Source organism: Roseateles sp. P4_D2 (genome assembly GCF_056401875.1).
In genome coordinates this window covers 1-46,955 of the sequence record NZ_JBFUIM010000023.1, presented here as the reverse complement: position 1 = coordinate 46,955, position 46,955 = coordinate 1, and the positions used below count along the sequence as shown (strand labels likewise).

Genomic DNA, 46,955 nt, shown 5'->3' with positions numbered 1-46,955 from the left:
GGCCGCGGCACCGTCGTGACCGGTCGCGTCGAGCGCGGCATCATCAAGGTCGGCGAAGAAATCGAAATCGTCGGCATCCGCGACGTGCAGAAGACCACCGTCACCGGCGTCGAAATGTTCCGCAAGCTGCTGGACCAAGGTCAAGCAGGCGACAACGTCGGCATCCTGCTGCGCGGCACCAAGCGTGAAGACGTCGAGCGCGGCCAAGTGCTGGCCAAGCCCGGCTCGATCAAGCCGCACACCCACTTCACGGCCGAGATCTACGTCTTGTCCAAGGAAGAGGGCGGCCGCCACACGCCGTTCTTCAACAACTACCGTCCCCAGTTCTACTTCCGTACCACGGACGTGACCGGTGCGGTGGAGCTGCCCAAGGACAAGGAAATGGTCATGCCCGGCGACAACGTCGGCATCACCGTGAAGCTGATCGCGCCGATCGCGATGGAAACCGGCCTGCGCTTCGCCATCCGTGAAGGTGGTCGCACCGTCGGCTCGGGCGTCGTCGCCACGATCCTCGCGTAATTCATGCGTGACGTGCGCCGGGCGGCATCCGCTCGGTGCTCACCACCTGCTCTTTAAGGAACCGTCATGCAAAAGCAAAAGATCCGCATCCGCCTCAAGGCGTTTGATTACAAGCTGATCGACCAGTCGGCCCTCGAGATCGTCGAGACCGCCAAGCGCACCGGCGCCATCGTCAAGGGCCCCGTGCCCCTGCCGACGCGCATGGAACGTTTCGACATCCTGCGTTCGCCCCACGTCAACAAGACGAGTCGCGACCAGTTCGAGATCCGCACCCACCAGCGTCTGATGGACATCGTCGACCCGACCGACAAGACGGTTGACGCCCTGATGAAGCTCGACCTGCCCGCCGGCGTCGACGTCGAAATCAAGCTGCAGTAATTCCGAGCCTTTGGGCTTGGTAATCCAAGACCCCGGTCCTGCCTCGGCAGGCCGGGGTCTTGTCTTTTGTGCTGGGCGGGGCCTAACGCTTGCATCGGGGCAACCCCGCAGGCTATACTCACCAGCTTTTCCGGGTTGGCCTATGCCTGCTCGGATATTCGCGCGGTGTTTCGCAAGAGATCCTGCACAAGTCAGCCCGGCCAATCGATGTCGGGTGTTCGCAATAGCTTCCGAGGCGTGAGCCGACGGGGCTGGAGAAAAACATGAGTCTGAGCAACCGTCTCGGTTTGCTGGGCCGCAAGGTGGGCATGATGCGCATCTTCACGGACGATGGCGATGCCATCCCTGTGACGGTGCTGGACGTGTCCAACAACCGCGTGACCCAGGTCAAGACCCAAGAGACCGACGGCTACAGCGCCATTCAAGTGGCGTTCGGTACGCGCAAAGCTTCGCGCGTCACCAAGCCTGAAGCCGGCCACCTTGCCAAGGCAGGTGTCGAAGCCGGTGAAATCCTCAAGGAATTCCGCGTCGAAGCCGACGTCGCAGCCCAGTACCAAGCTGGCGCGACCGTTCCGGTGACGTTGTTCGCCGCCGGCCAGCTGGTCGACGTGCAGGGCACGTCCATCGGCAAGGGCTTTGCGGGCACCATCAAGCGCCACAACTTCAGCTCGCAGCGCGCGTCGCACGGTAACAGCCGTTCGCACAACGTGCCGGGCTCGATCTCGATGGCGCAAGACCCGGGCCGTGTGTTCCCGGGCAAGAAGATGACCGGCCACATGGGCGACGAAACCTGCACCACGCAGAACCTGGACATCGTGCGCGTTGACGAAGCCCGTCAACTGCTGCTGGTCCGCGGCGCGGTCCCGGGTTCCAAGAACGGCCACATCGTCGTTCGCCCGGCCGTCAAGGTCAAAGTCAAGAAGGGAGCCAACTGATGCAGCTCGAGCTCCTGAACGAGCAGGGTCAGGCCACCGCCAAGGTGGAAGCGCCTGACACCATCTTCGCTCGCGACTACAACGAAGCCCTGGTGCACCAGGTGGTCGTGGCCTTCCAGGCCAACGCCCGCCAAGGCACTCGTGCCCAGAAGGACCGTGAACAGGTTCATCACTCGACCAAGAAGCCTTTCCGCCAGAAGGGCACCGGCCGCGCTCGCGCCGGTATGACCTCGTCGCCGCTGTGGCGCGGGGGCGGTCGCATCTTCCCGAACATGCCTGACGAGAACTTCTCGCACAAGCTGAACAAGAAGATGTACCGCGCCGGCATGGCTGCGATCCTGTCGCAGCTGGCCCGCGAAGGCCGCCTGGCCGTGGTGGATTCGATCTCGATCGAAGCCCCCAAGACCAAGCTGCTGGCCGCCAAGTTCAAGGCCATGGGCCTGGACTCGGTGCTGGTCATCTCCGATGTCGTGGATGACAACCTGCTGCTGGCTTCGCGCAACCTGGCCAATGTGCTGGTCGTCGAGCCGCGCTACGCCGACCCCCTGTCGCTGGTCTTCTACAAGAAGGTGCTGGTGACCAAGGCTGCGGTCGAGCAACTCAAGGAGATGCTGGCATGAGCGCCCCCAAGTATTCCGAAGGCCGTCTGGCCTCCGTGCTGCTCGCGCCCATCGTGTCCGAAAAGGCCACGCAAGTTGCCGAGAAGCACAACCAGGTCCTGTTCAAGGTCCTGCGCGACGCCACCAAGCCCGAAATCAAGGCCGCTGTTGAACTGATGTTCAAGGTCGAGGTCGAGTCGGTCAACGTCGTCCAGGTCAAGGGCAAGACGAAGCGCTTTGGTGGCCGTGCCGGCCGCCGTGACCACGTCAAGAAGGCCTATGTGGCCCTCAAGGCCGGTCAAGAGCTCAATTTCTCCGGGGAGGCCGCGTAAATGGCCATCGTCAAAGTCAAACCTACCTCGCCCGGTCGCCGTGGCGTCGTCAAGGTGGTGCACAAGCACCTGCACAAGGGCGCGCCCCATGCAGCTTTGCTTGAGCCGCAAATCCAGAATTCGGGCCGCAACAACAACGGTCACATCACGATTCGCCACAAGGGCGGTGGTCACAAGCACCACTACCGCGTGGTCGACTTCAAGCGCAACAAGGACGGCATTCCGGCCAAGGTCGAGACCATCGAGTACGACCCGAACCGCACCGCCCACATTGCGCTGGTGGTGTACGCCGACGGCGAACGCCGCTACGTGATCGCTCCGCGCGGTCTGGAAGTGGGTTCGACCATCCTGAGCGGCGCGGAAGCCCCGATCAAGGCTGGCAACACGCTGCCGATCCGCAACATCCCGGTGGGCTCGACGATTCACTGCATCGAGCTGCAGCCTGGCAAGGGTGCCCAGATGATCCGTTCGGCCGGCACGTCTGCGGTCCTGATGGCTCGCGAAGGCGTTTACGCCCAGATCCGTCTGCGCTCCGGCGAAGTCCGCCGCGTGCACGTCGACTGCCGCGCCACCATCGGTGAAGTGAGCAACGAAGAGCACAGCCTGCGCCAGTACGGCAAGGCCGGCGCGATCCGCTGGAAGGGTATCCGTCCGACCGTTCGCGGTGTGGCGATGAACCCGGTGGATCACCCGCACGGTGGTGGCGAAGGCCGCACCGGCGAGGGCCAGGTCCCTGTGTCGCCGTGGAACACCCTGACGAAGGGCTACCGCACTCGCAACAACAAGCGCACGCAGACGTTCATCGTCTCGCGTCGCAAGAAGTAAGGGCTAGGCCATGACCCGTTCGCTGAAGAAGGGCCCCTTCGTTGACCACCATCTGATGGCCAAGGTCGACAAGGCTGTTGCCATTAAAGACAAGAAGCCCATCAAGACTTGGTCGCGCCGCTCGACGATCCTGCCCGAGTTCATCGGTCTGACGATCGCCGTGCACAACGGCAAGCAGCACGTGCCGGTTTATGTGTCTGACCAGATGGTCGGCCACAAGCTGGGTGAATTCGCACTGACCCGCACCTTCAAAGGCCATCCGGCCGACAAGAAGGCCGGGAAGAAGTAAGGATGCCGACGATGGAAACCAAAGCAATCGTTCGCGGCGTTCGCCTCTCGTGTGACAAGGGTCGCCTCGTGGCTGACCTGATCCGCGGCAAGAAGGTGGACCACGCCCTCAACATCCTGGAATTCACCCAGAAGAAGGCGGCCGTCATCATCAAGAAGGCGCTGGAAAGCGCCATCGCCAACGCCGAGCACAACGACGGCGCTGACATTGATGAACTCAAGGTCACCTCGATCTACGTCGAGCAGGGTGCCACGCTGAAGCGCTTCTCGGCTCGCGCCAAGGGTCGCGGCAACCGCATCAGCAAGCCCACCTGCCACATCTTTGTGGCTGTCGGCAACTAAGGCGCAAGAAGACTATGGGACAGAAAATCCATCCGGTTGGCTTTCGCCTTCCTGTCACCCGTAACTGGGCTTCGCGCTGGTATGCGAACAATCAGAACTTCGCCACGATGCTGGCCGAAGATCTGCGTGTTCGCGAGTACCTGAAGGCCAAGCTCAAGAATGCTGCCGTTTCGCGCATCCTGATCGAGCGCCCCGCCAAGAACGCACGCATCACGATCTACTCGGCTCGCCCGGGCGTCGTGATCGGCAAGAAGGGCGAGGACATCGAAGCGCTGAAGGCTGAACTGACCAAGCGTCTGGGCGTGCCCGTCGCCGTCAACATCGAAGAAGTGCGCAAGCCCGAAGTCGATGCTCAGCTGATCGCCGACTCGATCACCCAGCAGCTCGAGAAGCGCATCATGTTCCGCCGCGCCATGAAGCGCGCGATGCAGAACGCGATGCGTCTGGGTGCCCAGGGCATCAAGATCATGAGCGCTGGTCGTCTGAACGGCATCGAAATCGCTCGTACCGAGTGGTATCGCGAAGGTCGTGTGCCCCTGCACACCCTGAAGGCCGACATCGACTACGGCTTCTCCGAAGCCAAGACCACCTACGGCGTCATCGGCGTCAAGGTCTGGGTCTACCGCGGTGACCGTCTTGCCAATGGCGAGGCTCCAGTCATCAACACCCCCGCAGGCGCCGAAGACGATCGTCGCCCGCGCCGTAACGCCCGTCCGGGCGCTCCTGGTGGCCGTGGCCGTCCGGGTGGCGACCGTGGCCCGCGTGACGGAGCAGATCAGCCCGCTGCCGCCGCCCCCACGGGTGACGCAGCCAAGCCCGCCGCCAAGCGCGTGGTCCGCAAGGTCCCCGCAGCCGGTGGTGAGGCCAAAGGAGAATAAGCATGCTGCAACCCGCTCGTCGTAAATACCGCAAGGAGCAGAAGGGCCGCAACACGGGTGTTGCGACCCGAGGTGCTGCGGTGTCTTTCGGTGATTTCGGCCTCAAGGCCACCGAGCGCGGCCGTCTGACGGCCCGCCAGATCGAAGCGGCTCGCCGCGCGATCTCGCGCCACATCAAGCGCGGTGGTCGAATCTTCATCCGCGTGTTCCCGGACAAGCCCATCTCGCAAAAGCCTGCCGAAGTTCGGATGGGTAACGGCAAGGGCAACCCCGAGTACTACGTCGCTGAAATCCAGCCCGGCAAGGTGATCTACGAGGTTAACGGCGTTCCCGAGCAACTCGCTCGCGAGGCGTTCACGCTGGCTGCTGCCAAGCTGCCGCTGCGTTGCACCTTCGTGGCCCGCCAGGTCGGCACCTGAGGAAGACACCATGAAAGCAACTGAACTCCGCACCAAGGATGTCGCTGCCCTCGAAAAGGAAGTGACCGACTTGCTGAAGGCCCACTTCGGCCTGCGCATGCAAAAGGCCACCCAGCAGCTGACCAACCACAGCCAACTGGGCAAGACCCGCCGCGACATCGCGCGTGCCAAGACCGTCCTGGCACAAAAGAAGAAGGAGGCCACGAAATGACTGAGGCCCAAGTCCAAGCCAAGAACACGCGCACCCTGGTCGGCCGCGTGGTCAGCGACAAGCGTGCCAAGACGGTCACCGTCCTGGTCGAGCGTCGCGCCAAGCACGAGCTCTACGGCAAGATCGTGGCCCGTTCCCGCAAGTACCACGCCCATGACGAAAAGGGCGAGTACAAGATGGGTGACGTCGTCGAGATCAGCGAAGGCCGTCCGATCTCCAAGACCAAGAGCTGGGTCGTGACCCGCCTGGTCGAGAAGGCCGAGATCGTCTAAAGACACCGGTCGCATGACCGCTGCACAACCGGCACGCTGGGCAACTGGCGCGCCGGTTTTTCATTTCCGGAACACTCTCTCAGGAGCGACACCATGATCAAGGTTGGCGACAAGCTGCCCGCAGGCAGCCTGCAGGAATTCATCGAAGTGGAAGGCGAGGGCTGCTCGCTCGGCCCCAACAGCTTCGATATCGAGAAGGCCACGGCCGGCAAGACCATCGCCATCTTTGCCCTGCCGGGCGCCTACACGCCGACCTGCTCGGCCAAGCATGTGCCGGGCTACGTCGAGTCGACCGAGGCGTTGAAAGCTGCCGGTGTTGACGAGATCTGGTGCGTGTCCGTCAACGACGCCTTTGTCATGGGCGCGTGGGGTCGTGACCAGAAGACCGCCGGCAAGGTCCGCATGATGGCCGACGGTAGCGCCCAGTTCGCCCAGGCCACCGGCCTGACGCTGGACCTCACCGCCAAGGGCATGGGCGTGCGCTCGCAGCGCTACTCGATGCTGGTCAAGGATGGCGTCGTCAAGACGCTGAACGTCGAAGGCCCCGGCAAGTTCGAGGTCAGCGACGCCAGCACGATGCTGGCGCAAGCCAAGGCCGCCTAAGCAATTGGTCATTCCGCGGGCCGGCAGCAGCCGGTCCTGCAAAAACTTCTGCGACAGGCATTGACGCCCCAAGGGTTCTCACTGCATAATGCGCAGCTTCGCCGAACACCAGTGCACCTGCTACGCAGCTGCCCATGCTGGTTTCGGATCCGCCCTCAACCGTTGGGCAGCAAGTGGCGCAACGCTACAAGCTGACTGACTTACGGGCCCAAGACTGACCGACGCGCAGCTCTGCTGCAACTCGGGGCAAGTTGGGGACAGACATGATCCAAATGCAATCGCGGCTTGATGTCGCGGACAACACTGGTGCGAAGTCCGTTCAGTGCATCAAGGTGCTGGGCGGCTCCAAGCGCCGCTATGCGCACATTGGCGACATCATCAAGGTCAGCATCAAAGAAGCTGCTCCGCGTGGTCGCGTGAAGAAGGGCGAGGTCTACAGCGCCGTGGTGGTTCGTACTGCCAAGGGCGTGCGCCGCCAGGACGGCTCGCTCGTCAAGTTCGACGGCAATGCCGCCGTGCTGCTCAATGCCAAGCTGGAGCCGATCGGCACCCGCATCTTCGGCCCGGTGACGCGTGAACTGCGTACCGAGCGCTTCATGAAGATCGTGTCGCTGGCGCCCGAGGTGCTTTGAGCCCCCACTGTCTGAGGTAAGCCATGAACAAGATTCGTACCGGCGACCAGGTCATTGTGCTGACCGGCCGCGACAAGGGTAAGCGCGGCACTGTGTCCGCCCGCACTGACGACGCCCATGTGGTCGTTGACGGCATCAATGTCGTCAAGAAGCACGTCAAGCCCAACCCCATGAAGGGCACCACCGGTGGCGTCGTCGACAAGACCATGCCTATCCATCAATCCAACGTGGCGATCTTCAACGCCGCTTCCGGCAAGGCCGATCGGGTGGGCGTCAAGCTCGTCGACGGCAAGCGGGTGCGCGTGTTCAAGTCGACCGGCGAAGAGATCAAGGCTTAAGAGGTCCCTCATGGCTCGTCTTCAAACGCATTACCGCGAAAAAATCGTGCCCGGCCTGGTCGAGAAGTTCGGCTACAAGTCGGTCATGGAGGTGCCTCGCATCACCAAGATCACGCTCAACATGGGCGTGAGCGAGGCTGTCGCCGACAAGAAGGTCATGGACCACGCCGTGGGCGACCTGACCAAGATCGCCGGCCAGAAGCCCGTCGTCACGAAGTCGAAGAAGGCAATCGCCGGCTTCAAGATCCGTGACGCGGTGCCCATCGGCGCAATGGTCACCCTGCGCGGCGTCCAGATGTATGAATTCCTGGACCGCTTCGTGACGATCGCCCTGCCGCGCGTTCGCGACTTCCGGGGTATCTCCGGTCGTTCGTTCGATGGCCGTGGCAACTACAACATCGGCGTCAAAGAACAGATCATCTTCCCCGAAATCGAATACGACAAGGTGGATGCTCTGCGTGGTCTGAACATCAGCATCACGACGACTGCCAAGACGGACGACGAAGCCAAGGCTCTCCTGGCTGCGTTCAAGTTCCCGTTCAAGAACTGAGGTGATCTGTGGCTAAAACTTCCATCAAGCAACGTGAACTGAAGCGCGAAGCACTCGTCGCCAAGTTCGCGAAGAAGTACGCAGAACTGAAGGCCATCATCGACGACAGCAAGAAGTCGGATGAAGAGCGCTACGCCGCTCGCCTCGAGCTGCAGAAGCTGCCCCGTAACGCCTACCCGACTCGCCTGCGCAACCGCTGCGAGCTGACCGGTCGTCCGCGTGGCACCTTCCGCAAGTTCGGCCTGGCCCGTAACAAGATTCGTGAACTGGCCTTCAAGGGCGACATCCCCGGTGTCGTCAAGGCCAGCTGGTAATCGGCCGATAGGAGTATTCGCAAATGAGCATGAGTGATCCCATCGCCGATATGCTGACCCGCATTCGTAACGCGCAGATCGTCGAAAAGACGAGCGTTGCCATGCCGTCGTCCAAGCTGAAGGTGGCGATTGCCAAAGTCCTGAAGGACGAAGGCTATATCGATGACTTCGCCGTCCGCGGCGAAGCTGCCCGCCCCGAGCTGGAAATCGCGCTGAAGTACTACGCTGGCCGTCCGGTCATCGAGCGTATCGAGCGCGTCAGCCGCCCCGGCCTGCGCATCTACAAGGGCCGCCACGACATTCCTCAGGTCATGAATGGCCTGGGCGTGGCGATCGTCACGACTCCGCAAGGCGTCATGACGGACCGCAAGGCTCGCGCTGCCGGTATCGGCGGCGAAGTCCTCTGCTACGTCGCCTAAGCGAAGGAGTAGAAACAATGTCCCGCGTTGGAAAAATGCCGGTCAACCTCCCGCAAGGCGTGGATGTGACCGTCGGTGCTGATTCGATCAGCGTCAAGGGCTCGCTGGGCACGCTGGTGCGTCAGTCGAACAAGCTCGTCACCGTCAAGAACGAAGCCGGCAAGCTGAGCTTCGCTCCCGCCAACGAGTCGGCCGAAGCCGATGCGATGAGCGGCACCATGCGCGCCCTGGTGGCCAACATGGTCAGCGGCGTCAGCAAGGGTTTCGAGCGCAAGCTGAACCTGGTGGGCGTGGGCTTTCGCGCCCAGGCCCAGGGTCAGAAGCTCAACCTGCAGATCGGCTTCTCTCACCCCGTGGTGAAGGACATGCCGGCTGGTATCAAGGTCGAGTGCCCGACCCAGACGGAAATCGTCATCAAGGGCGCTGACCGTCAGGTCGTCGGCCAGATCGCCGCCGAGGTGCGCGCCTTCCGTCCGCCTGAGCCCTACAAGGGCAAGGGCATCCGTTATTCGGATGAGAAGGTCTCCCTCAAAGAGACCAAGAAGAAGTAAGGAGCAGCGCCATGATGACCAAGAAAGAACAACGCCTGCGTCGTTCGCGCCAGACCCGCGCTCGCATTGCGATCCAGCGCGTGGCCCGTCTGACGGTGTTCCGCTCCAACCTGCATATCTACGCCCAAGTCGTCTCGGAAGACGGCGCCAAGGTGTTGGCTGCAGCCTCCACTGCCGAGAAGTCGGTCCGCGAACAGCTGAGCAGCAACGGCGGCAACGTCGCCGCTGCCACGCTGGTGGGCAAGCTGATCGCCGAGAAGGCCAAGGCCGCTGGCGTCGAGAAGGTTGCCTTCGACCGCTCCGGTTTTGCCTACCACGGCCGTGTCAAGGCCCTGGCCGAAGCAGCCCGCGAAGCCGGCCTGCAGTTCTGACGCATCAAGGAATAAGAAATGGCAAAGTTTCAACCCCGCGGCGCTCAGGCTGAAGGCAACGACGACGGCCTGAAGGAAAAGATGATCGCGGTCAACCGCGTGACCAAGGTTGTGAAGGGTGGCCGTACGCTGTCCTTCGCCGCTCTGACCGTGGTCGGTGATGGCGATGGCCGCATCGGCATGGGCAAGGGCAAGGCCAAGGAAGTGCCGGTCGCCGTGCAGAAGGCCATGGAGTCGGCTCGCCGCAACATGGTCAAGGTCAGCCTGAAGAACGGCACCATCCACCACAACGTGGTGGGCGAGCACGGTGCTGCACACGTCATCATGGCCCCGGCTCCTGCCGGTACCGGCGTCATCGCCGGCGGCCCGATGCGCGCCGTCTTCGAAGTGATGGGCGTGACCGACATCGTGACCAAGAGCCACGGTTCGACCAACCCTTACAACATGGTCCGCGCCACGCTGGACGCTCTGAAGCGTTCAACCACGCCGGCCTCTGTCGCAGCCAAGCGCGGCAAGACTGTTGAAGAAATCTTCAACTGATCGCCCAAGCGGAGCACAAGATGTCTGACAAGAAAACCGTGACGGTCAAGCTGGTGCGTAGCCCCATCGGCTGCCGCGCCTCGCACCGTGCCACCGTGGTCGGCCTGGGTCTGCGTCGGCTGAACAGCCAGAGCACCCTGGAAGACACGCCCGCAGTGCGCGGCATGATCAACAAGATCGCTTATCTGGTGCAAGTGCTCTAAGCGCGGCACACAAGAGGACAAGACGATGGAACTCAACACGATCAAGCCCGCTGAGGGCTCCAAGCATGCCAAGCGCCGTGTCGGCCGCGGCATCGGCTCGGGCCTGGGCAAGACCGCAGGTCGTGGCCACAAGGGCCAGAAGTCCCGCGCTGGTGGCTACCACAAGGTCGGCTTCGAAGGCGGCCAGATGCCGCTGCAACGTCGCCTGCCCAAGCGTGGCTTCAAGTCGCTGACGCTGAAGTACAGCGTCGAGATCAACCTGTCGGACCTGCAAGGTCTGGCCGGCGAAGAGATCGACGTGTCGACGCTGAAGGCGGTCGGCCTGGTGCCCCAACTGGCCAAGTCGGTCAAGGTCATCCTGTCCGGCGCCATCGAGCGCAAGGTCACGCTGAAGGGCGTGAACGCCACGAAGGGCGCCAAGGCGGCCATCGAGGCGGCCGGCGGCTCGGTCGCTTAATTCACAGCGCACAAGGAACTGATCCAGCGTGGCTACCAACGCGAATCAGCTGGCCAAGAGCGGCAAGTTCGGCGACCTGCGTCGTCGGCTTGTGTTCCTGCTGCTGGCTCTGGTCGTCTACCGCATCGGGGCGCATATCCCCGTGCCCGGTATCGACCCGAACCAGCTGGCCCAATTCTTCAAGGGCCAGGCCGGTGGCATCCTGAGCCTGTTCAACATGTTCTCGGGCGGCGCGCTGTCGCGCTTCACCGTGTTCGCGTTGGGCATTACGCCTTACATCTCGGCGTCCATCGTTTTACAGCTGATGACCTACGTCGTGCCGACGCTGGAACAGCTGAAGAAGGAAGGCGAAGCCGGGCGTCGCAAGATCACCCAGTACACGCGTTATGCGACGCTGGGTCTGGCTCTGTTCCAGAGCCTGTCGATCGCATTGGCGCTGGAAGGCTCTGCTGGCCTGGTGCTGAACCCTGGTTTCGGCTTCCGCCTGACCGCAGTGTCCAGCCTGGTGGCCGGCACGATGTTCCTGATGTGGCTGGGTGAGCAGATCACCGAGCGCGGTCTGGGCAATGGCATCTCGATCCTGATCTTTGGCGGTATCGCCGCGGGTCTGCCGGGTGCGATCGGTGGCCTGTTCGAGCTGGTGCGTACCGGTGCGATGGGTTACGGCTCGGCGCTGATCGTGATCTCGCTGGTCGTGCTGGTGACCTTCGCCGTGGTCTTCGTCGAACGTGGCCAACGCAAGATCCTCGTGAACTATGCGAAGCGCCAGGTCGGCAACAAGGTCTACGGCGGCCAGTCGTCGCACCTGCCGCTGAAGCTGAACATGTCCGGCGTGATCCCGCCGATCTTCGCCTCGTCGATCATCCTGCTGCCGACAACGGTGGTGAGCTGGTTCGCGACGGGTGATGGTCTGCGCTGGTTGAAGGACCTGGCCGGCATGGTCAGCCCGGGTCAGCCGATCTATGTGCTGCTGTATTCGGCTGCCATCGTGTTCTTCTGCTTCTTCTACACGGCGCTGGTGTTCAACAGTCGTGAGACCGCAGACAACCTGAAGAAGAGTGGCGCGTTCATTCCGGGCATTCGTCCGGGTGAGCAGACCGCCAAGCACATCGACAAGATCCTTTCGCGGCTCACGCTGGCTGGTGCGATCTACATCACGCTGGTCTGCCTGCTGCCCGAATTCCTGACGCTGAAGTACAACGTTCCGTTCTACTTCGGTGGCACTTCCCTGTTGATCATCGTCGTCGTGACGATGGACTTCTGGGCCCAGGTGCAGAGCTACATCATGAGTCAGCAGTACGAGTCACTGCTGAAGAAGGCCAGCTTCAAGCCCTGAGGGCGCGGAGCTGATCGTTAACCAAGATTGATTCCAACAACAATCCTGAACGTACGGCATGGCGAAAGACGACGTCATTCAAATGCAGGGCGAGATTCTTGAGAACCTCCCCAACGCCACGTTCAGAGTCAAGTTGGAGAACGGGCATGTCGTTCTCGGTCACATCTCCGGCAAGATGCGGATGCACTACATCCGCATCCTGCCTGGCGACAAAGTGACCGTAGAGCTGACACCCTACGATTTGAGTCGTGCTCGCATCGTGTTCCGGGCGAAGTGAGCTGTTTGAACCCCCGGACGCGTGTGAGCGCAAAGAAGTTAGGCCAAGGAGCAGACCATGAAAGTTTCGGCATCCGTTAAGCAGATGTGCCGCAATTGCAAGATCATCCGCCGCAAGGGCGTGGTGCGTGTGATCTGCACCGACCCGCGCCACAAGCAGCGCCAGGGCTGAGCCCCAGCTCGCACGACAGGACTAGAGGACAACCATGGCACGTATTGCTGGTATCAACATTCCGCCGCAAAAGCACACTGAGATCGGTCTGACCTCGATCTACGGCATTGGCCGTACGACCGCTCAGCAGATCTGCACGAACTGCGGCATTCCGTTCGACAAGAAGGTCAAGGACCTGAACGACGGCGATCTCGAAAAGATCCGTGACGAGGTCAACAAGTTGACCATCGAAGGTGACCTGCGCCGTGAGCAGTCCATCAACATCAAGCGTCTGATGGACCTCGGTTGCTACCGCGGCTTCCGTCACCGCCGTGGCCTGCCGATGCGTGGTCAACGCACCCGTACGAATGCCCGTACCCGCAAGGGTCCGCGCAAGTCGGCTGCGACCGGCAAGAAGTAAGCTGCCCGAACTGAAAGAAGCTCATCATGGCAAAAGCACCCAACAATTCGGCTGCCCAGCGGGTTCGCAAGAAGGTCCGCAAGAACGTTGCAGACGGCATCGCGCACGTCCACGCCTCGTTCAACAACACCATCATCACCATCACTGACCGTCAAGGCGGCGCCCTGTCGTGGGCTTCGTCGGGTGGCCAAGGCTTCAAGGGCTCGCGCAAGTCGACCCCCTTTGCAGCCCAGGTGGCAGCTGAAGTGGCTGGCCGCGCTGCACAAGAGCAGGGCATCAAGAACCTCGACGTCAAGATCAAGGGCCCCGGCCCGGGTCGTGAGTCGTCGGTTCGCGCCCTGGCAGCGCTGGGCATTCGCATCAACTCGATCTCTGACGTGACGCCCGTGCCGCACAACGGCTGCCGTCCGCAGAAGCGTCGCCGTATCTGATCCCATTCACCTCTAGGTGACAGGGACATTGCAGATTCGGATGGCGGTGCGATAATCGCACGTTTTCCCGGAGCCGGCGGGCACTTTGTGCCGCGCCGGCTTCAGTCTTGAGTCGATCTCATTTTCGAGACGGCTCATAAGCCCACCGTCCAAGCCCATAAAAACACCGGCTGGACTCGCGTCAACAACCTCGGATTTGAGGCTTGGCGTCAGATTGAACAAGGACACGCAAAGTGGCACGTTACCTCGGCCCCAAGGGCAAACTTTCCCGCCGCGAAGGCACCGACCTCTACCTGAAGAGCGCCCGCCGCGCCATCAGCGACAAGGTCAAGTTCGACTCCAAGCCCGGCCAGCACGGCCGCACCTCCGGCCAACGCACGTCCGACTTCGGCCTGCAGCTGCGCGAGAAGCAGAAGGTCAAGCGCATGTACGGCGTGCTGGAGCGCCAGTTCCGCCGCTACTTCGCCGAAGCCGAGCGCCGCAAGGGCTCGACCGGCGTGAACCTGCTGCAGCTGCTGGAATCGCGTCTGGACAACGTCGTCTACCGCATGGGCTTCGGCTCCACCCGCGCAGAAGCCCGCCAGCTGGTTTCGCACAAGGGCGTCACGGTGAACGGCGAGGTCGTCAACATCGCTTCCTACCTGGTCAAGGCCGGTGACACCGTCGCCGTGCGCGACAAGGCCAAGAAGCAATTGCGCGTCACCGAGTCGTTCAAGCTCGCTGATTCCATCGGCCTGCCGGCCTGGGTCAGCGTCGACGGCACCAAGCTCGAAGGCGTGTTCAAGAAGGCTCCGGACCGCGATGAGTTCGGCGCCGAGATCAACGAATCGCTGATCGTCGAGTTGTACTCGCGTTAATGATTTCCCCCGCCGACCACGCCTGCTTTGGGCGCGGTCGGCGTTTCCTCGTCCGGGCTTTTGCCCTTCGTAGGCTCTGCCCGGCTGGTCCTCAGCCTTATCGGTGTAACGAACCGAGGGTATTGAAAGAAAGACCTCATGCAAACCAACTTGCTCAAACCCAAGTCCATCAACGTGGAGCCCCTGGGCGGTCATCGCGCCAAGGTCACCCTGGAGCCGTTCGAACGCGGCTACGGTCACACCCTGGGCAACGCCCTGCGCCGTGTGCTGCTCTCGTCGATGGTGGGGTATGCGCCGACGGAAGTGACGATTGCCGGCGTGCTCCACGAGTACTCGGCCATCGACGGCGTGCAAGAGGACGTGGTTCACATCATGCTGAACCTCAAGGGCGTCGTCTTCCGCCTGCACAACCGTGAAGAAGTGACCCTGGTCCTGCGCAAGGAAGGCGAAGGCCCCGTCACCGCGGCCGACATCCAGACCCCGCACGACGTCGAGATCATCAATCCCGAGCACGTCATTGCCCACTTGTCGCAGGGCGGCAAGCTCGACATGCAGATCAAGGTCGAGAAGGGCCGTGGCTATGTGCCCGGCACGATGCGCCGCTTCGGCGACGAGCCGACCAAGAGCATCGGCCGCATCGTCCTGGACGCCTCGTTCTCGCCCGTCAAGCGCGTCAGCTACGCCGTCGAAAACGCCCGCGTCGAGCAGCGTACCGACCTGGACAAGCTGGTCATGGAAATCGAAACCAACGGCGCCATCTCGCCCGAGGAAGCGATCCGTGCTTCGGCCAAGATCCTGGTTGAGCAACTGGCCGTCTTCGCCCAGCTGCAAGGCACCGACCTGGTCGACGCCTTCGACCAGCCGGCCCAGCGCTCCAGCAGCTTCGACCCGATCCTGCTGCGCCCGGTCGACGAACTCGAGCTCACCGTGCGTTCGGCCAACTGCCTGAAGGCCGAAAACATCTACTACATCGGCGATCTGATCCAGCGCACCGAGACCGAGCTGCTGAAGACCCCGAATCTGGGTCGCAAGTCGCTCAACGAAATCAAGGAAGTGCTGGCTTCGCGCGGCCTCACCCTCGGCGCCCGCCTGGAAAACTGGCCCCCGCAAGGCCTGGACAAGCGGTAATCCGCTTCGCTCGAACAGAAAAGACGGCCTGAAGGCCGTCATCGGATGACAAACGCACTTTGGTGCGTTTGATCGTGCAACCAGCAGTACCTGATCCGGCTGCTGGCATTAACAAAGTGAAAAAGGAATAGCACCATGCGTCACCGTAACGGCCTCCGTAAACTCAACCGCACCAGCGCCCACCGCGCTGCGATGCTGCGCAATATGTGCGTGTCTCTGCTCGAGCACGAAGCCATCAAAACCACGGTCCCCAAGGCCAAGGAACTGCGCCGCGTCGTTGAGCCCCTCATCACGCTCGCCAAGGAACCCACGCTGGCCAACCGCCGCCTGGCTTTCGACCGCCTGCGCGACCGCGACATCGTCAGCAAGCTGTTCAACGTACTGGGCCCGCGCTTCGCGGCTCGTCCGGGCGGCTACACCCGCATCCTGAAGATGGGCTTCCGCGTCGGCGACAACGCGCCCATGGCTTTCGTTGAGCTGGTGGATCGCGCCGAAGGCGAGACCGCTGGCGAAGCCGTCGAATAAGTTCAGCCCGCGCTGATCCATGAAGCCCGCCTCGTGCGGGCTTTTTCATGGGCGCTCGCGGCGTCGGCCCCCTCCTACGCGCAAGGCAAACCCAGCCTGACGACACCGCGGCCCCGGCGCGCGCACAGTGGAACGCCGCTTCCACTTCGCACGAACCCGCCATGAGCCTCCATCCCACCATCTCCTCGGCCAAGGTCGAGGGCACCGCGGTCTACGACCTCGCCGGCGACAAGCTCGGCGCCATCGACGACCTCGTCATCGACAAGCGCACCGGCCATGTGCGTTATGCCGCACTGGAATTCGGCGGCTTTCTCGGCCTGGGTACCGACCGCTACCCGTTGCCCTGGGACATGCTGAAGTACGACACCAGCAAGGATGGCTATGTCGTCAACCTGGATCGCGACCTGCTGACCGATGCGCCGCGGTACGCCAAGGACGCAGTGCCGGCCTACACCGAGGACTACGGCCGCAGCGTCTATACCCACTACGGCTTCAACTGGCAGTGAGGCGCACCATGAGCAAGTCCCATCTTGGCCACAGCCACAGCCACAACGCCCAGTCCGGCCCCGTGACGCACACCGCCAGCGAATTCGCCACAACCAAGGCCACCCAAGGGCAGACGCTGACCAAGCAGGCCAAGGCGCCGGCGCGCCAGAAAGACGGCACGGCGCGTGAAGCACCCCAGGGCCCGCCTCAGCACAAGATCTGACCGGCCGCGTTAACGGCGCAAAGGCAGCCAGTGCAGATCGCCGTCGCCAAGCACCGCCACTTGCGCGCTGTGCCGGGCAAGGTCCGCGCGCCGCAGCGTCAGCGCACCGGTGAGGCCGCCGAAGGCCGGCAGCACCAGGGCGTGCGGGTAGCGCACGAAGCAAGGCCGGCGCAGTCGGTCCCCCGCACGGCTGGCGATGACGACGGCGGGGTGCCAATGCCCTGCAAGCGTGAAGCCCGCTGCGCCGGGTGGCGGTGGCTCATGCGCAGCTGTCAAAGGGCCTAGCGCCCATGCCGTGCTGACAACCTCCATCGGCAAGCCGGGCGGATGAATGCGCCGGTCGTGGTTGCCGAGTACCAGCACGGTCTGTACGCGTCGCGCAAAGCCGTCGACCGATTCGAGCAGGGCCGGCGTCAGCCCCTCGGCGCCGTGCCAGAAATCACCCAGCACGACGAGTCGAGTCGCGCGGTGCGTCGCTACCAGCGCTTCCAGCCGCGCCAGTGTGCGCGCGCTGCTGCCAGCCGGCACCGCCTGACCTTGCGCACGAAAGGCAGCGCCCTTGCCCAGGTGCAGGTCGGCAGCGAACAGCGTGCGCGCGGTGGGCCACCAGACCGCGCCATCCGGCAGCAGGCACAAGGTCTCGCCGGCAGCTTCGATGCTGAGGCTCACCGCCGCCCCCGCCGCGCACCACTGCGTTTAGCGGTCTTGTTGCTCTCCTGCGCGAAGGCCAGCCGCGCGCCCACGTCCAGCGGCGCCGCGCCTCCGCCCGCCGCCGCCTCCAGCTCCGCCAGCATGCGTGTCAGCCGCTGCGCCAGCGACTCGGTCGTCACCCGTTCGCGCAGCATCTCCACCAGCAGCGGAAAGGCCAGCGGCGAGGTCTGCTTTGGCCGCTGCAAGTCCAGCGGCATTGCAGCCAGCCGGTCCAGCGTGCGCGCCAGCGAGTCCTCGTCCAGCTCGGCCGACAGCAGCTCCTCCTCGGCCTGGCGCAGCAGGCGGTTGCCCGGGTCGTGCTGGCGAAAGACGTCGAAGTACAGCGAGCTCGATGCCTGCAGCTGGCGCTGGCTGCGCACCTCGCCGGGGTGGCTCTGGAAGATCAGCCCCGAGATGCGCGCGATCTGCCGGAAGCGCCGGCGCGCCAGTTCGCTGGCGTTGATGCTGGCCAGCACCTCCTGGCGCAGAGTGTGGCGGTCCACGGCGGCAAGCAGTCCGGGCAGGCGCGCCGCCCAGTCGACGTCGGTGGCGCTGAGCAGCTCCATGCCGTATTCGTTGATGGCGACGGTGAAGGTGGCCGGCGTGTCGCGCCCCACGCGCCAGGCCAGCAGCCAAGCCAGGCCCAGGTGCACCGTGCGGCCGGCGAACGGGTAGAGGAAGAGGTGGTGGCCGTCCGACGAGGTCTGCACCTCGGCCAGCAGCCGCTGCGGCCCGGGCAGGGCCGACCACTCGGCCTGCAGCTTCAGCAGCGGTGCGACGAAGCGCATCTCCTTGTCCAGATAGCGACCCTGCGCCGCTTCATCGAAGCGCTCCAGCATCGCATCGGCCAGCGTGTCGGAGATCGGGAACTGCCCGCCGTTCCAGCGCGGCAGCAGCGCGCGGCCCGGCTTGCCGATGCGCACATAGGCGGTCAGCCCCTCGACGCGCACCAGCTCCAGCGCCCGGCCACCCAGCAGGAAGACATCGCCGGGCTTGAGCCGCGCGATGAAGCTCTCCTCCACCGTCGCGATGCGCCCCCCGCCCAGGAACTGCACGCTCATCATGGCATCCGACACGATGGTGCCGATGTTGCTGCGGTGGCGCCGCGCCAGCCGCACGTCCGGCACACGCCACACGCCCTCGTCGTCGGGCACCACGCGCTGGAAGTCCGGGTAGGCGCGCAGGCTCTCGCCGCCATGGCGCACAAAGGCCAGGGCCCATTGCCAGGCCTCGTCGCTCAAGCCGCGATAGCTCGGCGCTGTACGCACCTCGGCCAGCAACTGCTCGGGCCGGAAGCCTCCGCCCAGTGCCACCGTCACGAGATGCTGCACAAGCACATCCAGCGGCGCCACCGGCGCGTGGCGCGGCTCGATGCGGCCGGCCTCCACGGCGGCGCGCAGGGCCGAGGCCTCGACGATCTCCAGGCTGTGCGTCGGCACCATGGTCACGCGCGAGCGGCGCCCCGGCGCATGGCCGCTGCGACCGGCGCGCTGCAGCAGGCGGGCCACGCCCTTGGCCGAGCCGATCTGCAGCACCTGGTCCACCGGCAGGAAGTCCACGCCCAGGTCCAGGCTGGCCGTGCAGACGACGGCCTTGAGCTGGCCGGCCTTCATCGCCGCCTCTACCCAACGCCGCAGCTCGGCATCGATGGAGCCGTGATGCAGCGCGATCGCGCCGGCCCAGTCGGGCCGTGAGTCCAGCAGCGCCTGGAACCAGCGCTCGCTCTGAGAGCGCGTGTTGGTGAACACCAAGGTGCTGGCCGCCTTGTCGATCAGCTCGGCGACGGCCGGCAGCATGGTCAGACCCATGTGGCCGCCCCAGGCGAAGCGCTCGATGCGAGCGGGCAGCAGCGTCGCGATGTCGATCTTCTTGTCCTGGGCGCCGCGCACCAGCACCGCCTCCGGCGCCAGCACGTCACGCGCCTCGTCGAGATTGGCCAGCGTGGCCGACAGGCCCCAGGTCATCAGCGCCGGGTTCCAGTGCCGCAGCCGCGCCAGCGCCAGCTGCAGTTGCACGCCGCGTTTGGTGCCCAGCAATTCATGCCATTCATCGACGACGACCAAGCGCACCCGCTTCAGGATGTCCGGGGCGTCAGCGCGGGAGAGCATCAGGCTCAGGGATTCGGGCGTCGTGACGAGGCCGGTGGGCCAGCGGCGCTGTTGCGAGGCGCGCTCGCTGGTGGATGTGTCGCCGGTGCGTGCGGCCAGCGTCCAGTCCGGCGCGAGCGCAGACGCCGCGTCCTGCAGGGCTAGCAGCGTGTCGTGGCTGAGCGCGCGCATCGGGGTCACCCAGAGCACAGTCAGCGGAGCTTCCTTGTCGCCGAAGGCTTGCAGCGCGCCGAGCCAGACGGCCAAGGTCTTGCCGGAGCCGGTGGTGGCGTGAAGGAGGCCGGAATGGCCGGCTTTCATTTCCTTCCAGACGGTGCGTTGGAAGGGGAAGGCTTTCCAGCCTTTGCTTTCCAGCCATGTGGTGGTTGGGTTAGGCATTAGGTGGCTTTGCCTGGCGTGCTCTTGCTCGATGCATTGCCGGGAGTCCCGCCCGGCGGCGGGGTGACTTTCTTCTGCGGCGCCAGAAGAAAGTCACCAAAGAAGAGGCGCTGAACCGCACACGAGCACCACACCGCCAGGAGCGGCGCGCGAAAACGCTCACCTCCATTTCGGGCGGACGCGACCCGCTGCGCTCTCGCTGCTGTCCCTATGACGATCACCATCCAGCGCCCCTTCACGCCGCTTAACGTCGGCTGCACGCCGAACTCGTCAGGGAATGCAGCGTCGCTCGGGCGACGCGACCGCCGCGCAACCTCGGTGGTGTCGCCCGAGCGACGCTGCATTTGGTTTTCTGGTGAGCCCGGCGTGCAGCCGCGCGTTAAGCGGGCAGGTGGTGGAAGGACTGGTGCTGGTGACAGGGACAGCAGCGAGAGCGCAGCGGGTCGCGTCTTCCCGGTCAACGAGTGGCTGTTGCACGGCGCAGCTCGTGCATGTGGTGCTGGTGTGCGGTTCAGGGCCTCTTCTTTGGTGACTTTCTTCTGGCCCCGCAGAAGAAAGTTACCCGGCTGCCGGGACGGACTCCCGGCAATGCAGCGAGAGGACACTCGCTCCGCAAAAGCAACCCACATCAACTCACCACCTCCATCAACTCCCTCAGCGACTCCAACGTATCCGCCTCCCACAACGGCTTGTCCTCCCGAATCCGCAGCATGCGCGGAAACCGCACCGCGATGCCGCTCTTGTGCCGCGTGCTCGCCTGGATGCCTTCGAACCCCAACTCGAACACCATCGTTGGCCGAACCCTCCGCACCGGGCCGAACTTCTCCACGGTCGTCTTGCGGATCTCTCGATCCACTCGCTTGATCTCCTCGTCGGTCAGCCCCGAGTAGGCCTTCGCAAACGGCACCAGCATCAGCTCGCCGCCTGTCGAATCGAGCGCGGCCTCGGCCTCCGCCGCATCCCGCGGCGCGCGATTCCAGACGGCAAAGCTGTAGTCGGTATAGAGGTTGGCACGGCGGCCATGGCCGGCCTGGGCGTAGATCAACACGGCATCCACGCTCAGCGGTGCGACCTTCCACTTCCACCAAGCGCCGACGGTGCGGCCGATGCCATAGGCCGACTCCCGGTGCTTCAGCATCAGCCCCTCGACGCGCTTGTCGCGCGACTGCTCGCGGGCCGAGGCGAGGCCGGGCCAATCGCCCGCGTCCACCAGCGGAGAGGTCGCGATGCCGAGTCGCTCCAGCCGCGCACGGCGCACATGCATGGGCTCCTGGCGACGGTCCGCGCCCTCGCTCTCCAGCAGGTCGTACGCCAGCAGCCGCACCGGCGCCTCGGCCAGGATGGCCTTGGACAGCTTGGTGCGGCCGATGCGCTTTTGCAGCAGCGCGAAGGGCGCCGGCTCCGCCTCGCCGTGCCGCCAGGCCAGCAACTCGCCATCGACGACGGTGCCGTCCGGCCAGGTGCTCGCTTCCAGCACCACCTCCGGAAAGCGTTCCGTCACCAGCTCCTCGCCGCGCGACCAGATCCACACCTGGCCGTCGCGCTTGACCACCTGGGCCCGGATGCCGTCGTACTTCCATTCCGCCAGCCAGTCGCTGCGCTCGCCAAGCGCCGCCGGTTCGCCGGGCAGCGCATGCGCCAGGAAGAAGGGGTAGGGCTGGCCGCCACGAGAGCCGCTTGTGTCCTCGGCCAGCAGCGCCTGGAAGCGCGCGGCCGTCGGCGGCGTGTCGATCTGGGTGTAGCCCATCATGCGCTGCGCGATGCCGGCCGCGTCGGCCCCAGACCACTCGGCCAGCGCCCGCTGCACCAGCAGCTTGCTGACACCGACGCGAAAGCCCCCGCCCACCAGCTTGACGAACATGAAGCGCTCGTCCGCCGACAGGCCCTGCCACGCGCTCAACACGGCCTCGCGTCGCGCCGCTGCGTCGAGCGCACGCAGCGGCAGGATGCGCTGCTCCATCCAGTCGGCCAGCGGCTCGTCGAGCTTGTCCTGCGGGTCGGGAAGCACGTAAGCGATGGCCTCCGCCAGGTCGCCGGTGACGGCATAGCCGGCCTCGAACAGCCACTCCGGCAAACCCGCCGCCTCGCAGGCCAGCGCTCGCAGCTCGCTCGTGGGCACCGCTCGGCGCGGCGTGCCGCCGGCCAGCAGATAGACGGCCCAGGCCGCATCACGCGCGGGCGCGTCGGCCAGGTAGCGTTTCAATGCCGCCACCTTGGCCAGTGTGGACGTGCTGGCGTCGATGGCGAGGTAGAGGGCGACAAAGCGCTTCATTGCGCCGCCTCCACGCCATGCGTCTCGTCGCCGTACTCGGTCGCAAAGGCCTCGGCCTGCAAGCCCAGTTCACTCAGATAGCGCACCAGCGCGCCTTCGTCGCCATGCGTGACGATGACGCGCTGGGCGCCGGTCGATTGAATGGCCGACAGCAGCCCTGGCCAGTCCGCGTGGTCGCTGAAGACGAAGCCGCGGTCCACGCTGCGGCGCCGGCGGGCGCCGCGCAACCGCATCCAGCCGCTGGCAAAGGCGTCGCTGTGCGGCCCCAGCGCTTTGGCCCAGCGGCTGTCCTGCACGGCCGGCGGTGCGATGACGAGCGCGCCGCGCAGCGCCTTGAAGTTCGTTTCCGGCGTCACGGTCTCCACCTCCGGCAGGGCCACGCCCGCCGCGCGATAGGCCTCGTTCAGCCGCGCAACCGCTGCATGCACCAGCACCGGCCCAGGTGCGTCCGCGGTTGCCAGCCCCGCCACCAGCCGCTGCGCCTTGCCCAGGCTGTAGCCCATCAGCAGCGCCTGCTTGCCCTGGGCCGCGCAGTCGGCCCACCACGCACGCATCTCGGCCAGCACCTCGGTCTGCGGCGCCCAGCGGTAGATCGGCAGGGCAAAGGTGGCTTCGGTGATGAAGACATCGCAGCGCACCGGCTCGAAGGGCGCGCAGGTGGTGTTGGCCTCCCCCTCAGCATTCACCGCGCCGCTGACGAAGCAATCGCCCGACACGACCCAGACCTCGCCGCGGTGTTCCACCCGCACCTGGGCCGAGCCCAGCACATGGCCGGCAGGGTGCAGGCTGACGGTTACCTCGCCCAGTTGCAACGGCTCGCCATAGGCCAGGCCCTGGAAGGCCATGTCGGGACCCATGCGGGAGCGCATCAGCCCTTCGGCGTCGCTGTGGGCGAGGTAGGCGCCGTGGCCCTCGCGGCAATGGTCGGCATGGGCGTGGGTGATGACGGCACGCGCCACCGGCCGCCAGGGGTCGATATGAAAGCCGCCCGCCTCGCAATACAGGCCCTCGGGGCGGCGGGTGATCAAGTCAGCCATGGACCCAGTGTGCCCAGGTCGGCGCAGCACGCTTGTCGGACGGCATCCGCTCATTTACGGGACTCGCGCGGAACTCAAACGCCAGAGCCGTGACTCACCACGGGTGCGACCGCCAGGTCATGCCCGCCGCCACTGCTACGGACCCGACCTTGCTGCTCGATCCCCGCCATCGCCGATGCTCGCCCTTGCGCCTCAGCCTGCTGGCTGTGCAAACGCTGGCATGCGCCTCGGGCTGGGCAGCCGGCACGCCGCCGGTGGTGCCCACGCCGGCCGAGCTGACCCGCCCGCCCGAGGCTCGCAACACCGAGCCGCCGCCCGAGCGTCCGCAGCAGGTCACGCGCGAGCTCGGCAAGCCCGACGACGAGCTCAAAATCGACGTCACCGCCTACAGCCTGTCGCCCGACGCCCCAGCCGCCCTGCGCGAGGCCCTGCCGCGATTGACTGCTGCCTTCGTCGGCAAGGACCGTGGCTTCGAGGATCTCGTCAACGCTGCCAACGAGGTGACCCGCTTCCTGCAGCGCGACCTGGGGCTTTACCTCGGCTACGCCTACATCCCGGAGCAGACCTTCGATGGCCAGACGGTGCGCATCGCCGTGCTGGAGGGGCGGCTGGACCGGGTCGTGCTGAACTGGAGCGAGGGCCTGCCGGTGGACCGTGAGGTCGTCGAGGCCTATCTGGCGCGCCTGAAGCCGGGCGACGTGCTGACGGTGGACGCCGTCGAGCGCACCGTCTTCCTCATCAACGACCTGCGCGGCATCGTCACGCGGGCCGAGGTCAAGGCCGGCAGCGCGCCGGGCACCGCCATCCTCGAATTCACGCCGCGCGCCGAATCGCGCTACAGCGGCAGCGTCGACGGCGACCTCAACGGCTCCAAGGTCATCGGTGCCCAGCGCCTGGGGGCCCAGGTCGTCATGGCCAGCCCGCTGGGCCGCGGCGACGGTCTGTCGGCATCAGTGCTGGCCTCCACCGGCGGCGGCCTGCTGTTTGCGCTGCTGGGCTACACCAGCCCCATCGGCGCCGACGGTTTCAAGGCCGGCGCGTCGCTGTCGGCGGTGCGCTACCAGCTCGACAAGAAGGAATTCCCCCTCGGCCTGGACGGCACCGGCACGACGCTCAACCTCTTCGCCCTCTACCCCTGGGTGCGCTCTCGCAACCTCAACCTGTTTGCGCTCGGGGCGGTGGACGCCAAGCGCTATGTCGACAAGGTCGCGGCCCTGTCGACGAAGAAGCATGTGGACGATGCCAGCGTCGGTGTCAGCGGCGATTTTCGCGACAGCCTGCTGACCGGCAGCGTCAACACCTTCGAGCTCAACCTGGCGCAGGGCCGGCTCAACTTCCCGGCCGGCGCGCCCAGCGGTGGCGACGACGCGGCGAGCTTTCGCAAGCTCAGCTTCGCGGCCTCGCGGCTGCAGAACGTGCTGAGCAATCGGCTGTTGGCCTATTTCACGATGCGCGGCCAGTGGGCCCTGTCCAACCTCGACTCGACCGAGCAGTTCCGCGCCGGTGGCCCGAACGGCGTGCGCGCCTATGCGCCGGGCGAAGGCACGGGCGACAGCGGCGCCGTCGCCAGCCTGGAGCTGCGCTGGCTGCCGCCGGCCAGCCTGTTCGGGCGCTGGGCCAGCGAGCTGGTGCTGGCGGCCTTCTACGACGGCGCCTTCATCCGCTACCGCCACGATCCCAACCTCGTGCTGCGCGAGCCCGGCTACGTGAATCGCGCCTGGCTGGGCGGCGCGGGGCTGTCCCTGGTATGGGCGCGCGGCAACGCGTATGCCTTCCGCATGAGCCTGGCCACGCCCACGCACGGCCATGCCAGCACCGAAAGCCAGTCGAGCAAGCTGCGCCTGTATGCCCAGGGATCGTGGAGCTTCTGATGTGGCGCCTGCAACCCCTCGCCCTTGCTCTGTGCCTTGCCGCAGCCTATCCGGCTGCCCATGCGCTGCCTCAAGGCGCCCAGGTCGTGCAGGGACAGGTTGCAATTCGCCCGGGCCTGATCCAGCAGGGCAGCGACAAGGCCATCGTCAACTGGCAGAGCTTCTCCATCGCCGCGGGCGAGGGCCTGCGTATCCAACAGCCCAGCGTCAATTCGGTGCTGCTCAATCGTGTCGTCGGTGGCGACCCGTCCCTGATCCTCGGCCAGATGCAGGCCAACGGCCGGGTCTTCCTGATCAACCCGCGCGGCATCGTCTTCGGGCGGGGATCGCAGGTGGATGTCGGCGGTCTCGTCGCGTCCACGCTGGACCTGTCCGACACCGCCTTCATCGCCGGCAACTACCGCTTCTCGGCGGGCGCGGGCGCCAGCGCGCTGCAGGCTGATGGCAGCATCAGCGCGCCGGGCGGCACGGTGGCGCTGGTCGCCCCCCAGCTCAGCGTTGGAGGCAGCATCGCGGCGCGGCGCGTCGGGCTGGGTGCAGCCAGCACGGTGCAGGTGGATGTGGAAGGCGACGGCCTCGTCCTCTTCAATCTGCGCAACGACGACAACCGCGACGTCGCGCTGAAGTTCAACGGCCGCGTGCAGGCCGACGGCAGCGCCGAGCTGCGCGCCCAGGCTCGCGGCGGCGCGGCCGGCCAGGTGCTGAACATGGACGGCATCGTGCAGGCGCGGGGCTTGAGCCAGCAGGGCGGGCACATCGTCATCGACGGCGGCACGGCCGGCATCACCACAGTCAACGGCGGCCTGGACGCCAGCGGCGAACGAGGCGGCAGCATCACCGTGCTGGGCCAGAAGCTCGCGCTGCTGGACGGCGCCCGGCTGGACGCGTCCGGGCGCCTCGGCGGCGGCAGCCTGCAGGTCGGTGGCGGCTTCGAGGGCAGGGGCACCGAGCACAACGCCGAGCAGACCTGGATAGGTGCCGGCGCTGAGCTGCGCGCCAATGCCACCGAACGGGGCGATGGCGGCCGCATCGCCGTCTGGGCTGACGGACGCACCGACATGCTCGGCAGCATCTGGGCCCGCGGCGGGCGTCTGGGGGGCAATGGCGGCATGGTCGAGACCTCGGGCCGCCAGCAGCTCAACCTGCTCGGCCGCGTTGACGCCGGCGCACCGCTGGGGCGGTCGGGCCAGTGGCTGCTCGACCCCAACGACGTGGTCATCAAGGCCAACAGCGGCACCAACACCAACGTTGGCGCGGCGCCGAATTTCGCCAGCACGGACGATGCCGCCGTGGTCGACGTTGGCGCCCTCAACAATGCGCTGTCCGGCGGCACGTCGGTGACGGTGCAGACCCTGGCCTTGGGCACCAACGGCCAACATGGCGACATCGACGTCCAGGCCGCCATCGTGCCTACCGGCGCGGCCACGCTGAACCTGATCGCCTTGCGCAACATCAGCTTCAGCGCCGGCAGCATCGGCGCGGGGGCAGGTGCCCTCAACGTCGTCCTGCAGGCCGGTGGCGACATCACCGGCAGCACCATCAATACAGGCGGCGGCAGCCTCACCGCGGCGAGTTCGGGCGCGGGCATGATCGCACTGGGCAGCGTCACAAGCGCAGGGCTGACCGTCAGCAGCGCAGGCGGCGACGTCGTCCTGCCGACCGGCACGGTCACGGGCAATGTCGGCATCACCACCAGCGGCGGCGGCGCGATCACGCAGGCCGGCGCGCTGACCGTGACCGGCACGACGGGCGTCACCACGGGGTCCGGCAGCATCACGCTGACGGCGGCCAGCAACAACCTGCAGGGCGCGGTCAGCCTGACGACCACCGGTGTCGGCCAGGTCAGCAACGGTAGCGGCAACGCACTGACCCTGGGTGCGCTGAACACCCATGCCCTCACCGCCAGCGCCACAGCAGCAAACCTGAACCTGGGCAGCGGCACGGTCACCGGAAACCTCAGTGCGACGACGACCGGCACCGGCACCCTCACCCAGGGTGGCGCGCTGACGGTGACCGGCACCACGGCCTTGAGCAACGGCAGCGGCAACATCACGCTGGCCTCGGGCAACGACCTGCGGGGGCTGGTGAGCGTCACCACCACCGGCAATGCGCAACTCGTCAATGGCAGCGGCAAGGACTTGTCCCTGGGCGCGCTGAGCGCCGGCGGCCTGACCGTCAGCACCAGCAATGCCAATCTGGACCTCGGTAGCGGCTCGGTTGGCGGCAACCTCAGTGCAGCGACGACGGGCACCGGCACGCTGACGCAGAGCGGCGCACTGACGGTGACCGGCACGTCGGCCTTGAGCAATGGCAGCGGCAACATCACGCTGACCTCGGCCAACGACCTTCAGGGCGCGGTCAGCATCACCAGCACCGGCACGACCCAACTCGGCAATGGCAATGGCAAGGCGCTGACCCTGGGCACATTGAGCACCCATGCGCTCACCGTCAGCACCAGCGGCGCCAATCTGGACCTGGGCGGCGGCACCGTCACCGGCAACCTCAGCGCGACGACGACAGGCAGCGGCACGCTCACACAGACCGGGGCGCTGACGGTGACCGGCACGAGCGACCTCAGCAACGGCAGCGGCAATATCACGCTGGCCTCGGCCAACAATCTGCAAGGTGCGGTCGACATCACGACCACCGGCACGACGCAGATCGCCAATGGCAGCGGCAATGCGCTGACCTTGGGCACGCTGAGCACGCGCGCGCTGACCGTCAGCACCAGCGGCGCCGCCCTGGCCCTGGGCAGCGGCACGGTCACCGGCGCCCTCAGCGCGACGACGACGGGCACCGGCACCCTCACGCAAGGCGGCGCGCTGACGGTGACGGGCGTGACGGCCCTCAGCAATGGCAGCGGCAATATCACGCTGACCACGGCCGGAAACGACTTCCAGGGCGCGGTCAGCATCACCAGCACCGGCGCCACCCAGCTCAGCAATGCCAATGGCAACACCCTGACCCTGGGCACGCTGAACACCGGCGTGCTGACCGTCAGCGCCAACCATGCCGACCTGGTGCTGGGCAGCGGCACCGTCGGCGGCAACCTCAGCGCGACGACGACGAACAACGGCACGCTCACGCAGAGCGGCGCGCTGACGGTGACGGGCACCAGCAGCCTCAGCAATGGCAGCGGCGATATCACGCTGACCTCGGCCAACGATCTGCAGGGGGCCGTCAGCGTCACGACGACCGGCACCACGCAGATCAGCAATGGCAACGGCAAGGCCCTGACCCTGGGGACGCTGAGCGTGCGCGACCTGACGGTCAACACCAGCGGCGCCAACCTGGGCCTGGGCAGCGGCACCATCAGCGGCAACCTCGGCGCGACGACGACCGGCACCGGCGCCATCACGCAGAGCGGTGTGTTGACGGTGACCGGCACCAGCGGCCTCAGCAGCGGCAGCGGCGGCATCACGCTGGCGGCGGCCAACGACCTGCAGGGCGCGGTCAGCCTCACCAGCACGGGCAGCAGTCAGGTCGTCAACGGCAGCGGCAAGGCCCTCGCCCTGGGCACGCTGAACACCGGCGCGCTGACGGTCAGCACCAGCAATGCCGACATCGACCTGGGCAGCGGCACGGTGGCCGGCACCCTGAGCGCCACGACGACGGGCAGCGGCACCATCACCCAGAGCGGCGCGCTGACAGTGACCGGCAGCAGCGGCCTCAGCAACGGCAGCGGCAACGTCAACCTGACGTCGGGCAACAACCTGCAAGGTGCGGTCAGCGTCACGACGACGGGCACCACGCAGCTCAGCAATGCCAGCGGCAACGCGCTGACCCTGGGCACGCTCAGCACTCGCGCCCTGACGGTCAGCACCAGCAATGCCAATCTCGGCCTGGGCAGCGGCACCGTCACCGGCAACCTCAGCGCCACCACCACCGGCACCGGCGCCATCACGCAGGGCGGTGTGCTGACGGTGACGGGCACCACGGCCTTGGGCAACGGTAGCGGCAGCATCACGCTGACCTCGGCCAACAACCTGCAGGGCGCCGTCGGCATCACCACCACCGGCACGACGCAGATCGCCAATGGCAACGGCAACGCGCTGGTGCTGGGCACGTTGAACACCCACGCCCTGACCGTCTCCACCAGCAATGCCAATCTGGGCCTGGGCAGCGGCACGGTCACCGGCAACCTCAGCGCGGCGACGACAGGCACCGGCGCGATCACGCAGGGCGGCGCGCTGACGGTGACCGGCACCAGCGGCCTGAGCAACGGCAGCGGCAACATCACGCTGACGTCTGCCAACAACCTGCAGGGCGCGGTCAGCCTCACCACCAGCGGCACCACGACGCTGGGCAACGGCGGCGGCAACCCGTTGACGCTGGGCACGCTGAACACCGGCGACCTGACCGTCAGCATCACGGCCGGCGGTGCGCTGAACCTGGGGCAAGGCAGCATCAACGGCACACTGAATGCCAGCAGCCACGGCGGCACCCTCAGCCAGACCGGCGCGCTATTGGTCAGCGGCATTGCGACGCTGGACGCCACCACCAGCGGCGACATCAGCCTGCCCAACACCAGCAACCAGTGGCATGGCCTGAACCTGGTCGGCAACTCGCTGGACCTGCACTCGGGCGGCGACCTTGAGATCCTCGGCCTGACCCAGCCTGCCAACCGCGCATTGACGTTGTCTGCCGGTGCCAACCTCATCCTTGGCCCGGTCGCCAACATCAACACCGGCACCGCCGACCTCACGCTGACCAGCGGCGGCAGCTTCACCATGGGCGGCACGCTGGCCGGGCACAACATCGACCTGGCGGCCCAGACCGGTCTCAGCCTGGGCCAGAACATCACGGCCAGCGGCACGCTGAAGCTGACGACGGCCAGCGGAGACGTCAACCAGACCGGCGGCAGCCTGCTCGTCACCGGCACGACGGCGGTCTCGGCCGGTAGCTCGGTCATCAGCCTGAACCAGCCGGGCAACCATTTCAGCGGCGCCGTCAGCCTGAGCGGCGGCGTCACCGGCGTGACGGACAGTGCCGCGCTGGCGCTGAGCACGTTGAACACCGGCGACCTGACGGTCACCTCGACCGGCAACCTCGGCCTCGGCCAGGGCAGCGTCGCCGGCACGCTGAACGCGACGAGCAACGGCGGCGCGATCACGCAGACCGGTGGCCTGACGCTGACCGGTGCGACGACGCTGAACGCCGGCGCGGCGGACATCACGCTGAACCAGGCCAGCAACGATCTGCAGGGCGCCATCACCGCCACGGGCGGCGCGGTGTCACTGCGCAGCGCCAACAACCTCAACCTCTTCGCGCTGGCCCAGCAGCCCAACAAGGGCCTGGAGCTGGAGGCGGGCGGCACCCTCATCCTGCCTGCCGGCACGAGCAATATCGACACCGGCACCGAGGCCTTGACCCTGTCCAGCGGCGGCGTGTTCAGCACCTTCGGCACGCTCAAGGGCGGTGCTGTGACGCTCAAGGGCCAGTCGGCCACGCTGGCGCATGACATCACGGCCACCGGTGCCCTCGCCGTGACCAGCACCAGCGGTGTCATCAACCAGACCGGCGGCCGCATCAGCGCCGCGGGCACGAGCAGCTTCGATGCCGGCGGCCAGGCCATCACGCTGGACGCGGCGACCAACCAGTTCACTGGCCTGGTCTCGCTGACCGGCGGTACCACCCAGATCAGGAGCCAGGGCGCGCTGGGGCTGGGCAGCCTGGCGACCGGCTCGCTGCAGATCCTGGCTGGCGGCGCACTGGGCTTTGGCACGGGCAGCATCGGCGGCGCCCTCAGCGCCACCAGCAGCGGTGCCGTCACGCAGGCTGCTGGCGGCTTGAGCGTCACCGGCACCGCAACCCTCAACGCCGGCGGCGCCGACATCACGCTGGGCGATCTGGCCAACAGCTGGACCGGCGCGGTCGCGCTGACCGGCAGGAATGCCGTGCTCACCGGCAGCAGTGCTGTCACGCTGGGCCATGTCAATGCCACCTCGCTGACGCTGACGACGGGCGGCGCCGTCAGCCAGGGCGCGGGCACGACCATAGCCCTGACCGGCGCCCTGGGTGTGGACGCGGGCAGCGCGGCCATCACCCTGGCCAACACCGGCAACCAGCTCGGTGGCGTGGTCACGCTGAAGGGTGGCGCCACGCAGCTGCGCACCACCAACGCGCTGACGCTGGGCACGCTGGACACCGGCGCGCTCACAGCCAACAGCACCGGCGCCCTGAACCTGGGCCACGGCACTGTTGCCGGCAACCTGAGTGCCACCAGCGGCAACGGCGTCGTCACGCAGGCCGCTGGCGGCTTGAGCGTCAGTGGCACTTCCAGCATCAATGCGGGCACGGCCGACATCACGCTGGACGACGCGGCCAACAGCTGGACGGGCGCCGTGGCGCTGACCGGCCGCGACGTGCGCCTCACCGACACCAGTGCCGTCGACCTCGGCGCAGTCAGCATCCACTCCCTCGTGCTGAAAGCCGGTGGCGATGTGACCCAGAGCGCGCCGCTCAGCCTGACCGGCGCCTTGAACGTGGATGCGGGCAGCGCCGCCATCACCCTCAACAACACCAGCAACCAGCTCGGCGGCCTGGTCACGCTCAAGGGCGGCGTCACGCAGGTGAAAACCGCGGCCGGCCTGACCTTGGGGCCGTTGACCACCGGTGACCTCACGGTGGGCGCTGCCGGCCCGCTGAACCTGGGCCAGGGCAATGTCACGGGCAACCTCGTGGCCAACAGCGGCAATGGCGCCATCAGCCAGTCCGGCGCGCTGCACGTGACCGGCTCCGCCGCCTTCACCTCCGGCAGCGGCAACATCACGCTGGCCAACGCCGGCAACCAGTTCCTCGGCGCGCTGAGCCTGACCGGCAATGCGGTGACCCTCTTCAACCAGCCCAGCCTGAGCTTCGGCACGCTGAGCTTCAACAGCCTGGATGCCACCAGCAAAGGCAGCATCACGCTGGGTAGCGGCACGCTCAGCGGCGCGTTGACCGCGCGCGCCCTCGGCGGCGCCATCACGCAGATCGCCGGCGGCCTTACCGTCGCCGGCAACGCGACGCTGCAGGCGACGACAGGCATCACGCTGACCGATGCGGCCAATCACCTCAACGGCGTCGTCAGCCTGAGTGGCAGTGCCAGCGCGGTCACGAACGCCGGCGGCCTGCGCCTGGGCACGCTGGCCACCGCCGGCCTGACGCTCAACGCGGCCGGCACGCTGGACCTTGGCAGCGGGGTCGTTGGCGGCATCCTCACAGCCGTCAGCAGCGGCGCCATCAGCCAGTCGGGTGCCCTGTCAGTGAGCGGCGGCACCAGCCTGAATGCGGGCAGTGCCGGCATCTCGCTCGGCCAGGCCGGCAATGCCTTCGCCGGCAGCGTCGACCTGCGTGGCGGCACCACCGTCATCACGGGTGCCGGCGCGCTGAGCCTGGGCAGCCTCAATGTGGGCGGGCTGACGGCGTCGGCCTCCGGCGCGCTGCGCCTGGGGACAGGCACGGTGGGGGGCAACCTCAATGCCGGCGGTGCGGCCATCACGCAGGCCTCCGGCGGCCTGGCGGTCAGCGGGGCGTCCACGCTGAGTACCGGCAGCGGCAACATCGATCTTGCCGAGGCGGGCAATGCCTTTGCCGGCGCGGTCAGCCTGGTGGGGGGCGATGTGACCCTGGCCAACAGCGGCGCCCTGCACCTGGGCAGCTTCGCGGTGCATGACCTCAAGGCCAGCGCCGGTGGCGACCTCGACCTCGGTGGCGGCACCGTGAATGGCGAGCTCACGGCCACCACGCGTGGCAGCAGGATCAGCCAGTCCGCGGCGCTGACGGTCAACGGTGTGGCCAACTTCGTCGCCGATGGCGGCCTGGCCACTCTGGTGCTGGACCAGCCGGGCAACCAGTTGCTGGGCGGCATCGCCATGCGCGGAGTAAATGGCGGCAGCTTCGCCAGCGCCGACATCAGCAGCGCGCTGGACCTGAGCTTCAGCGGCGATGTTCAGACGCTGAAGCTCAGCAGCGGCGGCCTGCTGACCCTTGGCGGTGGCCGGAGCACGACGCTGACGGCCGCGGCCCACAGCGGCATCGTGCAAACCGGCGCGCTGCAGGTCAGCGGCCTGACGACCCTGATCGCCCAGGGCGGCACGGTCATGCCAGTCGACATGGTCCATGCTGGCAACGACCTGAACCGCGTGCAGTTGCAGACCCAGGCCGGCGGTAGTCTCGGCCGTGTGCAGCTGCGCGATGGCGACGGCAGCCGGCACGACGGCCTGCAGTTGCTGGGCGACGCGACCAGCCTGGAGATCACCTCAGCCGGTGCGCTGGACTTGGGCGGCGGCCGCTACGGCAGTCTGATGGCTGACACGAGCGCCACCGGCGCAGCCTTCACGCAGAGCGGCGCTCTGGCGGTCAGCGGCCCGGCGACGCTGAAGGCTGGCGGCGGCGCGATCACGTTGATCCGCCCCGACAACGACTGGGGCGGCCTGGTGCAGCTCGGCGGCGGCACAGTGCAAATCACCGCCGCCGGCGCGCTGACCCTGGGCGATATCGCCACAGACAGCCTGAGCGTGAATTCGGCCGGTGCCCTCAACCTGGGCCAGGGCGTGATCGGCGGTGCCCTGCTCGCAAGCAGCGGCGGCAACGCCATCACGCAATCTGGCGCACTGCAGTTCGGTGGCATGGCCACGCTCAACGCCGGTGGCGCGGACATCGCGCTGCCCCACGCCGGCAATCAGTTCCTCGGCGTCATCAACCTCGCCGCCCGCGACGCGACGCTGTTCAGCCTGCCCGGCCTCAGCCTCGGCACATTGGCTCTGCGCAGCCTGGACGCGAGCAGCAACGGCGGCATCATCCTGGGCACCGGCAACCTGAGCGGCGCGCTGAGCGCACGAGGCGCCACGATCACTCAGATGGCGGGCGGCCTCGCCGTGGCGGGCGGCAGCACGCTGCAGGCAGCGGGCGACATCACGCTGACAGAAGCGGCCAACCAACTGGGCGGCCTCGTGAATCTGACTGGTGGCACGACGGCCCTGAGCAATGCCGGCGACCTAAGTCTGGGCAGCGTCGCGACCGGTCCCCTGACGCTGGAGGTGGCCGGCGCGCTGAACCTCGGCGGCGGCCGGATTGGCGGCGAGCTGAAGGCGGTCAGCCGCGGGCTACTGACCCAGACCGGTTCGCTCGCGGTCAGCGGCGCAGTCACGCTGGACGCTGGCGCCGCGGCCATCAGCCTCGGCCAGGCCGGCAACGCCTTTGCCGGCACAGTCATCAACCTTACCGGCGGCAACACCCTGCTCATCAACAGTGGCCCGCTCAGTCTCGGCCTGCTGGACGTGGGCGACCTGACGGTCGCCTCGAATGGTGTGTTGCGGCTTGGTAGCGGCACGGTCGGCGGCGAGTTGAAAGCGAGCAGCGGCGGGGGCGCGATCGGCCAGGTCGCTGGCGGCCTCAGCATCGCCGGCGCGTCGACACTGGACGCAGGCAGCGCCGCCATCCAGCTCAACGAGGCCGCCAATGCCTTCGGTGGCCCGATCCATCTGCTGGGCGGCGATGTGAGCCTCGTGGCCAGCGGCGCGTTGCGCCTGGGCAGCTTCACAACGCGCGATCTCAAGCTGGGCGCCGGCGGCGACATCTCGCTGGGGGCCGGCCGCGTCAGTGGCGATCTGACGGCACTGATCCGGGGAACGACCCTCACCCAGACCGGTGCGCTGTTTGTCGCAGGCTCGAGCGATTTCATCGCCGACGGCAGCCTCGTGAATCTCGTGCTGAACCAGCCCGGCAACCAGTTGCTCGGTACGGTCAGCATGCGCGGAGTGAACGGCGGCAGCTTCGCCAGCGCCGACATCAGCAGCGCGCTGGACCTGACGTTCAGCGGCGATGTGAAGACGCTTACGCTCAGCAGCGGCGGCCTGCTGACGCTGGGCGGCGGCCACAGCGACAGCCTCAGCGCCGCGGCGGCCAAGGGCATTCTGCTGACCGGGCCGCTGCAGGTGAGCGGCCTGACGACGCTGATCGCCAACGGCGCGGCCGTGCCCGTCGACCTGGCCACCCATGGCGCGGGCAACGACCTCAACCGTGTGGAGCTCAAGGCCCAGGCCGGCGCCAGCCTCGGACAGGTGCAACTGCGCGATGGTGACGCCGCGCGCCATGACGGTCTCAAGGTCACGGGCGACGCCGCCCAGCTCGAAGTCACGTCGGCCGGCGCGCTGGACCTCGGTGGCGGCAGCTACGGCAGCTTGGGCGTGGACACCGCGGCGACCGGCGCTGCCGTCACGCAAAGCGGCGCGCTGACGGTCGCGGGTCTCGCGACCATCAAGGCTGGCAGCGGCAATGTCACGCTGACCCGGCCCGACAACAGCCTGGCGCGCTTCGCGATCGATAGCGCCGGCATCGCCAGCCTTGTCAGCGCGGCCGACTACAGCGTCAACGCGAGCAATGTCTCGACCCGGCTCGAACTCGGCGGGCCCGGCGCCATCAGCCTGGTGGGCCCGCTGTCGGGCAGCGGTGAACTGGTCATGGGCGGCAGCGGCAGCCTGACGACGACGACGGCGCAGAGCTACAGCGGCGGCACGCGCATCAACTCGGGCACCGTGGTGCTGTCGGGGCCCTCGGCCCAGGCCGGCAGCGGTGCGGTGCAACTCGAAGGCACAGGCCAGCTCGATCTGCGCGACGGTGCCGTCATGAGCGCGGAGCTGGTGGCCAATGGCGGGCGCGTGATCAACACCTCGGGTGCTGGCACGCTGGCCGGTGCCGTGACGCTGAAGGCGGCCGTGACGGAGTTCCTGCCTGGCACCGGCGGGCTGACGATCAGCGGCTCAATAGTCGACGGCGGTGCCGGCTTCGGCCTGCGCCTGGCCAGCAGCGGCACACTGACGCTGGCCGGCAGCAATCACTACGGGGGCATGACCGACATCGCCTCCGGCACCCTGCGCGTCACCGGTGAGCTGCCCTCGGCAAGCGCGGTGCAGATCGCCAGCGGTGCGCTGTTGGCCCTGGGCAAGGACCAAGCCATCGGTTCGCTCGCCGGCGCGGGCCGCGTCGAGCTCGGCAGCTTCACACTGGGCACGGGCCTGGATGGCACGAACACGAGCTTTTCGGGCAGCCTCACCGGCAGCGGCGGCCTGACCAAGCTGGGCAGCGGCCGCTTCGTGCTGGGCGGCAGCGGCGCCCACACCGGCGCGACGCGCGTGGCGGCGGGTGAATTGGTGCTGGCGAGCAGCACCGCGCTGAACGACGTCACGGCCGTGAGCGTGGACGCGAACGCCACGCTGACGGTGCAGCAAAGCCTCAACCTCGGCTCGCTCGCCGGCGCCGGCACGGTGGACGTGCAGGCGGCGCTGCTCGGCGTCGGCAGCAATGGCGGCAGTACGCGCTGGGATGGCGCCATCATCGGCAGCGGCGGCCTGGCCAAGCTCGGCACCGGCGTCTTCACGCTGGCCGGTCACAACACGCTGGCGGGCGACCTGCAGGCCAATGCCGGCACGCTGCAGCTCGAAGGCGCCGGCGCTGTCAAACCCTTGGCCGCCGGCGCAGCAACAGCGCCGGTCGTGCCGACCTCGGCTGGCGTCAACGTGGCCGACGGTGCGACGCTGGAGTTGCTGACCGACGTCGACCTTGGTGCGCTGAGCGGTGCCGGCCAGGTGCAGCTCAATGCCAACACGCTGGTCCTGGGCGCCAGCGGCCGCAGCAGCCGCTTCGACGGCGTCATCGGCGGCGATGGCGGCCTGAGCAAGGCGGGCAGCGGCACGCTGACGCTGGGCGGCGCCAACCTCTACTCCGGTGCCACGCGGGTCGACGGCGGCAGCCTGGTGCTGGATGCGGAACAAACCCTGGCGGCGGCCAGCGCTCTCGTCATCGAGACGCCGGGGCAGGTGCAGGCCAATGCGCGCCAGACGGTGGCCTCGCTGAACGGTGGCGGCAACCTGGTGCTGAACGGCGCTTCCCTGGCGGCCGGCGCCGATGGCGCCGACGGCCGCTTCGACGGTGTCGTCAGCGGCAGCGGTGGCCTGGTCAAGCAGGGCGCCGGCATGCTGACGCTGACGGCCGCGCACCGCAACAGCGGCGCCACCGTCATCGAGGCCGGCACCCTCCAGCTGAGCGGCAATGGCGCCCTGGGTTCGGGCGAGATCCAGAACCAGGGCGAATTGCGGCTGTCGCGCGGCGACGCGCTGGCGCTGGACCAGGCCATCATCGGCCGCGGCAGTCTCGTCGTCACCCAGGGCCAGGTGACGCTGGGCAGCGCCGGCAACAGCTACAGCGGCGCCACCCAGGTACTGGGCGGCAGCCTCATCACGACGGCGGCCGAGCGCCTGTCCGACGCCAGCGCGGTGCAGGTGGCCGCCGGCGCCCAACTGCAACTGGGGGGCGCCGAGACCATCGCCTCGCTGCAGGCCGCCGGCAGCGTGCGCCTGGCCGGCAACCTGACGACGCGGGCCGAGCAGGTCTACACCGGCAGCCTGACCCTGGCCAATGCGGCCGGGCTGACGCTCACCGGCACGCTGATCGACGCCAGCCGCAGCAGCAACCAGTTCGGCAGCGCGTCGCTGGGCCTGAGCGGCGGCCAGGCCCTGGTGGCCGCCAAGGACAGCCTGCAACTGGGCGACGTGACCCTGTCGAGCGGCGGCCGCATCGAGGCGGGGCGCCTGGCCATCAACGGCAAGCTGCAACTCACGGGCGGCAGCCTCGCGCTGGTGGCCCAGGCCGCGCCTGACGACGCCAAGGCCACGCTGCAGGGCACGGCCCAGGTGCCGGTCGCCGGCCAGCCGCTGGCGGTGGCCGAGGCGACCGTGCAGCAGGGCAGCGCGAGCGCCATCACGGTCGCCGAGGGTGCCTCCCTGTCGGTGCAGGCCGCCGGTGGCGGCTCGGTGCTGCTGGCCCAGGATGCCAACAGCTTCAAGGGCCAGCTCTCGGCGCTCAGCGGCGCGAACTACAACTCCGCCTGGGCGCCGAATGCCAAGGGCGGCCAGGCCGTGCAGTCCGAGGTGCGCGTGTCCGGCCAGCAGGTGGGGGTGGGGGGCAGCGGCATCGAGGCCGACCTGATCTACATCCGCGCCGACCAGCTCGCCACGGCCGGCGACGCCAAGCTGGTGGCCCGCATGCCGTTCGACGAGATCGTGCTCGGCAGGGCCTTGTCGGCACCGGGCATGGTGCTGGAGCTGGCGCCCGGCGCCTTCGGCACGCCCGGCAGCTTTGGCGCCGTCAACGGCCAGCCCATCCGCATCGAGGTGGGTTCCACTGCAACGGGGAGCCGCACGACGGGACCGAACGCCGGCTATCTGACCGTGCTGCCCAAGGCCGGTGCGCAAGGCTCGACAGCGGTCGTGCTGATCGGCCCCGAGGTTGGCAGCCAGCCCACCACCGGCGGCACGGCCTATCGCTTCTTCCATGATGGGGCCAGTCAGGCAACGGAGATCCCGGTGGTCTATAACGGAGTCCTGCCGCTGACGCCGGCGGCCTCTGGAGCCCTGTCTTCCATCAATGGCGACGCCGAGGACGCCCGCCGTGCCCGCTTCCAGGAGACCGTGCGCACCGAGAACGTGACGGTGCGCTTGCGTTCCGGCGTCATCGCCGAGGTCGGCCCCGGCCGGCCGTCAACCCAAGGCAGCGAGGGCGCCAAGCCGCCCGAACTGTGCGACCCCGCCGCCCAGCCTGCGCTGAGCTGCAAGCCTGCGAGCCCATGACCGTGCAGTCCGAACCCCCTATGTCCCCCCGCCTCGCGCGCCGCCGCTTCCTGTGGGGCTCGTTGCTCGGCGCAGGACTGGCCGTGCGGCCCGTCGCGCGGGCCGCCGCGGACTCTCAGCTGCCGAGCACCGAGATCCGCCTGGCGCTGCTGCTGGGCAACCGCAACTATCCCCAGCCCTTCGACCTGCCGCCGATTCCGAAGAACCTGCGCGACCTGGAGGCCGTGCTGGAGCGGCGCGGTTTCAAGGTCACGTCGGCGCTGGACCTGGACCTGCCGGCAGCGCGCCGTGCGCTGGAAGTCTTCATCGCCGAAGCCGCCGCCAGCCCGGCGGATGCGACCGTGTTCTTCTACTTCAGCGGCCACGGCGTGCAGGTGGACGCGTCCAACCTGCTGCTGCCCGCCGGGCTCAACCCCTCGGCCAAGGGCGAGCTGCTGCAAAACAGCAGCATGCAGCTGCTCAGTGACGTCGTGCGCCGCCTGCCCGCGCGCCGCGAGGGCATGATCATTGCCGTCGTCGATGCCTGCCGCACCGGCCTGCGTGCCGGCGAGCTGGTGGGCCTGAACCAGGTCGAGGCGCCGCCGGGCTGCCTCATCACCTTCTCCACCGGGGCCGGCAAGCCGGCCATCGCGCCGGCCGTCGAGACGCAGAACACCTTCTACACCGGGTCGCTGGTCAAGCTGATGGGCAGCGTGTCCGACCAGACGACCTTCCCCGAGCTGATGCAACTGGTGCGCAGCGACGTGCGCGAGACCATGCTCAACCACCCGGTGGCCGCCATCCGTCAATTGGCCCAGGACCCCTTCATCGCCGACCACACCCGCGTGCGCCTGAACGTGGAGCCCAAGCGCGCAGGTGCCGTGGCGCCCGCGGCGCCCGACATCGATGAGGACGCGGTGCTGAAGAAGCTCGAGCAACTGGCCTGGCCCGCCGAAGTGGTGCAGGTGGCCGAGGACTTCCTGAAGGCCCGGCCCGAGAGTCCCTTCGCACCTGGCGTGCAGGTGGCACGTGACGGCGCGCGCAGTGCGCTCAAGGCACTGCAGCGCAGCGACGTGCGCTTGTACCGCTCGGCCTTTTCCTTCAACCCGGACATGCCCGCCGAGCAGCGCCAGGATCTGCTGCGCTGCGGCCGCGGCGACAAGGACGCCGCCGCGCGCATGGCCTGGCGCGTTCGTGGTCAGAACACTGGCGGCTATGGCTCCTCGGCCGCGCAATCGCGCTACGAGGGCTGGATGCAGTTCGCCGTGGCCCTGGGCAACGGCATTGCCAGCTACGAGCTGGCCCTGCATTTCCGCAACACCGGCCAGCCGCTGCTGGCGTCGCAGTTCGAGGCGCGTGCCCGCGACCTGGGCTATACGCCGCCGCCCGACCTGGACAACGTGCGCAAGTAGGGCCGGGGCAGCAGCCTTACTTCACGGCGCCCTTCAGGCCGGCCGCAGAGCCGCCGACCGAGCTGATCAGGTCGGCGCCATTGATCAGCGTGTCCATGTTGGCGTACTGCTTCACGGTCTCAAGGAGGGTGCGCGGGGCCAGGACCGGGATCTTCTCAAGGTCGCCGACGACGCCGCGGGCCTTGTCGATGAAGGCCTCGAACTCCTTGTCGCGCTGCTGGGCCTGTTCGATGGCGGTCTGCGCCTTGGTTTGCTCGTCGTGCAGCTTCTTCAGCACGGCGGCCTGCTTGGTGATGCCCTTGAAGTCGCCGGCCGCCTTGACCACCTCCATCTTGTCCTGGGCTTCCCGGGCCTTCACGGCGAGCTTGTCCAGCACGGCGCGGGTGGCCTGGATCATGCCGCGGCGCTCGGTGCACATGCGGGAAGCATCGTCCAGATGCTTGGGCAGGCCGGCCGTCTTGTTGGCGATGCTGCCCAGGTGGGTCTGGATGACCTTCAGATCGGCCTCCAGATTGGCCAGGGCGCGCTTTTCCAGGTCGTACTTGCCCTTGATGTCCCGGCCAACCTTGACCAGGGCGGTCAGCCCGCCGAGGCTGGCGAAGGCGACACCCAGCGCGGCGATGGCAGGCGCCGCGGCGCCAAAGGTGACGATGGTCAGTGCAATGGCGGCGGCGGCGGCGCCGAGGATCAGCACGCCCTTGATGACGGCGCCGGCCACGTGGCGGAACTTCTTCCAGCGGATGTCGCTCTTGATCTTCTTCTTGGCCTCGACCTCGGCATCTTTCTCGATCTTCTCGGCCCAGACCAGGATCTGCTGCTCGATGGTGTTCTTGACCGCGTCCTTGAGGTAGTCGTTGTATTCCTTGATCTTGGTGTCGAGCGACTTCTTGCTGCCCGACGCCGCCTTGATCTGCTCCACGAGCTTGAGCGGGTCGGTCTCCGTGGTCATGTCGTTGTAGGCCTTCTTCATCGCGTCGATTTCCTTTTGCATGGAACTCAACGGCAGCGCAAAGCCCTCGATCTGCTTCTTGAACTTCTTGCGCATCTCGGCTTCGAAGTTCTTGGCGATGTAGTCGAACTTGACTCGCTCATGGGCCTCGTCGCTGCCACTCTCGAATTCGTAGGTGGCCTCCAGCTTGGGTGGCTTGAGATCGTCCGTACCCGGGATGTCCTCGGTGATGGTGATCGTCTTCTTGACCATGGTGGTGTCTCAGTCGGAATGAAATGGCAGCGGCGATGCGCATGCAAGGCGCCGCCATGTGTGACTGCGCCGGTCCGGAAGTTCCCCGGCTGCCTACCGCGCGCGGCGCTGCACTTCGATGTTGGCCGCGATGACGATGCGCGGCCGGTCGCCTTGGTAGGGCTCCACCGAGTGCCTCAGCCAGCCGGGGAAGATGGCCAGCAAGCCGGTGCGAGGTGTGACGCTGAAGGTCGTCGGGATCAGCTCCGCGCCCGGCATGGAGCGGTGCGAGCCGATCGGATTGATCCAGCTGATGCGGCCCGACGCGGTGTCGTCGCAGTCGCCCGCGTCGACGTAGTACACGGCCGACCAGTGCGCATCCACGTGATCGTGGACCTGCACATAGTGCCCGCGTTCGAGCACCGTCGCCCAAGCCTGCAGCATGAAGCGGGCTTCGTAGTCCACGCCGCTGCCGACGCGGGCATGGACGCCGCGCACCTGTTCGATGAGCGTGCCGAAGAAGGCGTCCAGGGGCTGCACGCGCCGTGCCGGCAGATCCGCCCTGGAATGCCAGCCGCCGACGACGCTGCGTTGCACGCCTTCGCCAAGCTCGCGCTCCAGCAGGATCCATTCCGCCAGCTCGGCGTTGGCGGCCTCGTCCAGCACGCCTTCCACCAGCGCCAGCGGCACGGCGAACAGCTGCAGCAGCTGGGCTGCTGGCCCCTCATCCGGTGCAGGCGTCATCGTCGATGTCCCGCCGGGCGCGGCTTCAATCCTTGTAGACCAGCATGCCCTTTTCCTGCATCCAGGAATAGGCGGCGGGGTAGGCTGACTTGCCCTTCTTGCGAACGTCGGCATTGCCGTTGTTCACGGTGGCATAGAACTCCGCAAACCATTCGCCGGGGGCGCGGTACTGGTACATCGAGACCATCTTCTTGCGCGTGGGGGCGGCGAAGCTCACCCAGCCGTCGTCGCCCAGGCCGGAATCCAGATAGACGCGGCCGTTGTGCGCCACGGGATCGGGGCCGAGGCTGAAGAAGGCGTTGGGCTGGATGCCCTGGCGGACGACCTTGAAGAAGGCCTGGCCCAGGTCGAGCGCGTCCTTCAACACAGTCATCTTCTGCCCGCGGGCCGCAACCTTCTTCATGGCCTCGGACTTGGGGCCGAAGAATTCGAAGGTGGCGGTCGCGAAGTCCTGCTTCAGTCCGACGTCATTGCCTTGCAGCTTGGTCGCCTGCACGGTGTTCAGCCAGCGCAGCAGCTCGGGCTTGGCGTCGTCGGCCATGTCGAGCCTGGACTTGAGTTCCGCAGCCAGGGACGTGACGAGGTCGTCCAGCTCCGTAACGACGGCGGCCAGCGTCTTGTGGCCACGCCACTGGCCGCCGTCCATGGAGTCGGTCAACGCCTTGCCGTTCTTGGTCGCGTGGACGGCGTGGCCGAGTTCATGGCGCACCATCACATCGAAGCACTTGGTCCCCTCCAGCGGATCGCCAGCCACCGCGTTGAGGTAGTCCTGATCGAAATTGGCATCGTCCTCGCCGAAGTCGAACTGGGCGAGCTGCGTCTCCGGGATGTAGGTGCCGGACGTTCCCTTGCCCGGTACTGCGTTGAGCTTCCACTTCTCGGGCAGATGCTCGGCAGGGAAGGTCGCCAGGATGTCCACGGCCTTGTCGAGGACGTGCGGTGGCACGGGTGCCGGCGCTTCCCCGTTGTCGTCGGTCTTGACGCTGTCCAGCGAGCAGGCGAAGGCCTTCTCGAACACCTTCTGGCGCAGCGCCGTGTCCGTCTTCGGCGCTGACCGCAGCGCGTTCAGCAGCTCTTTCTTCATGCCCTCGGTCGGCTTGCCCTTGACGGTCTCGAGGTAGTCCATCACCTCGCCGCGGAACTTGGGTTCGGCCAGCTTGCCCGCCAGTTCGCCCTTTTCCATGGCTTCCTGGACATTCTTGAGTGCCGGCGGCAGCACCTCCGGCACGGGAGCGTCCTTGCCCTTGGGCTCGCTGCCTTTGACGGGCGCCTGCGCCTTGGGGCCTTTCGGCGCCTCCTTTGGCGCCTCCTTCTGCAGCCGCTCGATCAGCCGCTCCAGCGGCGCCAGCGCTTGCACCAGCGGCTCGGCGTGCGAGCGGGCCAACTGGCTGTCGGTGCGCACCTTGAAGGTGATGTCCAGCGCGCGCTTGGCGCCGTCGCGAACCTTGACGAGGTCTTCCAGAGCGTCGGTGTGCTGGCAGCCCTGCACTTCCTTCAGGTGCATGTCCAGCAGCGCGACAGCATCCTTCTCCTCGGTCATCCCGTCCTTGGTCGAGCCGATGGCTTCGAGCACTTCGCGGAGATTGGTCTTTCCCATGACTGAGTTCCTGTGATCCGTTGGATGGAGGCGTTCAGGCCGTGATGGCCGTGCGCAGCTGGCTCAGGGCGCCCAGCAGCGGCGTGCGGATGTCTTCGGCCAGCTCGCACACATCGGCGACGACGTCGTCGTCGGCCAGCCAGCGCTGCAGCTCGTTGACCTGCTGCAGCGTGGCCGGCTCGGCCGTCAGGTTCTTGATCACCGCCTGCAGCTCGATGATGGCCTTGGCGGAGCTGGCATGCTTGGCATTGGCCACCTTGGTGGCGACCGACTTGAGCGAGTTCACTGCGGCCGCGCGGCGGGTCTTCCATTCGTCCATGGCCTGGGCGGCACTCTTGCCAGAGCCTGGGCTGCCGCCGCTGCCCTTCTTCAGCAGCACTTCGATCGCGTCGAGCACCTTCTCCGAGTCGGCGAATTTGCCGGCCTTGGACAGCTGGGTGATGCCGGCCACCAGCTCCTTGAGGCGGGCGGCGTCTGCGCCGGCCAGCTCGGCCTTGATGCCCGCCTGCAGGCCAGCGAAGCGCTTCATGAAGCTGGCCTGCGCGCCGCCAGACGCCTTCTCGGTCGACGCGTCCGCGTCCTGCTCGTCCTCCTGCTCGTCGGCCTCTTCATCCTCGCCGCCGGCAAGCAGGGCCTCGATCTCGTCGAGCTCGGCGTCGGCATCGCCATACTTGTCGGCCTTGGTCAGCTTGGCGATCTCGGCCATCAGCTCCTTGATGCGCGCCGCCGAGGGGCCGCGCAGGCCGGCCTTGATGTCGGCATCCAGCGCGGCCATGCGTTCCACGAACTCCTCGCGGCCGAGGTCGTCCGCGGCATCGGCCGGATCGGCCTTGAGCAGGTGTTCGGGGATGTCCTCGCCTTCGGTCTCCTCGACCTCGCCGGTCGACTTGCGCACCCGCATCTTCAGGTTGAGCTTGAGCAGCTTCTTGAGCCAGAGCTGCACCTTCTTGAGGGTGGTGCCGGCCAGGCGGTCACTGACGAAGGTGAGGGCGTTCTTCTCCCACACCACGACGGCCTTCATGTCCTTCAGGATCTTGAAGGGCGCTTCGCCGGGCATCAGGCCCTTGAGGAGCTTTTCCTGCGCCGGGCCGACCGCATAGGCCAGGGCCAGGCTGGCGCTGGTCTTGCCCAGCACGATCACGAACCGCATCGGCCGTGCGTTGGGCTGGGGCTTGCGCAGCAGGGCGATGGCCGTCAGCAGCTTGCTCTTCAGCAGCTTGGTCTGCTTGGCGATGACGGCGCTGCTCGGGCCGCTGGCGGACTTCTGCGCGGCCAGCTCCTGCATCTTGGCGTCCAGCGCCTTGCGGGCCGCCGTGACGGCCGTGTCCACGTCGGCACGGTACTCCTTGGCCGCCTTGACGATGGCCGCTGCCGCCGTGAGCGGCTCCTTGGGGAAGGCCTTGTCCTTCTTCGCTTCGCTCTCGAAGCTGGTCGCCGCGGTCTCCACCGCCTGCGCCTGGCTCAGCAGCGCCTTGATCTTGCCCTTGACGGCCGCATCGAGCTCGGCGGCGCGGGCCTTGGCGTCATCGGCGGTCTTGAGCTTGTCGGTGCCGTAGGCATCCCAGTCGAGCGCGAGATGCTGCTTGGTGAGTTCCTTGAGCGCGTCCGGCAACTTGGTGGCCGGGGCTTTCGCGGCCTTGGCCAGCGCGGATTTCTGCTTGTCCCAGTAAGCGACGCCAAGCGTCTGCGGCAGATTGACCTGAGCCATCATTCCCCCTAGTAGGCGGTTGATTGAAAAGAGTGGCCGAGGCTCCCGGCATCGGCGTCATGCTGCGTCGGGAGCTTCGATGAGTGCGTTGCGGCGCGTGTCTGGCGTGCTGACTCCGAGCGTCGGGGTCATCACTGCCCTTGCGATCAACTCAGTGACTTCAACAGCGCTTCCAGTTCCGCATCCACATCGGATTCGCTGTCTGCGGCGGCAGATTCGGCCGCCGGGCTGTCGTCGTTCAGGCTCGCGAGCAGCGCATCGAGGTCGTCGCTGTCCGATGCCGCTGGTTCGGGTGCGGGCGCGGCGTCGTCCGAATTCAAGCCGGCGAGCAGAGCGTCCAGGTCGCTGCTGTCGTCCGGGCTGTCTGATGAGGTGGCGGTGGTGGTGGTATCGGCCTGGGCCTCGGCATCCGCAGCCGATTCTTCCGAGGCCTCTGGTTCGGCATTGGCGGCGCCCTTGCGCCCTGGCCGCTGGACGGGCTCGGCCAGCTTGCTGCGCACAGCCAGCTCCACGCCCATGCGCGCGCCCGGCTTGGCGGCGCCGGCGGCCGGCGGCGTGAAGACACCCGCCACGGTGTCCGGGCCGGTGAGCTGCACCAGCGGCTCGCCCTTGTGCGCCATCAGCGCCTTGATGCCGTAGCGGCCCAGTTCGGTCGCCACCATCGAGGAAATGAAACGCTCGGTGCAGGGCAGGGCCGTGCTGTCGCCGTCGGCATCGACGAAGTGGTGGAAGGGCAGGTCGTTGACGTTGGGCGCGCCGTTCTGGCCGGCCAGCACTGTCAGTGCCAGCAGCGCCGGGTGACCCCACAGCAGCCCGCCCAGGCCGTCGGCCATCGTGAATTCCTCGAAGGCGAAGGATGAGATCGGATCGCTGCGCTTGCCGTAGGGGTGGCGCATCAGGAAGCGCGGGCCGAGCAGGGCCAGGCGCTTGGACTCCGGCAGGCCGCGCAGCGCGGCGAAGGCGTCCACCACCAGCGGGTGCGGCGGCACGCGCGGGTTGCTGAGCTCGTCCACGGCCATCGCGGTGAAGAAGGTCGCACCGGCCGCTGCGGCGACCTTGGCCATGCGGCCCAGCAGCTCGGTGTGCGGCGGCGTGGCCTCGAACTGGTAGAGGCCGGCGACGTAGGTGTAGCCGCCGTCCTTGGCCTCGGCGGGCTTGCTCACCAGCAGGCGGTACAGGCCGCTGTCGCTCAGGTCGTCGCTGGCGCTGAGGTCGGCGGCGAACTCCTCGGCGCTGATGTCGATCAGGTGCACCTGCAGCATCGGCCCGGTCTCGAGGCGGCGCAGCAGGAAGTCCACGCCGCGCCACAGCGACTCGGTGGCCTGGAAGTCGGCCTGGTGCAGCACGGCACGCATGCCGTCGGCAATCGCGGCGTCCAGCGTGTTCAACAGACTCGCCTTCTCGGGCTTGGCCGCCGGCACGACGAAGGGGCCGATGACGTTGCGCAGCAGCGTGTCGATGCCGCCGCCGCTGTCAGGGGCGCTCGCGCGGCCGGTCAGTCGCGCGAAATCGTCCAGCCGGGCGCCGGCCGACGGGCTGGCGCCGCGAGCGCGCGAGCG

General features: G+C 67.2%; 46 protein-coding genes. 36 read left to right on the top strand and 10 right to left on the bottom strand.

What is annotated here, in order from left to right; all coding sequences use genetic code 11:
- The 33 genes from AC1DW0_RS28725 to AC1DW0_RS28565 form a co-directional block, all read left to right on the top strand.
- Nucleotides 1-519, top strand: a 519-nt coding sequence (locus tag AC1DW0_RS28725; RefSeq protein ID WP_477949440.1) for an EF-Tu C-terminal domain-related protein, incomplete at its 5' end; no start/stop codon positions are given.
- A 66-nt stretch (nucleotides 520-585) separates the two neighbouring features.
- Nucleotides 586-897 carry a 30S ribosomal protein S10 gene (rpsJ, locus tag AC1DW0_RS28720; RefSeq protein ID WP_056194266.1) on the top strand — a complete coding sequence of 104 codons (312 nt, stop codon included), beginning with the start codon at nucleotides 586-588 and terminating at the stop codon, nucleotides 895-897.
- A gap of 263 nt (nucleotides 898-1,160) precedes the next feature.
- Nucleotides 1,161-1,832, top strand: a complete 672-nt coding sequence (rplC, locus tag AC1DW0_RS28715; RefSeq protein ID WP_056194263.1) for a 50S ribosomal protein L3 — start codon at nucleotides 1,161-1,163, stop codon at nucleotides 1,830-1,832.
- Nucleotides 1,832-2,452 (top strand): 50S ribosomal protein L4, encoded by a 621-nt coding sequence (gene rplD, locus AC1DW0_RS28710; RefSeq protein WP_056194259.1) that lies wholly within the window; start codon nucleotides 1,832-1,834, stop codon nucleotides 2,450-2,452. The genes rplC and rplD overlap by 1 nt, the downstream gene beginning before the upstream one ends.
- A complete protein-coding gene (gene rplW / locus AC1DW0_RS28705) occupies nucleotides 2,449-2,763 on the top strand; it encodes a 50S ribosomal protein L23 (protein ID WP_056194256.1) in 315 nt (104 codons plus the stop codon). Before rplD ends, rplW begins: the two co-directional genes overlap by 4 nt.
- Nucleotides 2,764-3,588 carry a 50S ribosomal protein L2 gene (gene rplB, locus AC1DW0_RS28700; RefSeq protein WP_056194253.1) on the top strand — a complete coding sequence of 275 codons (825 nt, stop codon included), beginning with the start codon at nucleotides 2,764-2,766 and terminating at the stop codon, nucleotides 3,586-3,588.
- Nucleotides 3,589-3,598: 10 nt separating this feature from the next.
- Nucleotides 3,599-3,877 carry a 30S ribosomal protein S19 gene (rpsS, locus tag AC1DW0_RS28695; protein WP_056194250.1) on the top strand — a complete coding sequence of 93 codons (279 nt, stop codon included), beginning with the start codon at nucleotides 3,599-3,601 and terminating at the stop codon, nucleotides 3,875-3,877.
- 11 nt (nucleotides 3,878-3,888) lie between these two features.
- Entirely contained in the window at nucleotides 3,889-4,218 is a 330-nt protein-coding gene (gene rplV, locus AC1DW0_RS28690) for a 50S ribosomal protein L22 (protein WP_056194291.1), read from the top strand.
- A gap of 14 nt (nucleotides 4,219-4,232) precedes the next feature.
- Nucleotides 4,233-5,096 carry a 30S ribosomal protein S3 gene (rpsC, locus tag AC1DW0_RS28685; protein ID WP_056194248.1) on the top strand — a complete coding sequence of 288 codons (864 nt, stop codon included), beginning with the start codon at nucleotides 4,233-4,235 and terminating at the stop codon, nucleotides 5,094-5,096.
- A gap of 2 nt (nucleotides 5,097-5,098) precedes the next feature.
- A complete protein-coding gene (gene rplP, locus AC1DW0_RS28680; RefSeq protein WP_056194244.1) occupies nucleotides 5,099-5,515 on the top strand; it encodes a 50S ribosomal protein L16 in 417 nt (138 codons plus the stop codon).
- Between the two features lie 10 nt (nucleotides 5,516-5,525).
- Entirely contained in the window at nucleotides 5,526-5,726 is a 201-nt protein-coding gene (gene rpmC / locus AC1DW0_RS28675) for a 50S ribosomal protein L29 (RefSeq protein ID WP_056194241.1), read from the top strand.
- Nucleotides 5,723-5,998, top strand: coding sequence for a 30S ribosomal protein S17 (gene rpsQ, locus AC1DW0_RS28670; RefSeq protein WP_056194239.1), 276 nt, complete (start codon nucleotides 5,723-5,725; stop codon nucleotides 5,996-5,998). Before rpmC ends, rpsQ begins: the two co-directional genes overlap by 4 nt.
- Before the next feature lie 93 nt (nucleotides 5,999-6,091).
- Entirely contained in the window at nucleotides 6,092-6,601 is a 510-nt protein-coding gene (locus AC1DW0_RS28665; protein WP_056194236.1) for a peroxiredoxin, read from the top strand.
- Nucleotides 6,602-6,864: 263 nt separating this feature from the next.
- Entirely contained in the window at nucleotides 6,865-7,233 is a 369-nt protein-coding gene (gene rplN, locus AC1DW0_RS28660; protein WP_056194233.1) for a 50S ribosomal protein L14, read from the top strand.
- A gap of 23 nt (nucleotides 7,234-7,256) precedes the next feature.
- Nucleotides 7,257-7,571 (top strand): 50S ribosomal protein L24, encoded by a 315-nt coding sequence (rplX, locus tag AC1DW0_RS28655; protein ID WP_056194230.1) that lies wholly within the window; start codon nucleotides 7,257-7,259, stop codon nucleotides 7,569-7,571.
- Nucleotides 7,572-7,581: 10 nt separating this feature from the next.
- The gene (rplE, locus tag AC1DW0_RS28650; protein WP_056194227.1) at nucleotides 7,582-8,121 is read left to right on the top strand and encodes a 50S ribosomal protein L5; all 540 of its coding nucleotides are present in this window, start codon (nucleotides 7,582-7,584) and stop codon (nucleotides 8,119-8,121) included.
- 8 nt (nucleotides 8,122-8,129) lie between these two features.
- Nucleotides 8,130-8,435 (top strand): 30S ribosomal protein S14, encoded by a 306-nt coding sequence (rpsN, locus tag AC1DW0_RS28645; protein ID WP_056194224.1) that lies wholly within the window; start codon nucleotides 8,130-8,132, stop codon nucleotides 8,433-8,435.
- Between the two features lie 23 nt (nucleotides 8,436-8,458).
- Complete coding sequence (gene rpsH, locus AC1DW0_RS28640; RefSeq protein WP_056194221.1) at nucleotides 8,459-8,854, top strand: 30S ribosomal protein S8; 396 nt, start codon at nucleotides 8,459-8,461, stop codon at nucleotides 8,852-8,854.
- 17 nt (nucleotides 8,855-8,871) lie between these two features.
- Entirely contained in the window at nucleotides 8,872-9,405 is a 534-nt protein-coding gene (rplF, locus tag AC1DW0_RS28635; protein WP_057297235.1) for a 50S ribosomal protein L6, read from the top strand.
- A gap of 11 nt (nucleotides 9,406-9,416) precedes the next feature.
- Nucleotides 9,417-9,776 carry a 50S ribosomal protein L18 gene (rplR, locus tag AC1DW0_RS28630; RefSeq protein ID WP_056194215.1) on the top strand — a complete coding sequence of 120 codons (360 nt, stop codon included), beginning with the start codon at nucleotides 9,417-9,419 and terminating at the stop codon, nucleotides 9,774-9,776.
- Between the two features lie 18 nt (nucleotides 9,777-9,794).
- Nucleotides 9,795-10,316 (top strand): 30S ribosomal protein S5, encoded by a 522-nt coding sequence (rpsE, locus tag AC1DW0_RS28625; protein WP_056194212.1) that lies wholly within the window; start codon nucleotides 9,795-9,797, stop codon nucleotides 10,314-10,316.
- Nucleotides 10,317-10,336: 20 nt separating this feature from the next.
- On the top strand, nucleotides 10,337-10,519 hold the full coding sequence (gene rpmD, locus AC1DW0_RS28620) for a 50S ribosomal protein L30 (protein ID WP_056194210.1): 183 nt from the start codon (nucleotides 10,337-10,339) through the stop codon (nucleotides 10,517-10,519).
- A gap of 25 nt (nucleotides 10,520-10,544) precedes the next feature.
- Nucleotides 10,545-10,976 carry a 50S ribosomal protein L15 gene (gene rplO, locus AC1DW0_RS28615; RefSeq protein WP_056194207.1) on the top strand — a complete coding sequence of 144 codons (432 nt, stop codon included), beginning with the start codon at nucleotides 10,545-10,547 and terminating at the stop codon, nucleotides 10,974-10,976.
- Nucleotides 10,977-11,004: 28 nt separating this feature from the next.
- Nucleotides 11,005-12,312, top strand: a complete 1,308-nt coding sequence (gene secY, locus AC1DW0_RS28610) for a preprotein translocase subunit SecY (protein ID WP_056194205.1) — start codon at nucleotides 11,005-11,007, stop codon at nucleotides 12,310-12,312.
- Between the two features lie 58 nt (nucleotides 12,313-12,370).
- On the top strand, nucleotides 12,371-12,589 hold the full coding sequence (gene infA, locus AC1DW0_RS28605; protein ID WP_009855680.1) for a translation initiation factor IF-1: 219 nt from the start codon (nucleotides 12,371-12,373) through the stop codon (nucleotides 12,587-12,589).
- A 57-nt stretch (nucleotides 12,590-12,646) separates the two neighbouring features.
- Entirely contained in the window at nucleotides 12,647-12,760 is a 114-nt protein-coding gene (gene rpmJ, locus AC1DW0_RS28600; protein WP_056194202.1) for a 50S ribosomal protein L36, read from the top strand.
- 34 nt (nucleotides 12,761-12,794) lie between these two features.
- The gene (gene rpsM, locus AC1DW0_RS28595) at nucleotides 12,795-13,160 is read left to right on the top strand and encodes a 30S ribosomal protein S13 (RefSeq protein WP_056194199.1); all 366 of its coding nucleotides are present in this window, start codon (nucleotides 12,795-12,797) and stop codon (nucleotides 13,158-13,160) included.
- A 26-nt stretch (nucleotides 13,161-13,186) separates the two neighbouring features.
- On the top strand, nucleotides 13,187-13,591 hold the full coding sequence (gene rpsK / locus AC1DW0_RS28590; RefSeq protein WP_056194196.1) for a 30S ribosomal protein S11: 405 nt from the start codon (nucleotides 13,187-13,189) through the stop codon (nucleotides 13,589-13,591).
- 233 nt (nucleotides 13,592-13,824) lie between these two features.
- Nucleotides 13,825-14,448, top strand: coding sequence for a 30S ribosomal protein S4 (rpsD, locus tag AC1DW0_RS28585; protein WP_056194191.1), 624 nt, complete (start codon nucleotides 13,825-13,827; stop codon nucleotides 14,446-14,448).
- A 138-nt stretch (nucleotides 14,449-14,586) separates the two neighbouring features.
- A complete protein-coding gene (locus AC1DW0_RS28580) occupies nucleotides 14,587-15,576 on the top strand; it encodes a DNA-directed RNA polymerase subunit alpha (protein WP_056194188.1) in 990 nt (329 codons plus the stop codon).
- A gap of 135 nt (nucleotides 15,577-15,711) precedes the next feature.
- Nucleotides 15,712-16,101 carry a 50S ribosomal protein L17 gene (gene rplQ / locus AC1DW0_RS28575; protein WP_056194184.1) on the top strand — a complete coding sequence of 130 codons (390 nt, stop codon included), beginning with the start codon at nucleotides 15,712-15,714 and terminating at the stop codon, nucleotides 16,099-16,101.
- A 161-nt stretch (nucleotides 16,102-16,262) separates the two neighbouring features.
- Nucleotides 16,263-16,607, top strand: coding sequence for a PRC-barrel domain-containing protein (locus AC1DW0_RS28570; protein ID WP_056194183.1), 345 nt, complete (start codon nucleotides 16,263-16,265; stop codon nucleotides 16,605-16,607).
- A gap of 8 nt (nucleotides 16,608-16,615) precedes the next feature.
- Nucleotides 16,616-16,810 (top strand): hypothetical protein, encoded by a 195-nt coding sequence (locus tag AC1DW0_RS28565; RefSeq protein ID WP_056194180.1) that lies wholly within the window; start codon nucleotides 16,616-16,618, stop codon nucleotides 16,808-16,810.
- 9 nt (nucleotides 16,811-16,819) lie between these two features.
- On the opposite strand, the gene pdeM is transcribed toward AC1DW0_RS28565, so the two are convergent.
- From pdeM to AC1DW0_RS28540, 5 genes are all read right to left on the bottom strand, one after another.
- Entirely contained in the window at nucleotides 16,820-17,479 is a 660-nt protein-coding gene (gene pdeM / locus AC1DW0_RS28560; protein WP_477949435.1) for a ligase-associated DNA damage response endonuclease PdeM, read from the bottom strand.
- On the bottom strand, nucleotides 17,476-19,986 hold the full coding sequence (locus tag AC1DW0_RS28555) for a ligase-associated DNA damage response DEXH box helicase (protein WP_477949433.1): 2,511 nt from the start codon (nucleotides 19,984-19,986) through the stop codon (nucleotides 17,476-17,478). Before AC1DW0_RS28555 ends, pdeM begins: the two co-directional genes overlap by 4 nt.
- Nucleotides 19,986-20,330: a hypothetical protein gene (locus AC1DW0_RS28550; protein ID WP_477949431.1), complete on the bottom strand. Its 345-nt coding sequence runs from the start codon at nucleotides 20,328-20,330 to the stop codon at nucleotides 19,986-19,988. The genes AC1DW0_RS28555 and AC1DW0_RS28550 overlap by 1 nt, the downstream gene beginning before the upstream one ends.
- A gap of 284 nt (nucleotides 20,331-20,614) precedes the next feature.
- Nucleotides 20,615-22,258: an ATP-dependent DNA ligase gene (locus AC1DW0_RS28545; protein WP_477949429.1), complete on the bottom strand. Its 1,644-nt coding sequence runs from the start codon at nucleotides 22,256-22,258 to the stop codon at nucleotides 20,615-20,617.
- Nucleotides 22,255-23,295: a ligase-associated DNA damage response exonuclease gene (locus AC1DW0_RS28540; RefSeq protein ID WP_477949427.1), complete on the bottom strand. Its 1,041-nt coding sequence runs from the start codon at nucleotides 23,293-23,295 to the stop codon at nucleotides 22,255-22,257. Before AC1DW0_RS28540 ends, AC1DW0_RS28545 begins: the two co-directional genes overlap by 4 nt.
- A gap of 149 nt (nucleotides 23,296-23,444) precedes the next feature.
- On the opposite strand from AC1DW0_RS28540, the gene AC1DW0_RS28535 reads away from it, so the two are divergent.
- Genes AC1DW0_RS28535 through AC1DW0_RS28525 form a run of 3 tightly spaced genes read left to right on the top strand, consistent with a single transcriptional unit; the run spans nucleotide 23,445 to nucleotide 40,167 of the window.
- On the top strand, nucleotides 23,445-25,166 hold the full coding sequence (locus tag AC1DW0_RS28535; RefSeq protein ID WP_477949425.1) for a ShlB/FhaC/HecB family hemolysin secretion/activation protein: 1,722 nt from the start codon (nucleotides 23,445-23,447) through the stop codon (nucleotides 25,164-25,166).
- A complete protein-coding gene (locus AC1DW0_RS28530; protein WP_477949423.1) occupies nucleotides 25,166-38,776 on the top strand; it encodes a two-partner secretion domain-containing protein in 13,611 nt (4,536 codons plus the stop codon). Before AC1DW0_RS28535 ends, AC1DW0_RS28530 begins: the two co-directional genes overlap by 1 nt.
- 20 nt (nucleotides 38,777-38,796) lie before the next feature.
- Nucleotides 38,797-40,167, top strand: a complete 1,371-nt coding sequence (locus tag AC1DW0_RS28525; RefSeq protein WP_457322324.1) for a caspase family protein — start codon at nucleotides 38,797-38,799, stop codon at nucleotides 40,165-40,167.
- 16 nt (nucleotides 40,168-40,183) lie between these two features.
- Here AC1DW0_RS28525 and AC1DW0_RS28520 read toward each other — a convergent pair whose 3' ends face one another.
- The 5 genes from AC1DW0_RS28520 to AC1DW0_RS28500 all read right to left on the bottom strand — a co-directional run.
- Nucleotides 40,184-41,368: a hypothetical protein gene (locus AC1DW0_RS28520; protein ID WP_457322326.1), complete on the bottom strand. Its 1,185-nt coding sequence runs from the start codon at nucleotides 41,366-41,368 to the stop codon at nucleotides 40,184-40,186.
- Nucleotides 41,369-41,461: 93 nt separating this feature from the next.
- Nucleotides 41,462-42,091 carry a putative 2OG-Fe(II) oxygenase gene (locus tag AC1DW0_RS28515; protein ID WP_477949421.1) on the bottom strand — a complete coding sequence of 210 codons (630 nt, stop codon included), beginning with the start codon at nucleotides 42,089-42,091 and terminating at the stop codon, nucleotides 41,462-41,464.
- A 25-nt stretch (nucleotides 42,092-42,116) separates the two neighbouring features.
- Nucleotides 42,117-43,688: a hypothetical protein gene (locus tag AC1DW0_RS28510; RefSeq protein ID WP_477949419.1), complete on the bottom strand. Its 1,572-nt coding sequence runs from the start codon at nucleotides 43,686-43,688 to the stop codon at nucleotides 42,117-42,119.
- A 34-nt stretch (nucleotides 43,689-43,722) separates the two neighbouring features.
- Nucleotides 43,723-45,399 (bottom strand): hypothetical protein, encoded by a 1,677-nt coding sequence (locus AC1DW0_RS28505; protein WP_477949417.1) that lies wholly within the window; start codon nucleotides 45,397-45,399, stop codon nucleotides 43,723-43,725.
- Between the two features lie 143 nt (nucleotides 45,400-45,542).
- A partial coding sequence (locus AC1DW0_RS28500; RefSeq protein ID WP_477949415.1) for a type VI secretion system contractile sheath domain-containing protein occupies nucleotides 45,543-46,955 on the bottom strand: 1,413 nt, incomplete at its 5' end.

Excerpts from the sequence above, each read along its gene's own strand:
- rpsJ (WP_056194266.1), top strand. The coding sequence starts at position 586 with ATGCAAAAGCAAAAGATCCGCATCCGCCTCAAGGCGTTTGATTACAAG.
- rplC (WP_056194263.1), top strand. The coding sequence starts at position 1,161 with ATGAGTCTGAGCAACCGTCTCGGTTTGCTGGGCCGCAAGGTGGGCATG.
- rplD (WP_056194259.1), top strand. The coding sequence starts at position 1,832 with ATGCAGCTCGAGCTCCTGAACGAGCAGGGTCAGGCCACCGCCAAGGTG.
- rplW (WP_056194256.1), top strand. The coding sequence starts at position 2,449 with ATGAGCGCCCCCAAGTATTCCGAAGGCCGTCTGGCCTCCGTGCTGCTC.
- rplB (WP_056194253.1), top strand. The coding sequence starts at position 2,764 with ATGGCCATCGTCAAAGTCAAACCTACCTCGCCCGGTCGCCGTGGCGTC.
- rpsS (WP_056194250.1), top strand. The coding sequence starts at position 3,599 with ATGACCCGTTCGCTGAAGAAGGGCCCCTTCGTTGACCACCATCTGATG.
- rplV (WP_056194291.1), top strand. The coding sequence starts at position 3,889 with ATGGAAACCAAAGCAATCGTTCGCGGCGTTCGCCTCTCGTGTGACAAG.
- rpsC (WP_056194248.1), top strand. The coding sequence starts at position 4,233 with ATGGGACAGAAAATCCATCCGGTTGGCTTTCGCCTTCCTGTCACCCGT.
- rplP (WP_056194244.1), top strand. The coding sequence starts at position 5,099 with ATGCTGCAACCCGCTCGTCGTAAATACCGCAAGGAGCAGAAGGGCCGC.
- rpmC (WP_056194241.1), top strand. The coding sequence starts at position 5,526 with ATGAAAGCAACTGAACTCCGCACCAAGGATGTCGCTGCCCTCGAAAAG.
- rpsQ (WP_056194239.1), top strand. The coding sequence starts at position 5,723 with ATGACTGAGGCCCAAGTCCAAGCCAAGAACACGCGCACCCTGGTCGGC.
- AC1DW0_RS28665 (WP_056194236.1), top strand. The coding sequence starts at position 6,092 with ATGATCAAGGTTGGCGACAAGCTGCCCGCAGGCAGCCTGCAGGAATTC.
- rplN (WP_056194233.1), top strand. The coding sequence starts at position 6,865 with ATGATCCAAATGCAATCGCGGCTTGATGTCGCGGACAACACTGGTGCG.
- rplX (WP_056194230.1), top strand. The coding sequence starts at position 7,257 with ATGAACAAGATTCGTACCGGCGACCAGGTCATTGTGCTGACCGGCCGC.
- rplE (WP_056194227.1), top strand. The coding sequence starts at position 7,582 with ATGGCTCGTCTTCAAACGCATTACCGCGAAAAAATCGTGCCCGGCCTG.
- rpsH (WP_056194221.1), top strand. The coding sequence starts at position 8,459 with ATGAGCATGAGTGATCCCATCGCCGATATGCTGACCCGCATTCGTAAC.
- rplF (WP_057297235.1), top strand. The coding sequence starts at position 8,872 with ATGTCCCGCGTTGGAAAAATGCCGGTCAACCTCCCGCAAGGCGTGGAT.
- rplR (WP_056194215.1), top strand. The coding sequence starts at position 9,417 with ATGATGACCAAGAAAGAACAACGCCTGCGTCGTTCGCGCCAGACCCGC.
- rpsE (WP_056194212.1), top strand. The coding sequence starts at position 9,795 with ATGGCAAAGTTTCAACCCCGCGGCGCTCAGGCTGAAGGCAACGACGAC.
- rpmD (WP_056194210.1), top strand. The coding sequence starts at position 10,337 with ATGTCTGACAAGAAAACCGTGACGGTCAAGCTGGTGCGTAGCCCCATC.
- rplO (WP_056194207.1), top strand. The coding sequence starts at position 10,545 with ATGGAACTCAACACGATCAAGCCCGCTGAGGGCTCCAAGCATGCCAAG.
- infA (WP_009855680.1), top strand. The coding sequence starts at position 12,371 with ATGGCGAAAGACGACGTCATTCAAATGCAGGGCGAGATTCTTGAGAAC.
- rpmJ (WP_056194202.1), top strand. The coding sequence starts at position 12,647 with ATGAAAGTTTCGGCATCCGTTAAGCAGATGTGCCGCAATTGCAAGATC.
- rpsM (WP_056194199.1), top strand. The coding sequence starts at position 12,795 with ATGGCACGTATTGCTGGTATCAACATTCCGCCGCAAAAGCACACTGAG.
- rpsK (WP_056194196.1), top strand. The coding sequence starts at position 13,187 with ATGGCAAAAGCACCCAACAATTCGGCTGCCCAGCGGGTTCGCAAGAAG.
- AC1DW0_RS28580 (WP_056194188.1), top strand. The coding sequence starts at position 14,587 with ATGCAAACCAACTTGCTCAAACCCAAGTCCATCAACGTGGAGCCCCTG.
- rplQ (WP_056194184.1), top strand. The coding sequence starts at position 15,712 with ATGCGTCACCGTAACGGCCTCCGTAAACTCAACCGCACCAGCGCCCAC.
- AC1DW0_RS28570 (WP_056194183.1), top strand. The coding sequence starts at position 16,263 with ATGAGCCTCCATCCCACCATCTCCTCGGCCAAGGTCGAGGGCACCGCG.
- AC1DW0_RS28565 (WP_056194180.1), top strand. The coding sequence starts at position 16,616 with ATGAGCAAGTCCCATCTTGGCCACAGCCACAGCCACAACGCCCAGTCC.
- AC1DW0_RS28555 (WP_477949433.1), bottom strand. The coding sequence starts at position 19,986 with ATGCCTAACCCAACCACCACATGGCTGGAAAGCAAAGGCTGGAAAGCC.
- AC1DW0_RS28550 (WP_477949431.1), bottom strand. The coding sequence starts at position 20,330 with ATGCAGCGTCGCTCGGGCGACACCACCGAGGTTGCGCGGCGGTCGCGT.
- AC1DW0_RS28545 (WP_477949429.1), bottom strand. The coding sequence starts at position 22,258 with ATGAAGCGCTTTGTCGCCCTCTACCTCGCCATCGACGCCAGCACGTCC.
- AC1DW0_RS28540 (WP_477949427.1), bottom strand. The coding sequence starts at position 23,295 with ATGGCTGACTTGATCACCCGCCGCCCCGAGGGCCTGTATTGCGAGGCG.
- AC1DW0_RS28530 (WP_477949423.1), top strand. The coding sequence starts at position 25,166 with ATGTGGCGCCTGCAACCCCTCGCCCTTGCTCTGTGCCTTGCCGCAGCC.
- AC1DW0_RS28525 (WP_457322324.1), top strand. The coding sequence starts at position 38,797 with ATGTCCCCCCGCCTCGCGCGCCGCCGCTTCCTGTGGGGCTCGTTGCTC.
- AC1DW0_RS28520 (WP_457322326.1), bottom strand. The coding sequence starts at position 41,368 with ATGGTCAAGAAGACGATCACCATCACCGAGGACATCCCGGGTACGGAC.
- AC1DW0_RS28515 (WP_477949421.1), bottom strand. The coding sequence starts at position 42,091 with ATGACGCCTGCACCGGATGAGGGGCCAGCAGCCCAGCTGCTGCAGCTG.
- AC1DW0_RS28510 (WP_477949419.1), bottom strand. The coding sequence starts at position 43,688 with ATGGGAAAGACCAATCTCCGCGAAGTGCTCGAAGCCATCGGCTCGACC.
- AC1DW0_RS28505 (WP_477949417.1), bottom strand. The coding sequence starts at position 45,399 with ATGATGGCTCAGGTCAATCTGCCGCAGACGCTTGGCGTCGCTTACTGG.